This is a genomic window from Novosphingobium sp. AP12, from assembly GCF_000281975.1.
GTDB lineage: Bacteria > Pseudomonadota > Alphaproteobacteria > Sphingomonadales > Sphingomonadaceae > Novosphingobium.
The window spans coordinates 1-54713 of the sequence record NZ_AKKE01000137.1 but is presented as its reverse complement, the minus strand read 5'-3'; the positions used below and the strand labels follow the sequence as shown (position 1 = coordinate 54713).

Sequence of the window (54713 nt, the reverse complement as noted above, 5' to 3'; positions counted from 1 at the left end):
GGGTGCGCCTGCCGATATCGGCGGCCAGATCGGGCGCGAGGTCGACTCGGGCACACCACGCCTCCACCGCGTCACGATAGACAGCCAGCTTTCCGCGCGGCTCGGCGGGCACCATCGTCGGGGTTGGAATTTTGGCGAATGGCGAAGGGAATGCGAGCACGACGGAAGGCTCGCGCTGCTTCTCGGCGGGCACCTGCTCATGCGGTCGCAGCGCCAGTTCCGGCGCGCCCGCTCCGTCTCGAATGTCCGCCCGACCGTCACTGCGATCGGTGCGTTCCTGCCTTAGCGCCCTGAACAAACGCGCGGTCCTTCGTGCAACCCGGTTGATCCGCCAGAGCGGCCTTGCGTCAATTCCATGCCCTTACAAGGTTAAGACACGCCTAAGATTGTGGATTCGCGCGGGGGGTTTCGGCGGGGCCACTCTTGCGAGCGACGAGCCGCGATGCCACATTCCCGGCAATGGCCTACGACCGGAATGCCTCGGCACGAAACGACGCCCCGACCGGCGTGAAGGCCGTGCTCGGGCCGACGAACACCGGCAAGACCCACCTCGCGATCGAGCGCATGTGCGCCCATTCCAGCGGCATGATCGGCTTCCCGCTGCGCCTGCTGGCTCGCGAGGTCTACGACCGCGTGGTTAAGATCAAGGGCGAGAAGAGCGTCGCGCTCATCACCGGCGAGGAGCGGATCGAGCCGCCGAACGCGCGCTACCTGCTCTGCACGGCCGAGGCGATGCCGGTGACCGAGCGCTCGATGGCCTTCGTCGCCATCGACGAGGCGCAGCTCGCTGCCGACCGCGAGCGCGGCCACGTCTTCACCGACCGTCTGCTCCATGCACGCGGCCGCGAGGAGACGATGATCCTCGGCTCCTCGATCGCCGAGCCGCTGGTCCGCGCGCTCGTCCCCGGGGTCGAGATCGTCACCCGCCCGCGCTTTTCCACGCTGACCCACTCGGGCGCCAAGAAGCTGAGCCGCGTGCCGCCGCGCAGCGCCATCGTCGCCTTCTCATCCGAGCAGGTCTACGCCATCGCCGAGATGCTGCGCCGTTTCCGGGGCGGCGCGGCGGTGGTGATGGGCGCGCTCTCCCCGCAGACCCGCAACGCCCAGGTCGCGCTCTACCAGTCGGGCGAGGTGGACTATCTCGTCGCCACCGACGCGATCGGCATGGGGCTCAACCTCGATGTCGAGCATGTCGCCTTCGCGGGCCTCTCCAAGTACGACGGGCGCCGCCATCGCCGCCTCACCCCGCCCGAGATGGCGCAGATCGCCGGCCGCGCCGGGCGACACCAGAAGGACGGCACTTTCGGCACGCTCACCGGTTCTGGCGGGCACGATTCGGAGTTCGATCCGGAAGAGATCTACGCGATCGAGGAGCACCGTTTCGCCCCGCTGACCAAGCTGTTCTGGCGCGAGCCCGAACCGCGCTTCGACAGCCTCGCGACGCTCATCGCCGACCTCGAGACCCCGCCGATGCGCCCCGAACTCGCCCCCGCGCCCGAGGCGATCGACCTCGCCGTGCTCAAGCGCCTCGCGGACGAGGGCCCAGTGGCGGACACCGTGCGCGGGCTGGGCCAGGTCCGCCGCTTCTGGGACGTCTGCCGCCTGCCGGATTTCCGCCATCAGGGCGTGGAGACCCACTCGCGCTTCGTCGCTCGGCTGTGGCAGGACCTGCGTCAGGGCGAACTCGGCGCCGATTACGTGGCCGCGCAGATCGCCCAGCTCGACCGCACCGGCGGCGACATCGACACCCTGCAGGGCCGCATCGCCGCGATCCGCTCGTGGGCCTACATCTGCCAGCGGCCCGACTGGGTCCTCGCCCGCGACGAGATGGCGGCGCGCGCCCGCGCGGTCGAGGCCCGGCTGTCCGACGCGCTCCACAGCAAGCTAACGGAACGCTTCATCAACCGCCGCACCGCTGTACTGATGCGCAAGCTCGGCACCGATGCCGGCCTGCTTTCGGTCCGGCTCGAGGACGAGGAAGTGCTGGTCGAAGGCGAACACATCGGCGCGCTGCGCGGCTTTGCCTTCCAGGTCGATCCAGGCGCGCGCCTGTCCGATCGCAAGCTGCTGCTGGCGGCGGCGGAAAAGCACCTGTCGTCGCTCCTGCAGAAGCGTGCGGATACGCTGGTCGAAGCCCTCCACGAGGGATCTGCCGCCATCACACTGCAGGGCGGCGCGCTCGTCTGGGACGGCCAGAAGCTGGCGAGCCTTGCACCCGGGAAGTCGCTGCTCACCCCGGTCCTGGTGCCCGACCGCACGCTCGACGCCGTGCCCGCTCCTTCGCGCAAGGCGCTTGTCGCGGCGCTGGAAGCCTGGCTCGACACCGCGATCGCTCCCCTCGCCCCCTTGCGCAAGCTCGACGAGGCGAGCCGTGCACCCGATACCGGCCCGGACCTGCGCGCCTTGCTCATCACGCTGGTAGAGCGCGGCGGCATGGCCCCGCGCGAGGAGACCGGCGTCGACCGGCTCGACAAGGGACGCCGCACGATGCTGACGCGGCTTGGCGTACGCGTCGGCACGCTCGACCTGTTCGTGCCGGCGATGCTGCGTGCACAGGTGATCGAGCTGTGGCGCCAGCTCGCGCGGATTGCCGGCAAGCCCGATGCCGAAGCGCCCGCGCCGCAGATGGCGCCTGCCTTGGCCGCCTCGAACCGCCGCCCGCCGCTTGGCTACCGCAACCTCGGCAAGCAACTGCTGCGGCTCGACATGGCCGAGAAACTGCTGCGCGAGGCTCACGATGCCCGCGCCGGAGCCGAGCGCAGCCGCGCCGGCTTCGCGCTTGACCCGGCCCGCGCCGTCTCGATGGGGCTGACCACCGGAAGTTACGCCCGGCTGCTGCGCCTTGCCGGATTCCAGCCGCTGATGCCGCGCGCCCTCGCCGAGGCCGCCCATGGCCCGCCCGCCCCGGTCCGCTGGCGTTGGCGCCCGCCACGCCGCCAGGTCGAAGCCGAAACATCCGCCCCGATGCGGCGCGACGGCGCGTTCGCCGCACTGGCGGACATGGTGCGGTAATGCCCGCGGTTGGCGCGCCATGAGAGTCGACAAGCTCCTGTGGTTCCTGCGGCTCGCCAAGACCCGCCCGCTCGCACAGGCGCTGGCGGAGGAGGGGCACATTCGCCTCAACGGTCGCCGGATCGACCGCGCCCACGCGAAGATCGTTCCCGGCGATGTGCTTACGGTGCCGATAGCTGCCGGAGTCCGGGTGATAGAAGTCCTTTCCCTCCCCGCCCGCCGGGGACCTTCCTGCGAAGCGCAAGCCTGCTACAGAGTGCTTGACGGCGGGGCTCCTATTCCCATAGCAGCGCGCCAATCGAATGACGCCTGAAGGAAGGAAGCCGCACTCATGACGTACGTCGTCACCGACGCCTGCATCAGGTGCAAGTACATGGACTGCGTGGAAGTCTGCCCCGTGGACTGCTTCTACGAGGGCGAGAACATGCTCGTCATCAACCCGAGCGAGTGCATCGACTGCGGCGTCTGCGAGCCCGAGTGCCCGGCCGAGGCGATCCTTCCCGACACCGACAGCGGCCTCGAGCAGTGGATGGAGCTGAACGCCAAGTATTCGGCGGAATGGCCCAACATCACCTCGAAGGGCGAAGCGCCCGAGGACGCCGACGAGATGAAGGGCGTCGAGGACAAGTTCGAAAAGTTCTTCTCGCCGGAACCGGGCGAAGGCGACTAATTTCCGGATAGGTCGGCCGGACCCGGATTCGCCGGGTTCCGGTCTGCCGGACTGCGCGCGCTTTCGCTCGAAAACGCGCCATTTCAGGCCCCTAGGGGCCAATCCGGATGCGCAAAACGAAAACGTTTTCGCGGCTCTGGCAATTTTCCCATATCGGTGCTATATAATCGTCCAACTGCCCGAGCCCTCCGCTCGTTCGGCAGGCATCTTCATTTGTGAGGCAGGGTTCGAAAGCAGACGGTTGGGAGAGTGATCTGACCGGGCGGGAGGGCGTTATGCGCCCTCGGAGTCGCACCCCCGGTTCTCTTCCGATGCGCTACAACGGGAACCCTGCAGGTGAAAGGACGATACATGGCAACCAGGGCCGATGCCTTCGATGTTGGAGATTACGTCGTTTACCCCAAGCACGGCGTAGGTCGTGTCATCGAGTTGCAGAAGCAGGAAATTGCCGGGATGCAGCTCGAGCTTTACGTACTGAGGTTCGAAAAAGAGCGCATGACGTTGCGCGTTCCCGTCAACAAGGTCGAATCGATCGGCATGCGCAAGCTGTCGTCGGACAAGACCCTGCGCGAAGCACTACAGACCCTTACCGGCAAGCCCAAGGTAAAGCGCACCATGTGGTCGCGCCGCGCCCAGGAATACGAAGCCAAGATCAACTCCGGCGACCTCGTGTCGATCGCCGAAGTGACCCGCGACCTGTTCCGTGCCGACGACCAGCCCGAGCAGAGCTATTCGGAGCGCCAGATCTTCGAGGCTGCCTCGTCGCGCCTGGCCCGCGAGCTCGCGGCCATGGAAAAGACGGACGAGCCTGCAGCGCTCAAGAAGATCCTCGCGATCCTCAACGAGCATGCACCCAAGTACTACGACGCTCCTGAAACCGCCGCCTGATCCGGCGTTTCACGTGAAACACTGCAAGGGCCGTCTCCGCAAGGAGGCGGCCTTTCGCGTTTATACACATCCATTTAGCCGGCATTTCCGCCGAAGCGGCGCGGTCGTTCATTGCGTCGTCATCCGCGCCGTGTGAAGGTCGGGCATGATTCAAAAGCCTGCCCTCCTCGCTGCGCTTGTCGCCCTGCCGCTGCTGTCTGGCTGCGTCAGCACCGTCGCCAGCGTGGTCACCGCTCCCGTGCGCGTTGCCGGCAAGGCAGTCGACTGGACCACCACCAGCCAGTCCGAAGCCGACGAAAAGCGCGGCCGGCAGGTGCGCAAGCAGGAGGAAGAGCTCGGCAAGCTGGATCGCCGCTACCAAAAGCACCTCAAGGAATGCCGCGGCGGGGATGAAAAGTCCTGCGACATGGCGCGAGACGATTACGACGATATCCAGGCTGCGCGCCGGTACTAGCGCCAAACCCCATCGCTCCCGCCTAAGCCGCCGCGCGCCTTAGCCTGTCGTTGATGGCCGTGCCGATATCGCCCTCCGGGATCGGCGCCACCGCGATGCGCGGCTGCGCTGCCGCCGCCGCTTGGTGCAGCACCGCATAGAGCCGCGCCGCCGCCTCGGCGAGATCGCCGGACGCTGAAAGCGTGGCGTCGCCCGCTAGCGCGCCGAAGCCGATATGGAATTCGTCCGCTTCCGCCGCAGTCGCTCCCAGCCGCACCGGCTTGCCCGGCGCGTAGTGGCTGGCCAGTTGCCCCGGCGCCTCGATTGCCTGGGAAGTCACTGGCTCGCTCGCCGTGCCGAGCACCGCCGTGATCCGCGCCTCGGTGATGGGGCCGGGGCGCAGCACCTGCCAGCGCCCATCGCCCCGCAGTGCGACGATCGTCGATTCCAGTCCCGCCTCGCACGGCCCGCCGTCGATCACCGCGTCGACGTTAGCGCCGAGCGAGGCGACGACATGCGCCGCATCCGTGGGGCTCACCCCGCCGCTACGATTGGCCGAGGGCGCAGCGAGCGGCAGGCCGGTCTCGGCGATCACCGCGCGCATCACGGAATGCGCGGGACAGCGCAGCGCCAATGTCGGCAGCCCCGCCGTCACCGCAGCCGCGATCGGCGCGCCATCGCGCAGCGGCAGCACCATGGTCAGCGCGCCGGGCCAGAACGCTTCGGCCAGCTTCAGCGCCTCCGCATCGAAATGAGCCAGCACCTGCGCCGAGGCGAGGTCGGCGACATGCACGATCAGCGGATTGAAGCTCGGCCGCCCCTTCGCGCGGTAGATCGCTGCGACGGACTCGTCCCGATCTGCGCGCGCCGCGAGCCCGTAAACGGTCTCTGTCGGCACCGCGACAAGCCCGCCGCCGCGCAGCAGCGCTGCGGCAGCGGAAATGCCGTCCGGGCCGTCGTCGAGCATCACGGGTTTGCTGGCGTGGTCCATGCCCCGCCGCTATAGCCGCGCGCGACGAAAGCCAAGGAAAAGCGCGCGATGACCGGCCCCGAAGACCAAGCTCAGCTCCTCGCCCGCATTGCCGACGCGCTGGAGCGCCTTGCTCCGCCCGCCGTGCCGCAGACGGACTGGCTCGCGCATCCGGCCTACGTCTGGACCGGCAGCGCCGCGCGCGGCGTGGACCGCCTCGATGCCCCCGCGCTCGATCTGCTACGCGGGATCGACAACCAGAAGGAGCGCGTGGTCACCAACGTCGAGCGCCTCGCCGCCGGCCACGCCGCGCACGACATGCTGCTCTGGGGCTCGCGCGGGATGGGCAAGTCTGCCGTCCTGCGCGCCGCCATCCGCGCCGCCGACGCCGCCCATCCCGGCCGCATCGCCCTCGTCCAGGTCGCGCAGGAAGCCCTCGCGGGCGTATCCGCGCTGTTCGCCGCGCTGGGCAGAATCGACCGCGCCTTCCTCGTCTTCATCGACGACCTCGGCTTCGAGGACGGCGACGGCGCCGGCCCGCGCATCCTGCGATCCTGGCTCGAAGGCGGCGTCGAGGCCCGCCCCGCCAACGTCCGCCTCGCCGTCACTTCCAACCGCCGCGCCATCGTCGGCCGCTCAATGGCCGAGCAGGACGACCCCATCAATCCGCGCGACCTCGTCGACGAAAAACTCGCCCTCGCCGACCGCTTCGGACTCTCGGTGGGCTTCCACAACTGCGACCAGGACGCCTACCTCGCGATCATCGGCGGCTATGCAGGCGAGTTCGGGCTGGAGTGGGAACCGAGCGATGCTCTGGAATGGTCGCGCCGGCGCGGGGCTCGGTCGGGGCGTGTTGCGTGGCAGTATGTGAATGAACTGGCGGGCCGGGCCGGAAAAGCGATTTGAGGGAAGAGGCAGGGGAGCAAAGCCCCCCTGCACCCCCATTAATATCGACATTGCGCGCGCAGGGTCGTCGCTCACCCATCTGAAACTAGGTAGGATATAGCCTCCGGCGGTCATCGGAAAAAGACCGCCGGAAGCTATGAATCCCTATCGCTGGAAATGCGCACGCAGCGCATCTGCATGCGCGCGGCGACAAGACTAAAGGGGTCTGGGGCAACGGCCCCAGTCTTCCCCCTCTGCCCTTCAACCCATCAGGGCAGCAGCTTGTCGGCCTCCTTCCGGAAGCCCCCCATCAGCTCGCTCGGCGCGGTCGGGTCCTTGATTTCCTCGAGCGGCTTCATGTGCTCCGTCACGACCGGCTTGATCGCCGCCGAGGGCTGCGCGCCCGGCGAAATCACGCGCCAGACGATGCCCGCGGTGTCGTCGCTGACGAGGAGCCCGCCGGTCTTGTCCCAGGTGACCCAGGTCGGGCGGCCGTGGGTGTCGCCATTGTCCTTGAGGAAGCCCGTGAGCACCGGCTGCGGCTTCACGTCCTTCGGGTTGCCGTTGGCGTCGAAGGGCACGAACACGACGTCGTAGCCCGCCGCCGGGCGGCGGTTCCACGAGCCATGGCGAGCGATGAAGACGCCGTTCTCATAGCCCTTGCCCATGCGGTTGCCGCCGTTCGCGAAGGTCAGGCCCAGCACCGAGACGTGGGCGCCCATCGCGTATTCGGGCTTGCGGGTATATTCGATCATGTAGGTCTGCATCGGCCATTGGACGCGGTCGTCGAAGGTGGTCTTCCAGTAGACCCAGGGCCAGCCGTACTGTGCGCCCACCGGGACGTTGGTGAGGTAGTCGGGCACGAGGTCAGGGCCGAGCATGTCGCGCTCCTGCACGGTCGCCCACATCTCTCCGGTGGAGGGATTCCAGCCGAGGCCGTTGGGGTTGCGCATGCCCGCGGCGAACTGGCGGCGGCGGGCGGTGTCGACGTCGATCTCCCAGATCATCGCACGGCCCGCTTCAGCCTCCATGCCGCCATCGGCGATGTTGCTGGCCGATCCGACCGCGACGTAGAGGTGCTTGCCGTCCTCGCTCAGGAGGAGATTGCGCATCCAGTGGTTACCGGCGGGCGGCAGGTCCATCATCGTGCGCAGCGGCTTGCCTTCCAGCTTGGTCTGGCCGGGCGTGAAGGCGAATTCGAGCACCTTGTCGTGGTTGGCGACATAGAGCTTGCCGTCGCGGTAGGCGAGGCCCGAGGGGGAGTGCAGGTCGGCGGTGCGCAGCGTGGTCTTGAGCTCCGCCTTGCCGTCGCCGTCGGCGTCGCGCAGCAGGACGATGCGGTCGGGCGATGGATCGCCGGCGCCGACGCGGCTCATCATCAGGCCCATGACCGTGCCGACGAAGCCGCTCGGCTTGTTCCCCGCAGGCGCATTGGTTTCGGAGACGAGCACGTCGCCGTTGGGCAGCGTCAGCATCGTGCGGGGATGGTCGAGACCCTCGGCGAAGCGGGCGACGGCCAGTCCCTTGGCGGCCTTGGGCGCCTCTCCCGCCGCCCAGCCCACCGGCTTGGCAAGCGCGATGCTGGGCAGCCACTGCGGGTCGGGGTCGACCAGCTGCGGATCGCGGCCTGCCGTGGCGTCGCTCGGCAGGTCGGAGCTGTTGGCGTGCAGTCCCCAGTAGACCAGCCCGGCGGCAGCCAGGACAATCACGGTGGAGGCGATGGCGGTCTTCTTGACGATCGGGTGCATGGACAACGAGATAGGCGGACGCCGCCTAGCCGACAACAGAGAGTTGCGCTAACGGGTCGTTTGTAGTGCGGCACCGGCCCACGCCGCGAAATCCGCCCTCGGCGGGTTTTCAGATGGATCCATCATGTACGACTTTGCCGCTTACGCAGACCTTCCCAAGCCCGAACTCTACAGCGCCCTCGCCCGCGCGGCCGATGCGCTGGTGCAGGGCGAGCCCGACCCTGTCGCCAACATGGCGAACATCTCGGCGGTCATCTGGCAACTGGTGCCGGACCTCAACTGGGCCGGATTCTACCGCGCGATCGGCGACGAGCTGGTGCTGGGTCCCTTCATGGGCAAGCCCGCGTGCATCCGCATCCCCTTCGGCGTCGGCGTCTGCGGCACTGCCGCCGCGCTGGGATCGACTCAGGTGGTGCCGGACGTCCACGCCTTCCCCGGCCACATCGCCTGCGACGCGGACAGCCGCTCGGAGCTGGTCGTCCCAGTGCTGCGCGATGGCCGCGTGATCGCCGTGATCGACCTCGACAGCCCCACCGCGGGCCGCTTCGACGACGAGGATGCGGCGGGCATGCAGCTGATCGCGCAGGTCGCTTCGCTGGCGATCTGAGGCCCTGCCGGGACTCATTGCACCAGATCGGGACACCCCATAGCTAACTCCGCAAGAAGCTTGGTTTTCCGCGCAACAGGATGCTAAATCTCGCGTTAACTGATGGGACTAACCTCCCGGTCGCGAAAAGGTCTTCCCATGCGCCTCCATCTCCGTGCCGCCGGCTTTGCGGTACTCTCACTCGTCGCCAGCCCGGTACTCGCCCAGGCAGACTATGCCGGAGCGGACTACGCCAGCGACGACTATGCCGATGGCGGCTATCCGACCCGCGAATACACCCCGCCCCACAGCAGTAATGGATATGGCGGCGATGCGCGCGATGCCTGGCTGGCCGATTGCCGCCAGCGCCTGTCCTCGCGCGATTCGGGCGTCGGCGGCGCGGTGATCGGCGGACTCGTCGGCGGCGTCGCGGGCAATCGCATCGCCGGGCACGGCAACCGCACGGTCGGCACGCTCGCCGGAGCCGCCGTCGGTGCAGCGGCCGGCGCGGTGATCGACAAGACCGAGGACAACGGCCGCAACCGCGACGAATGCGAGGCCTACCTCGACGACTACTATGCGGGCTACAGCCAGCAGCCGGCCTATCCGGGCGGCCCTGTCTACGGCGGCTATCCGCAGCAGCAGCAGCAGCAGGCCTACTACCCCGCGCCGGGCTATGGCTACCAGGGGCAGCCTATGATGATGGTCCCGGTCCAACAGGCCCAGCCGAACTGCGTCGAGACGGTCGAATACGTCTACGAGGACGTGCCCGTCCGCCCTGCCCGCCGCGTCATTCCTCGCCGCAGCAAGGTCGTGCCGGACAAGCGCGTCAAGCTGATGCCGACGAAGTAAGGCGACCAGCCAGGCCAAGTCATCAATACACCCTTCGCTCGGCACGAACGGACGGGGTGATCTGCCGCTTTAGATCGCCCCGCCGGTGAGCCGCTGGCAGATCAGATCGAGTTGGTCGAGCGTCGAGTAGCGGATCGTCACCGTGCCCGAGGCCAGGTCGGCGTTGGAATCGATCTTGACCGGCAGCCCGAGGAATTCCTCGAGATGGTTCTGCACGGCGGCGATGTCGGCATTCGGCGTGCTGCCCTCGCGCGCGGTGCGAGGACGACGCGGGGCGGTGTCGCCGCGCTGCTTCTTGCGTACGAGCTTCTCGATCTCGCGTACCGACATCTGCTTGGAAACGGCCGCCTCGGCAATGTCCTCCGCCCCGTCGCAGCCGATCAGCGCGCGGGCGTGGCCCATCGACAATTCGCCCTTCTCGACGAGCGTGATGACACCGTCGGGCAGCGCGAGCAGGCGCTGGAAATTGGCGACATGGCTGCGGCTCTTGTCGACCATGCGGGCGATCTCGGCCTGGGTCATGCCTTCCAGTTCGGACAGGCGATTGTAGGCGCGCGCCTCCTCGATCGGGTTGAGGTCCTCGCGCTGGAGGTTCTCGATCAGCGCCAGCGCCATGACCTCGCGGTCGGTCAGCTCGCGCACCAGCGCCGGAATCTCGTGAAGCTGCGCCTTCTGCGCGGCGCGCCAGCGGCGCTCACCGGCGACGAGCTGGAAACGCCCGTTGTCGAGCGGGCGCACGATGATTGGCTGTATAACACCGCGCTGGGCGATCGACGCGGCCAGCTCCTCGAGCGCGGCTTCCTCGAACACGCGGCGCGGCTGCTGCGGGTCGGGCTGGATGTCGGCGATCGCAAGCACGGCGAGCCCGCCCCGCGAAGCCCAGCCGGTGCTGCCACCACCCTCGCCCGGCTGCGCCACCGGCTCCTCGCGCCGGGTCTCGCCCAGCAGCGCGCCGAGGCCGCGGCCGAGGCCCTTGGGCTTCTGGCGGGCCGGCGCCGGGTTCACGCTCAGGCGGACAATGGAGTCGTCGTTCATGCCGCTTTCCTCTTTTCGGGCAGCCTGGTGATCAGCTCGCGGGCGAGCGCCATGTAGGCGCGGCTGCCGGCGCAGGCATGATCGTAGATGAGCGCCGGAACACCGTGGCTCGGCGCTTCCGACAGGCGCACGTTGCGCGGAATGGTGGTCTCGAAGATCAGCTGGCCGAGGCAGGAGCGCACGTCCTCGGACACCTGCTCGGTAAGGCGATTGCGCCGATCGAACATGGTCAGCGCGATGCCGATGATGCCGAGGTCCGGGTTGAAGCGCTGCTGCACCCGCTCCACCGTGGTAAGCAACTGACTCAGACCTTCCAGCGCGAAGAACTCGCACTGCAGCGGCACCAGCAGGGTATCGGCGGCGGTGAGCGCATTCAGCGTCAGCAGGCCCAGCGAAGGCGGGCAGTCGATCAGGCAGACGTCATAGGGCAGGTCCGGAGCACGCAGTGCGCGCTGCAGCCGGTGCGCGCGGTCCTCACCGTTCACCAGCTCCACCTCGGCGCCGGACAGGTCCACCGTAGCGGCCAACAGGTCGAGGCCGGGAATCTTGGTCGGCATCACGCACTGCGAAACCGGCACGCCATCAACCAGCACGTCGTAGGACGAGGCATTGCGCGCGGACGCCGAAACGCCGATCCCCGTCGAGGCATTGCCCTGCGGATCGATGTCGATCAGCAGCGTCCGCCAACCGGTGGCGGCGAGCGCGGTGGCGACATTGATGGCGGTGGTCGTCTTGCCGACCCCGCCTTTCTGGTTGGCAATGGCGATGCGGATCATCTGCTCTTACCCTTCCCGCCGGCAAGCGTGCCGACAATGACGCCTGCCTGCGGGTCCGTGAGAGACTGTTCCACGTGGAACACATGCCGCCAGTTGCGAAGGTCCTGCAATTCTTGGCTGGCCGACTGCCCTTTCGGCAACAGCCAGATCGTGTCACTTGTGGAAAATCGCGAAGATAATGCCAGCAGCTTCTCCAAAGGAGCGAAAGCACGCGCGGAGATGACACCGCACGGCTGCGATTCGACGAGCTCGAGTCGCTGGCCGATCACACGCGCCTTTTCCAGGCCCATCGCGATTCGCGCCCGCTCGAGCCACTCGATACGCCGCGCGCGCGACTCGACCATGAGAACTTCATGGTCTGGTCGCAGCGCCGCGACGACAAGGCCGGGGAAGCCCGCCCCGGTGCCGAGGTCGAGCCATGGCAAAGTTGTTTCACGTGGAACATGCGGCAGCAGCTGTGCGCTGTCGACGATGTGGCGCAGCCAGACCTGATCGAGGCTCCGCGCGGAAACGAGATTCTGCCTCTGGTTCTCCTCGCGCAGCATGTCCACCAGCACCGCCAGCCGGTCCATTGCCGCGTCGTCGCATCCGGGCAGCGCGCGCAGCCAGTCGCGGGCCCACTCTTCCGTCGGCACATCCTGGCCGGGAACTTCCGAAATAGGCACTTCTGGGGTCGTGATCACGCGGCCTCCCTGCGGGCATGGACGAGGAGCGCGGCAAGAGCCGCCGGAGTGATGCCGGGGAGCCGCCCTGCCGCAGCGAGAGTCGCAGGCTGCGCGCGGCTCAGCCGCTCGACCATCTCTCGCGAGAGGCCGGCGATCCGGTCATAGGGGAACCCGTCGCCCAGCGGCAGCGCCTCGCTGGCGCGAAGGTCGCGCAGTTCGCGCTCCTGCCGTTCGAGGTAAGGCGCATAGGCGGCGTCTTCGGCCATCTCGTCGACGAGCGCCGCGTCTTCGCGCAGGCCCGGGTCGATCCAGGGCGAGAGGCCGGAAATGCCCACCCCGCCGAAGCGCAGCCATTCGCGCAGCGGCAGGCGGCCCGCGTCGGAGCGGACGGGGAGACCGGCGGCGGCCAGTTCGGTCGCCGGGATGGTCCGGTCCATCGCTTCCGACAAGGCGGCCTTCGCCTGCTCGCGCCGGGCGAACCACTCGCGCCGTTCAGCCCCGACAGTGCCCGCCTCGATCGCCAACGGGGTCAACCGGGTCGACGCGTTGTTCGCCCGTAGCCGCAGCCGGTATTCGGCGCGGGCGGTGAGCATGCGGTAAGGCTCGCTGACGCCGTGCAAGGTCAGGTCGTCGATCATCACCGCCATGTAGCTGTTGGCACGGTCTAGCGGCGGCGCTTCGCGGCCGAGAACAGCGGCGGCGGCGTTCATGCCCGCGCCCAGCCCCTGCGCGGCGGCTTCCTCATATCCGGTGGTGCCGTTGATCTGGCCGGCGCAGTAGAGGCCGGGGATCGCGCGCAGTTCCAGGCTGGTCCGCAGCGCGCGCGGGTCGATGTGATCGTACTCGACAGCGTAGCCCGGCACGACCATCTCGACCTGCTCCAACCCTTCCATGGTGCGCAGCATTTCGAGCTGCACGTCGGCGGGGAGCGAGGTGCTTATGCCGTTCGGATAGACCAGCGGCGTATCGAGCCCTTCGGGTTCGAGGAATATCTGGTGGCCGTCGCGGTCGGCGAAGCGGTGGATCTTGTCCTCGATCGAGGGGCAGTAGCGCGGCCCCTGTGCGCCGATCGCGCCCGAGAACAGCGGCGAGCGATGGAGGTTCGCACGGATGATGTCGTGGCTGCGCGGGTTGCTGCGGGTGATCGCGCAGAACACCTGCGGGACCTTGCGGCCCTGCCCCATCGCGGACATCGTCCACTCCTCGCCATCGGAGGGCTGCTCGTCGAGCCTGGCCCAGTCGATGGTCCGGCCGTCGAGGCGGGGCGGGGTGCCGGTCTTGAGGCGCGCCATCGGCAGGCTGGCCTCACGCATTTGCGCCGCGAGGCGCTGGGCCGAAGCCTCGCCGATACGGCCGCCCGTCAGGCGCTCTTCGCCCCGGAACAGCGTGCCGCCGAGGAAGGTGCCGGTGCACAGGACCACCGCACGCGCATCGAGGCGTGTACCATCGGCAAGGTCTACGCCGATCGCGCGGCCACCTTCGAGCACCAGCGCGGCGGCCTCTCCGGCGACGAGCGTCAGGTCGCTCTGCTCCGCCAGCAGCCGGTGGATCGCCGCCTTGAACAGCTTGCGGTCGGCCTGGACGCGCGGACCCTGTACGGCGCTGCCCTTCGAGCGGTTGAGCATGCGGTAGTGAATCGCAGAGGCATCGGCGGCTCGCGCGATGAGCCCGTCGAAGGCATCGACCTCGCGAACAAGGTGGCCCTTGCCCAATCCGCCGATCGCCGGATTGCAGCTCATCGCGCCGACCGCGTCGAGATCGAAGCTGACCAAAGCGACGCGCGCGCCCATGCGCGCGGCGACGGCTGCCGCCTCGCAGCCGGCGTGTCCGCCGCCGATCACGATCATGTCGAAGGAGTGCATGGCCGCGCCTTTACCGCAGTGCGGGATTCGCGTCAAAGCACCATGCGTCGAACCGGACGATGTTTCACGTGAAACATCGAGTTTCACTTTCCGATGCAGAAGCGTCCGAACAGCGCGTCGAGCATATCTTCGGTGGTGGCCCGGCCGACGAGGGCGTCGAACGCGACGCGAACCCGGCGCAGGCACTCGGCGACCAGCAGTGGATCGCGCTCTGCCAGCGCGGACAAGAGCGCACGTTCCGCCTCTGCCAGCAGCGCATGCTGGCGGGCATTCAGAGCGGCATCTCCCGGTCGTGGCATCGCCTGCCGCGCCGTCTCGACGAGATCGCGGCGCAGTGCGTCGAGCCCCTCGCCGGTGATGGCCGAGACGCGGTGCCGCGCCTCGCCCTTCACCGAGGCATCAGCGCGGTCTACCTGCGCGGAGATTTCCCACGCGCTTCCTGGCCCTTGCCCTTCGTCGCCCAGCCACAGGACGAGGTCGGCCCGCTCCAGCGCGGCTAGGGCGCGGTCGATGCCGATGGCCTCGATAGCGTCGGTGGTCTCATCGCGTAGCCCGGCGGTATCGGCGAATACGAAGGGCACGCCCTCGATCGCGACTGCGCGGGTCAGCACATCGCGCGTTGTGCCGGCGAGCGGTGCGGTGATCGCCGCCTCGTCCTCGACCAGCGCGTTGAACAAAGTGCTTTTGCCCGCATTGGGCGGCCCGGCGAGCACGACCCGGTACCCCTCGCGCAGGGTCTCGGCGCGGGGACGGGACAGCCAGTCCGAAAGCTCGGCGCCAAGCACACGAAGCCGCTCGGCGAAGTCGGGAGGAAGATCGGAAACGTCGTCCTCGTCGCTGAAGTCCAGCACGGCCTCGACCGCCGCCGAAGCGACCAGCGCCCGCTCGCGCCAGTCCTCGACCTGGGCGGAGAACACTCCGCCGGCCATGGCGATGGCACTGCGGCGCTGCAGTTCGGTTTCGGCGGAAAGCAGGTCGGCCAGCCCTTCGGCTTCGGCAAGGTCGATCCGGCCATTCGCGAAGGCACGGCGGGTGAATTCGCCCGGCGTAGCGCGGCGCAGGCCGGGCAGGTCACCGAGGGCACGTTCGGTGGCGGCTACGACTGCTCTACCGCCGTGTAGGTGCAGTTCGACGAGGTCCTCGCCGGTCGCGGTCCGGGGGCCCGGAAACCACAGGACGAGCGCGCGGTCGAGCACTGTTTCACGTGAAACACGCAAGGTCCGATAGCTGGCGCGGCGCGGTTCGGGGAGCCCGCAGAGGGCCTCCAGCGCGGCCCCGGCCTGCGGCCCGCTCAGGCGCACGACGGCGATGGCGGCAGGCGGCGAGCCGCTGGAAAGTGCGAAGATCGTGTCGTTCATGGCAATGGAGGCTAGCCTATCCGGAAAGCCGCTGGATCGGCTACTCGCCGTCTTTCTTGGGCTTGCCCGAGCCGCCCATGCCCATGGCCACCCCGTTGTCGATGAACTGCTGGAACAGCTTGAGGCCGAACTGGCCCATCGGCGCGATCTGCTTGGTCAGCTCGTTGAGCTGGTCGAAATTGCCCGTGCCCTTCATCGCGTTGGTCAGCGCATCGACGTAGACGTCGTTGGCGCGCGTAACGTCCGGCAGGCCGAGAAAACGGCGGGCTTCCTCCGGGGAGCATTCGACCTCGACATTGACCTTCATCAGCGGTCCTCCCGTTGGATTTTCGCCACCTAGCTGACACATGCGCTTGGCAAAGTCCATTGCAAGTGCCTAACTCGCGGCAACCGATCCGGCCTGCAACAGGAGTCCCTGATGTCCACCAACACCGAAATCCCGACGCTCGACAACGACGGCATGATCCCCGCTTACGTGGCCCGTCCCGAGGGTACACCGCGCGGCGCGATCATCGTCCAGCAGGAGATCTTCGGCGTGGACGCGGGCATTCGCAAGAAGGCCGACGACTGGGCGAGCAAGGGCTACCTCGCCGTTGCGCCTGACACCTTCTGGCGCCAGAAGCCCGGCATCGAACTCAGCCCCTATGACGAGGGAGAGTTCAAGCAGGCGATTGATGCCATGATGGCGCACGACTTCGACCTCGGCATCCGCGACCTCGAGGCCGTGATCCACTGGATCCGCCGCGAGGCGGGCGTCGCCAAGGTCGGCCTGGTCGGCTTCTGCATGGGCGGACGCATCGCCTACATGGTCGCCGCGCGCACCGACATCGATGCCTCGGTCGGCTACTACGGCGTGATGATCGACCAGATGCTGAACGAGAAGCACGCGATCGCGCGCCCCCTCATGCTGCACATTCCCACCGCCGATCACTTCGTGGATGAAGCCGCGCGCAATGCCATGCACGAAGGTCTCGACGACCACCCGCGCGTCACCCTCTACGATTACGAGGGTCTTGACCACGGCTTCGCCGCCGAGATTGGCGCACGGCGCGACGAGGCGGGCGCAGAGCTGGCGGATGGCCGCACCGAAGCGTTCTTCGCCGAGCACATCGGCTGAGCGCCATGACCACCGCATACCGCATGATCGTCCGCGCCCACGGCGGACCCGAAGTAATCGAGCGCGAGGACTTCGCCGTGCCCTCCCCCAGGGCCGGCGAGGTGGTGATCGAGACCGAGGCCGTCGGTCTCAACTTCATCGACACCTACTACCGCAAGGGCCTCTACCCCGACGCGCTGCCGATCAGCCTCGGCTCGGAAAGCGTCGGCCGGATCGTAGCAGTCGGTGAGGGTGTGACCGGGCTAACCGTGGGGACCCGCGTCGGCACCACGCAGAACGGCGGCGCCTATGCCACCCACCGCGTGATTCCCGCCGCCAAGGCCATGCGCATCCCCGAAGCCATCGCATCCGAGATCGCCGCTGCCGTCATGCTGAAGGGCCTGACGGCCTGCTACTTGGCCGAGGACACCTTCCCCGCCAAGGCCGGCCAGATCGCGCTCGTCCATTCGGCGGCGGGCGGGGTCGGCTCGCTGCTGGTTCCCTGGCTGCTCGACAAGGGCGTGACGGTGATCGCCCACTCGGGATCGCCGGAAAAGGCGGCGCAGGTTCCGGGCGAACATTCGCTCTCGTGCTCGTTCGAGGACCTCCCCGCCGCCGTGCGCGAAATCACCGGCGGGGCCATGTGCCATGTCGTCTACGACGGCGTGGGCGCGGCGACCTGGGACGCCTCCCTCGCCTGCCTCGCCAGGCGCGGCATGATGGTAAGCTATGGCAATGCCTCGGGCGCGGTGCCACCGATCGCGGTTCTGGACCTGATGCGCGCGGGCTCGATCTACCTCACGCGGCCTACCCTGGCCGATTACATCGCCACGCCTGAAATGCTGGCAAGCAGTGCGTCGAAGCTGTTCGACCGGATCGCATCGGGTGTCCTGCAGCCGAAGATCGGGCAGACCTTTCCGCTGGCAGATGCGGCTGAGGCGCACCGGGCGCTGGAGAGCCGGGCGACGACCGGGTCTACGGTACTGCTGCCCTGACATCCGATGACATTCAAGAAAAAGGGCCCGGAACATGTCGTTCCGGACCCCTTTGCTCATTCAGAACAGCGAGATGATCCCCAGGTTGGGATCGACCCAGCCTTCGTAGATCATCTTCGCCGCGACGTAGAGGATGACCACGAGCCCGACCCATCCGATCCAGCGATAGCGCTCGATGTACCGTGCGATGAAGTTCGCCGCGAGGCCCATCATCGCGACGGCCACGATCAGGCCGACGATGAGGATGCCGGGATGGTCGCGCGCCGCGCCGGCGACGCCCAGCACGTTGTCGATCGACATCGACACGTCCGCCACCGCCACCGAGATGGCCGCCGAGGCGAAGCTCTTGGGCGACTTGAGGCCAGAGCTTTCGTCGCCCTCGATCTCGGGCGAACCGGGTGAATGCCCGGCCGGGCTGTGATGCAGTTCGCGGTACATCTTCCACGCGACCCACAGCAGCAGCAGGCCGCCCGCGAAGATGAGGCCGACGATGCCGAGCAGCCAGGTCACGACAAGCGCGAAGCCGATCCGCAGAACCAGGGCCGCGATCACGCCGATGGCGATGACCTTCTTGCGCTGATCCGCGGGCAGACCCGCCGCGAGCGCGCCGACGACGATCGCGTTGTCACCGGCCAGCACCACGTCGATCATCAGCACCTGCAGGAACGCCGACAGCGCCGCGGGCGTGCCGATGTTCGAGAAGTCCTCAACGATGTGGTGCCAGATCTGGCCGGGCCCCTGGATCGCAGGGGCCGCGGCAGCGAGAATCGATAGGATGTCCAAGGTAGGTTGCCCCCTGCCCTAGCTTTACTGGTTCATCGTCGCGAAGAAGTCCTCGTTGGTCTTCGAGTCCTTCATCTTGTCGAGCAGGAACTCCATCGCGTCGACGGTGCCCATCTGCATGAGGATGCGGCGCAGCACCCACATCTTCGACAGCTGGTCGCGCGGCACGAGGAGTTCTTCCTTGCGGGTGCCGGACTTGCCGACGTCGAGCGCCGGGAAGATGCGCTTGTCGGCCACCTTTCGGTCGAGGACGATTTCCGAGTTACCGGTACCCTTGAACTCTTCGAAGATGACTTCGTCCATGCGGCTGCCGGTGTCGATCAGGGCCGTGGCGATGATCGAGAGCGAACCGCCCTCCTCGATGTTGCGCGCGGCGCCGAAGAAGCGCTTGGGGCGCTGCAGGGCATTGGCGTCGACACCGCCGGTCAGCACCTTGCCGGAGCTGGGCACCACGGTGTTGTAGGCGCGGCCAAGGCGGGTGATCGAGTCGAGCAGGATGACGACGTCGCGCTTGTGCTCGACGAGGCGCTTGGCCTTCTCGATGACCATTTCGGCGACCTGGACGTGGCGCTGGGCGGGTTCGTCGAAGGTGGAGGAGATGACCTCACCCTTCACCGAGCGCTGCATGTCGGTGACTTCTTCGGGACGCTCGTCGACGAGCAGCACGAGGAGGAAGACTTCCGGATGGTTGTCGGTGATGGCCTTGGCCATGTTCTGCAGGAGCACGGTCTTACCGGTGCGCGGCGGAGCGACGATAAGCGCGCGCTGGCCCTTGCCCTGCGGCGAGATGAGGTCGATCACGCGGGCTGACTTGTCCTTGACCGTCGGGTCGAGGCTGTCAAGCTTGAGGCGCTGGTCGGGATAGAGCGGCGTCAGGTTGTCGAAGTTGACGCGGTGACGGACCGCATCGGGATCGTCGAAGTTGACGGTGACGAGCTTGGTGATCGCGAAGTAGCGCTCGCCATCGCGCGGGGCGCGGATTTCGCCTTCGACGGTGTCGCCCGTGCGCAGGCCCCATTTGCGGACCTGGTTCGGCGAGACGTAGATGTCGTCCGGGCCGGCAAGGTAGTTCGCCTCGGGGCTGCGCAGGAAGCCGAAGCCGTCCGTCAGCACTTCGATGGTGCCCTGTCCGACGATTTCCTCGCCGTCCTCGGACACTTCCTTGAGGATCGCGAAGATCAGGTCCTGGCGGCGCAGGGTGGACGCGCCTTCGACGCCCAGTTCCTCGGCCATTTCGACCAGGTCGGCCGATGTCTTCTTCTTCAGTTCTTTGAGATGCATTTCTTGGGATTCCGGATGGAAATGAGAGTGTCGGCCGGCGGATCGATGGGCTTGGGGAAAGCTAATCCGGGCACGCGAACGGGTGTCGCGTCCCTGTGCCGGAACATCGCCGAGATAATCGCTGCCGTGGGCTTGGTCAACGAGTCAATCTGCAGGGCGGCATGTGGGCGGGCCGGGTGGAAATTCCGGCCGCCGGACCGGCTGGCTACTTGCCGCCTTCGTAGCGGCCGCGCCATTGCTCGAAACGTGCGGCGAGCGGGTCCATCTGGATGTGGCAGCGGGCCTTGTCTTCCTGATAGGTCTCGGGGCCATAGCCGGGCGCGTGGAGGATAGCCTCGAGCTGGGCGCCGATATCGAGCTGCGGCGAGCGCGATTCAATCCGGCCCAAATAGTAGAGCGCCCCGGCTTCCGCCTTGCGCCGCTGGTCACCCTGGACCTTGCCAGTGGCGACCGACAGGTAGGCGAGGCACCGCAGGTCGTCCTCATCTGCCTTAGGGAGCCCCGTGAGGGCCAGTGCGGCGGCAAGGACGGGGACGATCATGGGAAGGCTCCTAGAACGGCTTCACGACCACCAGGACGACGATCACCGCGATCGCAAGGCCGGGCACTTCATTCAGCAGGCGCAGCTTCTTGCCCGTTAGCGGACGTTCGCCCCTCGCCAGTTTCTTCGAATAGCCGACGAGCCAGCCGTGGTAGCCCGACAGCCCAAGCACGAAAAGCAGCTTGGCGTGCAGCCAGCCATCGCCCCAGGCGCCGATCGCGGTGGCGGTGAGGATGCCCAGCACCCAGGTCAGGATCATCGCCGGGGTCAGGATGATCTTGCGCAGCTTCGCCTCGCGGTCGATCCAGCGCAGTTCCTCCGCCGAGCCCGCTTCGGACTCCTGATGGTAGACGAAATAGCGCGGCAACATGAACAGGCCCGCCATCCAGAAGATCACGAAGATGACGTGACCGGCTTTGAGCCAAAGGTACGTGCTCGACAAAATCTGCTCCATGAAACCTCTTGTAGCGCGCAGGCGACCTGCCGGTCAGCCCCTTTTCCATCCCCTGACGGTCGCCAGCAGCCGCTCGACATTCGCGATCGGCGTGTGCTGGCCGATGCCGTGGCCGAGGTTGAAGACGTGGGGACGGTCCGCGAAGGCATCAAGCACCGCGAGCGCCCCGTGTTCCAGGTCTTCGCCCCCTGCGAGCAGCAGCAGCGGATCGAGATTGCCCTGCACCGGCATCCCGGCGGGAAGTTCGCGTGCCGCCCAGAGCGGATCGATGGTCTCGTCGATGCCCACCGCGTCCACGCCGGTTTCCCGCGCATAGGCGGGCAGCTTCTCGCCCGCGCCTTTGGGGAAGCCGATGATCGGAGTCTCGGGATGGCGCGCCTTCACGGCGGCAACGATGGCGGCATTGGGCGCGATGACCCAGCGAGTGAACTGTGCGGGGCTGAGCGTGCCCGCCCACGAGTCGAACAGCTGCACTGCCTCTGCGCCTGCTTTGATCTGCCCGCAGAGGTATTCCACAGTCACCTGAGTCACCGCATCGATGATGGCCTGGAACGCCGCCGGATCGCGGTAGGCCATGGCGCGCGTGTCGTGCTGATCGCGGCTGCCCTCGCCCGCGACCATGTACGTGGCGACCGTCCAGGGCGATCCGGCGAAACCGAGCATCGTCTTGTCCACAGCCAGCTGGCCGCGCACTTTCCGGACGGTTTCGTAGATCGGCGACAGTCGCTCGGGCACCGCGTCGAGGCTCTCGAGCGCGTGATCGACGAGCCGGGGAGAGAGTCTCGGCCCTTCGCCCACTAGGAACTGCAGGTCCTGACCCATCGCGTAAGGCACGATCAGGATGTCGGAAAACAGGATGGCGCCGTCGAAACCGAAGCGATCGATCGGCTGCAACGTAATCTCTGCCGCGGCGTCGGTATCGTAGACCAGCGCAAGAAAACCGCCCTTTTCGGCCCGGAGCGCGCGGTACTCGGGCAGGTAGCGTCCAGCCTGGCGCATCAGCCAGATCGGGCGGCCCGATTCAGAGTCCGTTTGAGCCCCGCGCAGGGTGTCGAGAAGCAGTCCGGGCATCGCGTTTTCGTCCACTCAAAAAAATATAGAGATTTTCTATAAGGTTGATGGAGGTAGTTGGTCCTGTGGATATCGGGGACGGCTGGGCATTGCCCGATTTGTACCCGGTTGAACAGGCCCAAGCCGCCGATGCGACTCTCCGGCCGTCATGAGTCAACGAAAGGTTGTTCGCCTTGTCCACAGGCTGTGGATCGAACTGTCCGGGCTGCGCAGAAACTGACTCGGTGAATCCCGGCAGTGGGCAGGAATCGCCGCTCACGAGTTGTCACCGGTTTGCTCCCGTGGTTTATGCCGGGACATATCCACAAGCGGTCCCGCCGGTTCCCGGCCCGCCGCCAAGAGGCCTCGCGAAGCCGACCATGGCACGACTTCACCTTCACCTGCTCTCTGACTCCACCGGCGAGACGCTGGAGATGATCGCCAAGGCCGCGCTCGCGCAGTTCGACGATTCCGACGTCCTGAGACACTTCTGGCCGATGGTGCGCTCGCAGCAGCACCTCGATCGCATCATGGCCGAGATCGCCGCTAACCCCGGCCTCGTTTTCTTCACGCTGGTCAACGAGGAAACGCGCGGCCGCTTGGAGGAACGCTGCCAGTCCCTCGGGCTCCCCGCGATCGCGGTGCTCGACGGAGTTACCGACGCGCTCGAAGCTCTGCTGGGCCAGGAGGCCAAGGGGCGGCCCGGCCGGCAACACCGGCTCGACGACGCCTATTTCGCCCGCGTCGATGCGATCCAGTTCACCATCGCCCACGACGACGGCATCGCCTGGGAGGAATGGGAGGAAGCTGACATCGTGCTCGCGGGAGTCTCACGCACCAGCAAGACGCCGACCTCCATCTACCTCGCCAACCGTGGCTACAAATGCGCCAACATCCCGATCGTGGTGGAGAGCCCGCCCCCGCCTTCGCTGTTCGGTCTGAGGCGTCCGCTGGTGGTTGGCCTCACCACCGCGCCCGACCGGCTGATCCAGATCCGGCGCAACCGCCTGCTCTCGCTCAGCCAGTCGCCCGATACCGATTATGTGGACAACGACGCGGTGGACAGCGAACTCAAATACGCCCGGCGCATGTTCGCCGACAATTCCTGGCCGGTGATCGACGTCACCCGCCGCTCGATCGAGGAGACCGCCGCCGCGGTCATCAACCTCTACAACGAGCGCAAGGCCGCCGGTGAAACCGGCCAGGTCGGCCCCAAGCCGATCTGATCTCGACTGACGGAAGCATCCATGATCGTCCTTGCATCCCAGAGCGCGTCCCGGCGCGCCATGCTCGAAGCCGCCGGAGTACCCTTCCGCGCGCAGCCCGCCCACGTGGACGAGCGGGCCGTCGAAGCGGCGCTGGGCGATGCGCCTGCGCCGCAGGTGGCGCTCGCCCTTGCGCGCGCAAAGGCTGAGGCTGTTTCACGTGAAACACCGGGCGAACTGGTGCTCGGCAGCGATTCGCTCGTTTCCTGCGGTGGCCGCCGGTTCGACAAGCCCGCGAGCCGCGACGATGCTGCCGCGCATCTGCGCTTCTTCTCGGGCAAGGTGTTGGAACTGCACAGCGCCGCAGCGCTGGTGCGCGATGGCGAGGTGCTGTGGGCCGAGGCTGCGCGGGCGGACCTTCATGTCGCCGAGCTGTCCGATGCCTTCATCGAATCTTATCTCGATGCCGAGTGGCCGGAAGTTGCCGCCTGCGTCGGCGTGTTCCGGATCGAGGCGCGGGGCGTACAGCTTTTCGAACGCATCGAGGGGGACTATTTCACGATCCTGGGCATGCCGCTGCTTCTGGTGCAGGCGGCGCTCCGCAACCTGGGAGTGATGGGCCAGTGACGGTGCCTTATGCAGAAGTGATCGGCGATCCGATCGCGCAGTCCAAGTCGCCCGCGATCCACAATTTCTGGCTCGGCGAGCTGGGGATCGAGGGACGCTACGCCCATTGCCTCGTCAAGCTTGAGGAACTCGCCGACTATCTCGACCGCCGCCGCGCCGATGTTCACTGGCGCGGCTGCAACGTGACGATGCCGCACAAGCTGGCGATCGTGTCCCTGCTCGACCGGCTCGATCCGCTGGCCGCCCGCATCGGCGCGGTGAACACCGTGGTGCGCGAGACCGACGGCACCCTCACCGGCTACAACACCGACGCACCCGGTTTCCTCGAGCCCGTTCGCGAGGAAGTGGACAAGATCCACCTGTTCCGCATGGCGCGCGTGCTCGGCACCGGCGGAGCGGCGCGGGCGATCGTGGCGGCACTGGCGGACGCGAAGTTCGTCATCGTCCTCGCCGGGCGCGACCCTGCCAAGGCGCAGGCCATGCTCGACGAACTCGCTCCGAACGGCGAACACCACGCCATAGCGTTCGACCATTTCGCCGACCCCACCGACTTCCCCTTCGACGACCGCGAGCGCTGTTTGGACCTCATCGTCAACGCCAGCCCGCTCGGCATGACCGGCCAGCCCCCCCTGCCCTTCGACTTCAGCCACGCGCCGCCGCGCAGCGTCGTCTACGACATCGTCACCAGCCCGCTCGACACCGATTTCCTGCAGCGCGCCCGCGCCGCCGGGTTCGAGACGGTCGACGGGCTGTCGATGCTCATCGGCCAGGCCGCCATCGCGTTCACTCACTTCTTCGGCGCCGAGGCTCCGCGCGAGCATGACGACGCCCTGCGAGCGCTGATCCAGTCGTGAGAATCCTGGGCCTCACCGGCTCGATCGGCATGGGCAAGTCGACCGTCGCGGCGATGCTGCGTGATCTCGACGTGCCGGTGTTCGACGCCGATGCCGCCGTCCACGAACTCCAGGGGCCGCGCGGCGCCCTGCTCCCGCTGATCGAGGATGCCTTTCCCGGAACCACCGGGCCGGACGGCGTCGATCGCCCCAAACTGGGGGCCGCCGTTTTCGGCGACAAGGAGGCGCTTTTGCGGCTCGAACGAATCGTCCACCCGGCCGTCGCGGCCATGCGCGGGGACTTTCTACGGGAAAATGCTGAGGCTCCGCTCGTGGTCTTCGACATACCCCTGCTCTACGAAAAAGGCGGTCATGAGGGCCTCGACGCCGTCGCCGTGGTCTCCGCCCCGGCCACCGATCAGCGCGCCCGTGTGCTCGCCCGGCCGGGCATGACACTCGAGAAATTCGAACAGATTCTGGCACTTCAGGTCCCCGATGCCGACAAGCGAGCCCGTGCCGATCACGTGATCGATACCGGCACGTCGCTCGCTGCGACCCGCGAACAGGTAGCCGGTATCGTGCGGACGTTGACCCGAGCCGATTAATCCCCTGCAAGGCCTTGCGCTCCGATGCGTCGAAGCAGATATGGAGAGGGATGAGAGAGATCATCTTCGACACCGAAACGACCGGATTTGACCCCAAAAACGGGGACCGAATGGTCGAGATCGGGTGCATAGAGATGATCAACCGGGTGGCGACGGGCCGCACCTTCCACGCCTATTTCAACCCCGAGCGCACGATGCCGGCCGAAGCCGAGGCGGTGCATGGATTGTCCGACGCATTCCTCGCCGACAAGCCGCTGTTCGGCGCGCTCGCACAGGACTTCCTCGACTTCATCGAGGACAGCCCGATGATCGCGCACAACGCCGGGTTCGACTTCAATTTCATCAACTTCGAACTGAACGTCTGCGGTCATCCGATCGTCGGACTGGACCGGATGGTGGATACCGTGGCGCTCGCCAAGGTGCGCCACCCGGGCGCCAAGCTGTCGCTCGACGCGCTCTGTTCGCGCTATGGGATCGACCGTAGCCACCGCACCAAGCACGGCGCCCTGCTCGACGCCGAACTGCTTGCCCAAGTTTACGTGGAACTGCGCGGAGGCCGCCAGATCGGCCTCGAACTCGTCGCGGAAACCACCGAAATCGTGACGGAAATCAAGGTTCTCACCACGAAGAACCGTATTTTCCGTCAGCCGCGCCCCCACGCGGCCACCGAGGAGGAACTCCTTGCTCACGCAGCGTTTCTCAAGTCGGTCGATACCCCGCTCTGGGGTGCCTGAACTCTAAAACAAGGAGAATACGCCCATGGATATTCGCGTCTCCGGTCACCAGGTCGATACCGGCGAGGCCTTGCAGGCCCACGCCAACGAACGGCTCACGGCGATCATCGAGAAGTATTTCAACCGGGCGCTGTCCTCGCACGTCACTTTCAGCAAGGCCCCCGCGGGCGCCTTCCGATGTGACATCATCATGCACGTGATGCAGAATCTCGTGCTCAAGGGCACTGGCAGTGCGCAGGACGCGCACATCTCGTTCGACCAGTCGGCCGAGAAGATCGACAAGCAGCTGCGACGCTACAAGCGCCGCCTCAAGGATCGTCACGAGCAGGCCGCCCATACGGCTTCCGTCGAAGAGGCGGCCTACATCATCTTCGAGGAATCGCAGGTCAGTGAAGACGAGGAGCATGAACCCGACGCTCCCGTCGTGATCGCCGAGACGCGAGTCGATGTTCCCGAGGCGACCGTTTCCGATGCGGTCATGATGCTCGACTTGCGCAATACTACGGCGTTGCTTTTCAAAAACGCTGGCACGGGACGCCATAATATGGTCTACCGCCGAGGCGACGGCTCGATCGGCTGGGTCGAGCCTCACTGACGCCCAAGGTTTGCGCCTGTTGGGCGTCACCACTTCTGATCTTCGACGAGAGGAAGATGAAACCCCCGGTACGCCGGGGGTTTTTTGGGGAATTTGCAGCACTTGGAAACCAGTCAAACTCTAGTATCAGAAGCGAAATGAGCGGGCTTTTTGCACTGCTGCCCGAAGCCGTCACCACGGTGACCGCGGACAGCAAGGACATCATTCTGGACAGGCTGGCGGGCCAGTTCGCGCAGGTTTATGGTCTCGACCATCAGGCCGTGCTGGCGCGTGTCACCGAGCGGGAACGGCTGGGAAGCACCGGCTTCGGCCGCCGCATCGCCATTCCCCACGCCCGCATGGCCGGCCTGACGCGGCCGGTGGCGGCGTTCATGCGTCTCGAGTCTCCCGTGGAGTTCGATTCTGCCGACGGCATGCCGGTCGATCTCGTGTTCGGCCTTCTCTCCCCCGAGGGTGCGGGTGCGACGCACCTGCACGCCCTCGCCGCGATCTCGCGCATGATGCGCGACGAGCGCATGCGCGAGGCACTGCTGACCGCGCCGGGTCCCGAGGCGGTCTACGGACTACTGAGCAACGTCATCGACCGTGATGCCGCATGACCTGACGGGGGCTCCCGGCGGCGTCCAGGGCGCTCCCGGGACCGAAGGAGCCGCCCTGCACTGGCGTGCGCTGGAGGGGCTCTATGCCTCGGCTCCGATCAATCACATGTTCCGTTCCTCGCTGGAGATCACCGGCGAGGGATTGTCGCGCATCACGTTCCTGGTCGAGCCGGACTGCTTCCACGCGGCCGGCGCGGCGCACGGGACGATCTATTTCAAGATGCTCGACGACGCGGCGTTCTATGCCGCCAACACGCATGTGACCGACCGTTTCCTGCTGACCACCTCGTTCAACATGCACCTCAGCAAGCCGATCAAGGGCGGCCGCATCGTCGCCGAGGGGCGCTGGGTCAGCGGACGCCGCCGTGTGCTGGTGGCCGAATCCTGGCTGCTCGACGAGGACGGCGACGAGTGCGGACGCGGAACCGGCACGTTCATGCGCTCGCGCATCGCCCTCTCCAGCTTGCCCGGCTATTCCGTTCCCAGAGGCCCCGCCTGATGGATGCCAGACTGCCGGCACATCTCGAGGTTTCCGGCCTGATTCGCAGCGTCGGCGCCGATGGCGGCTTCGGAATGGTGCTGTCCAAGGGCGAGCGTGACGCCGGGACGATCCTTCTCGTGCTCGTGCACAACGGCGTTGGCGCCCGGGTCTACGAGCGGATGCCGGAACTAGACGGAACCCGGCAATGGCGCTGCACACGGCGGCAGGATTCCGCGCACCCTGCGGATTTCCAGGCCTACCTCGACCGCCGCAAGGCGCAGGACCGTGATGTGTGGATCGTGGAACTCGACGTCGCGCAGGCCGAACGCTTCATCGGGCTGGAACCTGACAAAGGTTGACTTGCAGGGCGCGCAAGGTAAGTGCGCCCTCACAAGTGCGAAAGCGGCATGGGTGGCACTACGGTTGCCCGGCTAGCACGCAGACGGGGAATCGTCGGCAGGCTCGACGGAAACAGAACGCCGTAACTCGGCATTCCGTTCCAGCCTGTGTCGGACCGGTTCACCGCCCTTGATATGAATAAATGCGAAGCAAGGTTGAGTGGGCGAGCGCAATGGCGCTGGCCGCAACGGTATTGACCGCACTGTTGAGCGCCCAGGGTTCGGGCGCGGCCGCATCGGATCTGATTCCGATCCTGAGCGATCAGGTGGCCGAACAGAAGCCCATCATCGAATTCGAATCCCGGCCCATGGTCCAGGCTCTTCCGGCGGAGGACGCCGAGGCGACCGACGACGCGGATACCGATGCAGACTCCCTCCAGGAACTAGTGTCGCAGCAGTCGATGCCCGACGACCTGTCGAGCGAAATGCGCTGCCTGGCGGGGGCCATCTATTTCGAGGCACGCGGCGAAACGCTGGAAGGTCAGCTTGCCGTTGGCCGTGTGATCGTCAACCGCACCACGTCCGGGCGTTTTCCCAAGAGCTACTGCGGTGTGGTCTACCAGCCTTCGCAGTTCTCGTTCATTCGCGGCCGCTCGATGCCGTCGGTGCGCGAAAGCTCGGCCGACTGGCGCGAAGCCGTCGCCATCGCCCAGATCGCCAGTGAAGGCGAATGGAAGAGCCCGGTGCGCGGCGCCCTATTCTTCCACGCCGCGCGTGTCTCGCCCAAGTGGCGCCTGACGCGCCTGGCACGCGTCGACAACCACGTCTTCTACCGCTGATAGTAATGCCGGCGCTACGGCGCCGGCACTGCGGTTAGCCGAGGCGTCCCGTCACGATACCAACGCGCCCAGCAGCCCTTCCCCACGCCCTCGTGCCGGCACCAGCGCGTCGGGCGCGGGGCGGGCCGATGCGAGCACCTGCCGCAGGTACGCCGCGTAGTCCGATTTCCCCAGCCTGCCGATCGTGCGCTCCAGTTGAGCGGTGTCGATGAAGCCGCGGCGGAACGCCACTTCCTCGGGGCTGGCAATCTTCACGCTTTGCCGCTTTTCAAGGATGCGCACGAATTCGGCGGCGTCCATCAGGCTGTCCGGCGTACCCGTGTCCAGCCATGCATAGCCCCGGCCCATCATCTCGACCGATAGCAGACCGCGCTCGAGGTAGGCCCGGTTGACGTCGGTGATCTCGAGTTCGCCGCGCGGCGAGGGGGCGAGATCGGCGGCGATGTCCGCCACCTGTCCGTCATAGAAATACAGTCCGGTGACGGCCCAGTTCGATCGCGGCCCGGCCGGCTTCTCTTCGATCGACAGGGCCCGCATGCGCTGGTCGAATTCGACCACCCCGTAGCGTTCCGGGTCCTGGACGTGATAGGCGAAGACGGTCGCCCCGGCCCTCCTGTCGCTCGCTTGTGCCAGCAGTTCGGGCAGTCCATGGCCGTGGAAGATGTTGTCGCCCAGGATCAGCGCAGACGGCTCGCGTCCCACGAAGTCAGCACCGATGATATAGGCCTGCGCCAGGCCCTCGGGCCGGGGCTGCACGGCGTATTGCAGTTCGATGCCCCACTGCGAGCCGTCGCCGAGCAGTTCGCGGAATGCCGGCAGGTCGCGCGGCGTGGAGATGATGAGGATTTCCCGGATACCCGCCAGCATCAGCGTGCTCAGCGGATAGTAGATCATCGGCTTGTCGTAGACCGGCATGAGCTGTTTCGAGGTCGCCAGCGTCATTGGGTAGAGCCGCGTGCCACTGCCCCCCGCCAGAATTATGCCCTTCATGACGGCGCTCCTACGAGGTCCGGGACGGACTGGGGTTCAAGGACGAGGCGTTCGACGACTTCGAGCAGCGCGGCGCGCCACGGGGGCAAAGCCACGCCGTGCACGGAGGCGAGCAAAGAGCAGTCGAGTCGCGAGTCCTGCGGGCGCCGCGCGGGCGTGGGGTAATCTCTGGTAGGGATGGCCCGCACGTGGGCGCCGGGTCCGCCGAGATCGCGCGAGGCGTCGAATAGGGCGCGCGCGAACTCGGCCCAGCTGCAGTCGCCCGCTGCCGTCATGTGGAAAGTGCCGCGCAGCGCCGGGTCGGGGCTCGCCACGAGGTTGCACGCGACCTCGACGATGCCTCTCGCCAGATCGAGAGCGCTGGTCGGGCTGCCGAACTGGTCATCGACGACGCCCACTTCGGCCCGCTCGCCGGCAAGGCGCAGCATGGTCTTGGCGAAGTTGGTGCCGAAGGGACTGTAGACCCACCCGGTGCGCAGGATGGCGGTGTTGTCCCCATGGACGGCCGCCACGGCGCGTTCGCCCGCGAGCTTGGTGATGGCGTAGAGCCCTATGGGCAGTGCAGCGTCGCTCTCGACATAGGGCCTCCGCGCGGCCCCGGAGAAAACGTAATCGGTCGACAGGTGGATCAGCGGCACACCGAGTTCGCTCGCTGCCTGTGCCACGGCCCGGGCGCCGTTGACGTTGACGGCATGGGCGGTCTCGGCGTCGGTCTCCGCCCGGTCGACGGCCGTGTAGGCGGCGGCGGAAACGATCACGTCCGGCTTGGCCTCCGCCAGCGCGTCCCGCACCGTTTCCAAGGCCATGAGGTTTAACCGGGGCCTGCCCACGGCAACAACCTCGACCCCGCTGAGCGCGCCGACTTCGAGCAGGCTGACGGCCACCTGCCCCCTGGTCCCGGTGACGGCAATCCTCACGCCGCGACGTCCTGCAGGACCAGGCCGAGCCGCTGGCCTTCATAGCGAGTTCGCAGCGGGCGCCACCACCACTCGTTGTCGAGATACCAGCGGATCGTGCGATAGATGCCTGTCTCGAAAGTCTCCTGCGCCTGCCAGCCGAGTTCGGTTTCCAGCTTGCTAGCATCGATCGCGTAGCGCGCATCGTGGCCGGGGCGGTCGGTGACGTACTCGATCAGCCGTTCGCGTGGTTCCTTCGCCGGGACGAGCTCGTCGAGGAAGCCGCAGATACGGCGCACGACGTCGATGTTGCGCCTCTCGTTGCGTCCACCGACGTTATAGGTTTCCCCCGGCCTTCCTCGCGCGGCGATCCGTTCCAGCGCCCGGGCGTGGTCATCGACGTAGAGCCAGTCGCGCACGTTCTCGCCGCGGCCGTAGACCGGCAGGCTGCGGCCCTCCAGCGCATTGATGATGGTGAGCGGGATGAGCTTTTCTGGGAAGTGGTAGGGCCCGTAATTGTTTGAGCAGTTCGATACGACGACGGGCAATCCGTATGTCCGGTGCCAGGCCTTGGCGAGATGGTCGGACGCGGCCTTGGATGCGGAGTAGGGCGAGCTGGGATCGTAGGGCGTGGTCTCCTGGAACAGGCCCTTGTCGCCCAGCGAGCCGTAGACCTCGTCGGTCGAGACGTGGAGGAAGCGGAACCGGTCGCGGGCGGCCGAAGGCAGGCGCTGCCAGTAGTCGCGCACCGCCTCGAGCAGCGTGAAGGTGCCGATGACGTTGGTGGCCATGAAGTCGCCCGCCGCCGTGATCGATCGATCGACGTGGCTTTCGGCGGCGAGGTGCATGACCCGGTCGGGGCGGAACTGCGCGAAGGCTTCGTCCAGCGCCGCCCGGTCGCAGATGTCGGCACGCAGGAAGCGGTAGTTATCGTGCCCGGCCACCGAGTGCAGCGATGCCTGGTTGCCTGCGTATGTAAGCTTGTCGATGTTGAGGACCTGGTCTCCCTTGGTCAGCACCAGATGGCGCACCAGGGCAGAGCCGATGAAGCCGGCCCCGCCGGTCACGATCACACGCACAGGGGCGCCTCGCATAATTGCAGGTCCTCGTAAGAGAAAAAGGCGGGGAGGCTGGAAAATGCCGGCTGGGTCCGGTCTTTCGCCGAGAGGCTGGCCGGATTGGCGACCTCCGGCCACTCGATGGCGAGGTCGGGATCGTCCCAGTGCAATCCCATGTCGCACTCGGCACTGTAGAAGTCGGTGACCTTGTAGGCGATCACGGTACTGGGCTCGAGCGTGCAGAAACCGTGGGCGAAGCCGGGCGGAAGCCAGAGCTGGTAGCCGTTGCCGGCCGTCAGGATCTCGGCGACCCAGTGCCCGTAAGTTGGTGAGCCGACCCGGATATCCACCGCGACGTCGAACAGGGCGCCTGCCGTACACCGCACCAGCTTGCCCTGGACGGCGGGACCGCGCTGGAAGTGGAGGCCACGGATCGTGCCCGGCTCCAGGCTGCAGGACTCGTTGTCCTGGACGAAATCCGACGCCCCGCAATGCTCGGCGAACCGGTCGGCGCGGAAGGTTTCGGCGAAGTAACCGCGGCTGTCGGTGATCCGGGTCGGCACGAACAGCCTGGGCCCGGCAATTTCGTACGATCTGACGTCCATGGTCGGGATCACCTCTGGCCGGGCCGTTGCGGGCGGGGCGTAGAACAACTGCGCGCGCAAACGTCTTCGCAATTCGAATAACTTTGAAGACTACACTCCGAACAAAGAGCCAGATTTAAGTTTTTCGGCCAATTCCCCGGAGTCCGCCCTGTTATCCAATTCCTGTTTCGGGGTTAGGAGTTTTAAGCAGTGGCGGGCGGGGGCGCGAGCGACTGGCACGCCGCGATCTGGGGGCGGCTCTCAGAGTCATGGTCCGGCCGCATCTGCAATACCGCGAGACGCTGTGGGTGATGCCGTAGTGTAACTTGAGAACCGCCAATGCGCCGTGTTCGCCTGCAGAGTCAGGCGGTGACAAGGGGTTGTCCAACGCCTGGGACATGACATCAACTTTTGTATGAACTGCACGAGGCGTGGCTTCCAACGGTGGGAAATTCGATAAAATACCAATGGGTTTTACGGCATTGTCAAAATTTTAATCATGCCACATGGTAACGCTCCGCATGGGGTGGGAACCGAGAGAGGGCCAAATAATCGACATGCCGGCATCAATCTCAGTCGCGATCAAGAATTCGATCAATCGGGAAGGTCTGCGTAGAATCCTCACCGATGCCTGCTTCGACGTTTCGGAATCGGTGTCCAGCCTCGAAGATCTCCAACTGGTTTTTCATTCCGATCCCGAACAGCATCTGCTCGTGGTGGAGCGGGACCTGCTGCATGCCCAGTTCGAAGAGAATCTCGAAATCATCCAGCGCGACCACGAGAACCTGCGGATCGTCGTGCTGACGAGCGCATTTGATTTCGACGAGATGATCGCGGTCTATGCCGCTGGCGCTTATGCTTATTTTCCGGATGACGTGCCTTACTTGTCGCTCGTCGCGGTGTTGCAGATGGTGTCCAACGGGCAGAAGGTCGCGTCGCACGAAGCAGTCGACTTCTTGGTCAACATGCCGATGACCTCCCTTCGATCCGTCGATTCCTCGGTTGTCGGAACATTCAATTTCCGCGAGCGGGAACTGCGCGTGCTCGAGTTCCTGGCGCTCGGCCAGCCCAACAAGGCCATCTCACGCGAGCTCGGCATCAACGAATCCGCAGTAAAGGCGGCAGTAAAGGCTATTCTGCGCAAACTTGGTGTAGAAAACCGGACCCAGGCTGCAGTCATGGCGCGCGAGCTAGTTAGCAGCACTGCTGCCTGAGAACTGCCTAAATACCCAAAAGATGCGCTTCTCCGGCACAATCGCCGCCGTGTGTCGGCGGACGGGCCGAGAGTCCCTTATCGCGATGGAAATAGCATAAGACGCCGTGAGTGCGGCGAAATGAGCTTGCGCAAAGACGACTTGAAGATTCCGACATAGTTTGACACGGAAACATTATTAACGTCGGTGAATATTTGGCGGATGTACAGGATCACATCCGGGGTCCCCTACTGCATTTTCGGAATCCCATTTTAGTGCATAAGCTTACCCACATAGATAAACTTATACGTAGAATCCCCAAAATATCTCGTGACTCTCGCATGGGGCAATGCGACAGTCCGTATATGGGGTTAACTTACTCCATATTGGTAAAGGGGGATTTCGATGTATCGCGTAGGGGTAAACGAAAACGTGCAACTGACGTCGCGAGAGCTGGATGTGCTTCAATACGTAGCAATGGGCCGCTCGGCCAAGGAAACTGCGATCGAGTTGAACATCGCACCTTGCACGGTCGAACGCCACGTCGAGAACGTGCGGCTCAAGACCAGGACACGCAATCGCGCGCACATGATCGCTTATGTGATTCGCGAAGGACTTCTTCAGCCTGTTATCTGACGAAGTCAAAAATGCAGCAGGGGTAGACGACTTTACTTTTCCAACCGGCCTTTCCAGGCCCAAGACGCCAGCAAACCGCCCTTCGGGTCTAGCACATTACTCTCGACGATCTGGTTCTCTATAAGGACGTCGCGCGCACCACAGCCCACGCCGCATTCGAACGAAGCGGGGGGAATGGACAATCCCTTACCAAGCGCCTTCGAGCAGGCTTCCTTCCTGACCCAGACGGTCAGGAACGCATGGTCGGTTACTTCCGCCGACTGCCCGGCCAACTGCGCCATTTCTTCATCCGTATAATACATCGATGCGAGCTGTACCGAGCCGTCGATAGGTCGCACGCGTTCGAGATCGACTCCGATCTCCACGCCGATCGCCAGCGCCACGAGCGCAAACTCCCCGCTATAGCTGATGCTGCAATGCACATCGGGCGCTTCCTGCAGGATGGGCTTGCCGAAGATACCCGGCAGGTAGGTCTGTCGCCGGGCACCCACGCCGGAGACGGCTTCCACCACGGTACGAAGCGCGCCGTGCGCCGTCTGGTAGCGGCGCCTCAGTGGGTCATGCACGAACCGGGCGGCACGCTCGTGCTCGGCCACGCTCAGGGTGTCCAGGATGGCGGTGCAGGGCGGCCTGCCAGTCGCGACAAGCCAGATCGGGAAGGGCGCCTCGATGCGTTCTGCGCAAAAGCCTTGGGCCAGCAGGGCGGCGTCGGCGCTCGGGCCCATGGCCGGCGGGCTTCAGTGCCGGCCGCCGGCGAAGAAGCCGTGACGGACGAAATCGCCAAGCAGTCGTGGCGGATCCTGGCGCGGCGCGCGCCGTAAAGCCTGCTTGAACAGATGCACCAGATGTCCCGACACCCAGGCCACATCGGCGGCGAGGGCGTAGGTAGGGCCGTGGTTCTTGCGGAAGTAGCGCCGGCGCGAATCGAACCAGTAGCCTGGCACGCGCCGGCTGTTCGCGTCGGCGCTCGTCACGCCCGTGCTCTGCCCCGCGATGTGAAGGATGACCGACTGGGGCACATACCAGCTCTCCCATCCCATCTGCCGCGCTGCCCGGCAGAAATCGGTTTCCTCGTAGTAGAGGAAATATCCCTCGTCGAAGCGCAGTCCCTGTTCGAGCAGTTCGCGGCGGATCGCCATGCTCGCGCCGGACACCCAGTCGGCGGGTGCACAGTCGGCGTCCATCGCGCGCAGGGTGGCGTGCCGTGCGAGCAGGCGCGAAGCCAGGCCCCAGCGCAGCGCACGCTCGAATTCTCCCAGTACGGTCGGAAAACGGAAGGCGTATGGCCAGGGCGACCCGTCTGCCAGCAGCAGGGCCGTGCCGGCGATGCCCGCGGCCGGGGTTGCTTCCATGAACGACGCCAGGGCGCTGACGGCGCCCGGCATGGCGCGCGTGTCAGGATTGAGCAGCCAGATTGCCCGGGCCTCCCCGTCCTGCCGAAGCGCGTGCGCGATGCCCAGGTTGCAGCCGGTGCCGAACCCGCCGTTGGTCGGCGCGCGTAGCAGCGTGGCCCAGTCCCACCCGTTGCGGTCGATCGCGGACTGGACAAGGTCGGCCGAGCCGTCGAGCGAATCGTTGTCTACCACGATCGCCCTGAGCTTCGCGCCGCCGTCGCGCTCGGCGGCCAGGCTTTCGAGACATTCGACGACCAGCGGACCGGTGCGGTAATTGACGATGACCGCGTCGATCGGGAAGCCGGGCAGGGGGCCGGGACCTGTCATTCCGCGGCCTCGACAAGCATTTCGTAGCGATCGTCCTGGGACGATGCGCCGCGCCATGCACCGTGCTCCGCCAGAGCTTCGTCCAGTGCCGCCTGGAACAGGGGCGCAAGCGTCTCGACGTGGGGTTCCTGGAGGCTGCTGCTGTGGCCGCCGGGCACGTCGAGGATGACGATGTCTTCGCGCACCCGCTTGCCCCAGCCCAGCGCATAGTCCCGGTAGACCATGCGGTAGGGCATGTCGTCGGGAATGCCGGTGTCGTCGGCTGCCTTGAACAGCGCGACGCTGGTGGATTGCAGGATGCCGATGGGGCGATGTTCCTTGTGCGCGACTTCGTAGAGCTTGAGGAACGGGATGGCGACGGGTCCTTCGATCCGCTCGGCCGCTTCGGCGGGTGCGCTGCCGCCATCCGCGCGCAAGGCGCGGACGGTGCGCCGGTCCTGCGCTTCCCTCAGGCGCGATTCGACTTCCCAGCGCGCGAGGTTCCAAGTCTTGCGGGCCAGGTCGGGCAGGATGCGGGCGGGATTGCCCGACCTGAGCATTCCCGCGACACGGCCGAGGCGGACCCGCGATTCGCCGAAGCGATGCTTGCGCGCCTCGACGTCCGCCGCGTCGATGATGCCGACGAAGGCCACCTGTTGCCCCATCGCCTGAAGTTGCTGCGCCATCTCGAAGGCGATGACGCCCCCCGCGCAGAGGCCGGCGAGCAGGTAGGGCCCTTCGCCCTGCACGGTGCGCATCTGTTGCACGTAGTAGGCCGCCATCTCGTCGATGCGGGTATGGGCATAGTTGCCGTCCGCCTTGCGCAGCGGCTCCAGCCCCAGGATCGGGCGCGCGGGATCGAGCCGCAGCGCCAGCCCGCGATAGAGCAGCGTTTCGCCGAGACCGTCGTGGACGAAGAACACCGGGGTGATCTGCGCGCCCTTGCGGATGGTGACGACGCCGGCGGGGTGCTGCTCGCCGATTGTCGCGGTCTCCCCGGGCGCGCGGCCGTCGGGGTCGATCACCGCCGCGAGGTTGGCGACGGTGGGCTGCCCCAGCATGGTCGCCAGGGGAAGGGTCTTGCCCGTCTTGCGACGCAGGCGATTGGTGAACTGCACCGCGAGCAGCGAATGGCCGCCGAGGTCGAAGAAGTTGTCGTGCCTGCCGACCGCCTCCATGCCCAGCAGGTCGCACCACAGATCGGCGATGATCTGCTCGGTGGGGGTTGCCGGAAGGTCGGCCGGGTCGCCGTTGGCGGCCTCGCGGCGCGCAGCCCGCGGCGGGGTGCGCAGTCGGGTGAGAACGGCGTCCAGTTCGTAAGGCGAGATCACCGTGTGCGCGCTGCAGTTGCCGGACAGCAGCCGCGCGACGATCTCGACGCCTTCTTCGGGCAGGATGCCGGAGGGCTGCGGCAGGGCCACCCCCTGTGTAGGCGTCGCCGCCGGCGCTTCGGCCGAGGGTACGGCGATCCGCGATAGCAGGCTGGCATCGGCCATGCGCATCATCGTGAACTCGCGCACTTCGGCGAGGATCAGGCCGTCGGCGTCCGTGATGGTGACGTTGAAGACGGCAGTGTGCCCGCTCTCGTCGCCCGAGACGTAGCGGATATGGCTCCAGATGCGTGCGGGAAGAGGCGCATAGGCGAGAAAGCGGCGGTAGGTGAACGGAGCATAGAAATCACGCGACGGGTCGCGGCCAGGGATCAGCATCTGGGCCCCGGCGGTGGCGAAGTCGAGGAGAGCGGGGTGGAGGCCGAACTGGCCTGCCTCCCCCTGGAACGCGCCGGGGAGGTCGAGCCGCAGCAGCGCTTCCCCGTGCGGGTTGGCCAGCGCCTGTGTGACGTTTTGCCAGCGCGGCCCGAAATCCATCATCGGCTGGTCCGCCGCGCCGCAGCGGGCAGGGGTGCAGCGCTCCGCAATGGCGCCGAGGTCGAGCGAGGCCCGCAGCGGGGCGAGTGCATGGCCCCGGACGAGGCCGTGCGCATGTTCGGTCCATGCCGCAGGAGGAGACTGCACGGGGCGCCCGAGCAGCGTGACGCGCCACCCGGCCCCGCCGCGCCGACGGACATGAATGCGCAGTTCTCGCTCGGCGCCGTCGGGCACCGCGAACGGCTTGAGGAAGGTGAAGTCGGATAGCTCCAAAGGTCCTTGGCAAACCAGTGCAACCGCTGCCCGGGACATTTCCAGAAGGGATGTCCCGGGCAGCAGCGCACCGGCATCTACGACGCGGTGCTCATTGAGCACCCAGTGCCGCTCGGGGGTTAGGATGCCGGTGACCACAAATTCATCTTCGGAGATGGTGCAGAGCCGTTCGAGGAACGGATGCGCTACCGGCTTGCCGGTCCCGAGGTCTTCGGGAAGCACGGCGCTTGAACCCTCACGGGTACCCAGGGAAGCGGCCATGCCGACTTCGGCCCATTGGCTCCAGCCGACGGACTGGACGCGCGTGCGGGCGTCCATCCGCCGCGACTGGGCGTAGGCGTCGAGGAAGGCATTGGCGGCTGCATAATCCACCTGGCCGGGGATACCGGCGAAGGCGCTGATGGAGGAGAACAGGAGCACGAAGTCGGGTGCATGCCCCTCCAGCGCCTTTTCGAGCGCCAGCGTTCCCGCGATCTTGGGGCGGAGGACGGCTTCCACGGCGGAGCGCGTGCGCGTCTCGATCAGGCCGTCGTCGACTGCGCCGGCGGCATGAAAGACGCCGGAAATCGGACCGAAACGGGCGACGGCCTTGCGCATGCCGCGCGTCAGGGCGCGGGCATCGGCGACGTCGGCCTCAATGACCTCGACATCCGCGCCTGCCGCTTCAAGGGCGAGAAGCCTGCGCACCTTGTCTTCGAGGCCGAGCGCAAGGTCGCCCCGGGCGAGCATGTCCACCCATTGCGCGCGTGGGGGCAGGGGGCTGCGGCCGACCAGCACGAGGCGGGCCTTGTATCCACGCGCGAGATGATCGGCGATGGTGAGGCCGAGGCCGCCGAGGCCGCCGGTGATGAGATAGGTGCCGCGCTCCTTCAGCCATGTGTCGTCCGCATCGGCCAGAGGGCCGCGTGCGCCGCGATAGGCAAGGCACCAGCGCTCGCCGGCGCGCAGGGCGACATCGCCGCCAGCGACGCTGCGCAGGTCGCGCTCGGCCGAGACCTCGTCGATTACCGCGTCGACGAGGGTGCCCGCATCGATGTCGATGTTGCGCATCTCGATGGCGGGATACTCCGCCGCCACGGTGCGCGCCGCGCCCAGGGCGGTGGCCTTGAGCGGCGTCAGCCCGGTTTCACCGGCGACGCGCTGGGCATGGTCGGTGACGAGCCCCACGACGATTGGTCCGTCCTCGCCATGCGCGGCGAGTTCGGGCGCCATGGCGATGAGCGTGTGGAGCCCCATGTCGAGCACGGCTTGGTCGGATAGCGCCGGACTGCGCCGCTTGCCCGCGGGCTGCCCGGCGGCCAGCCAGCAGTGATAGACCTGACCGGGCATGCGCGATGCACCGGCCAGGCGGGCGAACAGGCGCGACCAGTCCTCGCGCATACCGGGCCGCACACCGAAATGGTCGTGGCTTTCCGAATAGCGCGCGGCGGCGCTGACGGTCACCGTCTCGACCCCGCGTTCGCGCAGGCGGCGGGCAAGGCCGTCGCCGAAGCCGTCGCCGCCGCACAGGACGAGTGCGGGGCCGGTGGGAGCAGTGTCCTGCGGCAGGTTCTCGCGGCTCCAGACCGGCTCGTAGCTCCAGTCGCCGAGGGCGAGGCGCGCATCGGGGTCGGCCTCCGGCTTGGCGTGGTGCAGCGTGGCGCCGGGTTCGACCCAGTGGCGCTGGCGGTCGAACCGGTAGGTCGGAAGCGGAATGCGCTGACGGTGTTCGCCGGCCCGGAAGGCGGTCCAGTCGATCTCGACGCCGAGCGCCCAGAGTTCTCCCAGCGTCTCCAGCAGGCGCTGATCGTCGGCGACGTCCTCGCCCGGATGGCGCATCGAGGCGACGAGCGGCTGCGTGGTGCGGCGGGCCGGGTGCTGGCGCGCGAGGCTGGTCATGCTGCGGCCTGGCCCGACTTCGAGCAGGACCTGCTCCGGCTCGCCGAGCAGGCATTGAAGGCCGTCGGTGTAACGCACCGGCTCGCGCAGATGGCGCACCCAGTACTCGGGATCGGTCGCCTGCGCCGCGCTCACCCAGTTGCCGGTGAGGTTCGAGGCGAAGGGAATCTGCGGCGCGTGCAGGGTCATGGTCTGCAGCAGGGCGCGGAATTCGGGCAGGATCGGATCGAGCATCGACGAGTGCGCAGCGACCTCGATGGGGATCGCCTGCGCCTCGATCTCACGCTCGTGCAGTTCGGCCAGGAAGCGGGCCACCGCCTCTGCCGCGCCCGAGACGACGCACAGATTTGGCGCGTTGATCGTCGCGATCGAGAGGTCGGCGGGCAGCAGCTGGGCGAGTTCGGCCTCGGACAGGGGCACGCTGATCATGCCGCCTTTGGCGGTGGTCTCGAACAGGCGGCCGCGTGCGTGGACGATGCGCAAGGCCCCTTCGAGGTCGACCACGCCGGCGATGTGCGCGGCGGCATATTCGCCGCAGCTGTGGCCGATCATGGCGGCGGGAGTGATCCCCAGCCCCATCCAGAAGCGGGCCAGAGCGGTCTGGACGATGAACAGCGCCGGGAGGGCGTTCGAAGGCCGCTCCAGTTCGGCGGCGGCCTGTGCGCGGTCGGTCTCCTCAGGGAACAGCCAGCGCTTCAGGCCGGGCACGCCGATGCGGGACAATGCGGCGAGACCGCGGTCGATCTCGGCGCGGAAGGCGGGCTCGGTCTCATACAGGCCGCGCGCCATGTCGACGTGCTGGAGCCCGCCGCCGCAGAACTGGAACGCCACCGGGCGGCCGGGAATGCAGGGCTGGCGCGACGAGGCGTGGCGGCTGGCGGCAGCGAGGGTGGTCGCGGCCTCGTCCGCGCTTCCGGCCACGGCGAAGCGGCGCCAGGCAAGGTGGCGGCGGCCTTCGGTGAGCGTGAAGGCGGCGTCGGCCAGCGGCGTTTCGGGACGCTCGCCCAAGTATGCCGCAAGGGCGAGGGCATTGGCGTCGGCTGCGGTCTCGCTTGCGCCCGAGGTCAGCAGCAGCAGCTGGCGGCGGCGGCTGGGTCCGCTGGCGGCGCGGCGGGGGGCTTCCTCCATGACGACGTGGGCGTTGGTGCCGCCCACGCCCAGGGAGCTGACCCCGGCGCGACGGGGGCGATCGTCGCGACGGGGCCAGCACGCACTGGCGGCCTGCACCCGGAAGGGGCCGGCATCCAGTGCGCATTCCGGATTCGGGGATTCGAAGTGGGGGACCGGCGGCAGTTCCTGGTGGCGCATCGCCAGCGCGACCTTGATGACGCCCGCCGCGCCGGCAGCCGTATCGGTGTGACCGATGTTCGCCTTGACCGAACCCAGACTGCACGGAGCGCTGCGCGGGGCCGACTTGGCGAACACCTGCTTGAGCGCGGCGACCTCGATCGGATCGCCGATCGGCGTGCCGGTGCCGTGCGCCTCGACATAGTCGATGCCGGAGGGATCGATGCCCGATACCGCGAGCGCCTCGGCGATCACCGCCGCCTGCCCGTCGACGCTGGGAGCAAGGTAGCCGACCTTGCCGCTGCCGTCGTTGTTGATGGCCGAGCCGCGGATCACGGCATGAATGTGGTCTCCCGCCGCGACGGCATCTTCCAGGCGCCGCAGCGCCAGCACGGCGACGCCGCTGCCGAAGACGGTGCCCTTGGACTGCGCGTCGAAGGGGCGGCAGCGGCCGTCGGGCGACAGGATCTCGCCTTCCTCGTAGAGGTAGCCCTGGCGGTGCGGCAGTTCGATCGAGGCGCCGCCCGCCAGCGCCATGTCGCACTCGCCCGAAAGCAGGCTCTGCGCCGCCATGTGGATCGACACCAGCGAGGTGGAGCACGCGGTCTGGACGTTGATGCTCGGGCCCTTGAGGTCGAGCAGGTACGAGACGCGGGTGGTCAGGAAGTCCTTGTCGTTGCTGGTGTGGCGCAGCAGGAACAGCCCGACCTCGTTCACCAGCTTGCCGTTGGTGAGCAGGTTGTAGGGCATGTAGGCGTTGTGGCCGGAGCCTCCGAACACGCCGATGACGCCTTCGAAGCCCTGCGGCGTGTGGCCGGCATCCTCCAGAGCTTCCCACGAGCATTCCAGGAAGTGGCGGTGCTGCGGATCCATGATCGCGGCATCGCGCTTCGACAGGCCGAACAGCGCGGGATCGAAGCACTCCATGTCCTGCAGCGGAGCGCCGCGCCGCACGTAGTCCGGATTGCGCAGCAGCGACGGGGCGACCCCTGCGGCGAGCAGTTCCTCCTCGGAGAAGGTCTCGACCGCGTCGCGGCCTTCGCTCAGAAGCTTCCAGAACTCGTCGGGGCTGCGTGCGCCGGCGAAGCGGCACGACATGCCGACAATGGCGATGGCGCTCTCGTCGCCGGGGGAGGCGGCATCGTCGAAGGAACCGATGGGTTCATGCATGGCTCAACCCCTCATTCCGGCGCGCGCCGCGAGGCGGCGCTGGTTATGGACACGGCGCGCCTGGCCGCGGTTCTGTCCGTCCAGTGCCGCGACATCCTCGTTCCCGCCCGACAGGTGCGCGCCGAGCGACGCGATGGTCGGGAAGCGGAAGATGTCGGTCAGCGCGACCGGCTGCGGCAGTTCGGCGGCAAGGCGGCGGTGGACCTGGATGGCGAGCAGCGAGTGCCCGCCGATGTCGAAGAAGTTCTCGGTGAGGCGCACCTGCGGCAGCTTGAGCAGGTCGCACCAGATGGCCTGGATCTGCGCCTCGATGCCGCTGGCGGGGGCTCCGCCGTCCGCTTCGTCATTGCTGACCACGACGCTGACCGGTTCGGGCAGGGCATTGCGGTCGATCTTGCCGTTGGGGGTGCGCGGCAGGGCTTCGAGCAGGACGAAGTTGCCAGGCACCATGAAGTCGGGCAGCCGTTCGCGAAGGTACGCGCGCAGGTCCTCGACGGCGGGTGCTCCGGTGCGCGGCGCGAGGTAGGCGACGAGGCGGGTGGCCGCGCCTTCCTTGCGGGCGACGACGACGGCTTCGGTCACGTCGGCGTGCGCCGTCAGCGCGGATTCGATCTCGCCCAGCTCGATGCGGTAGCCGCGGATCTTCACCTGATGGTCGAGGCGACCGAGGAATTCGAGCGTGCCGTCAGCGCGCTGACGTGCAAGGTCGCCGGTGCGGTAGGCCCGCTCGCCGGGGTTGAAGGGGTGCGCCGTGAAGCGCTCCGCGGTCAGTTCGGGACGGGCGTGATAGCCGCGCACGACACCGGCGCCGCCGATGACGAGTTCGCCCGGGGTGCCCTGCCGCACCGGCTGGGCGCGGCGGTCGAGGATGTAGATCTGCTGGTTGAGCAGCGGGCGACCCAGCGGCGGCGCGGCGTCTCCGCTTTCGAGGGTGTGGACGGCGGACCAGACGGTGGTCTCGGTCGGGCCGTACATGTTCATGACGCTGCCCGAGACGAGCCCGGTCATGTCGCGCGCCAGCTGCGGGGGGAATGCCTCGCCGCCGACCATGAGGCGCTGCAGCGCGGCGAGACGCGGGCGCGAGGCTTCGTCTCCGGCGAGCATCTGCAGCAGCGAGGGCGTGCATTGCAGGTGGGTGACGCCGTGGCGGGCCATGAGGTCGTGCAGCGGGCGTTCGCGGGTGGCGGGGGTGCCTTGCGTGATCTCGCGTAGCCGCGCGATCGCGGGGAAATGGTCGATCACTGTGCGCGCATTCACGCCAAAGTCGACGAGGCAGCCGATTTCGTCGACGCCCAGCGCGGCAAGGCGCGCCACGAGGGCGACGTTGTCGTCGGGTGTGCCGAACAGACCGCTGGTCTCGAAATAGCGTTCGAACGCGTGCTCGAGCAGCGCGTCGGTTTCCTCGCCGCTGAGGTCCGACAGTTCCAGCTTTTCCCCGCCCGCAGGCTTCTTGAAGGCCGGGAACGACCAGGCGTATTGCTTGAGCAGGTTGGTGGACGTGCGCAGGTATTCGATCAGCGGACCGCGGACGGCCTCGCGCACGGCCTCCTCGCTTTCGCCGAGGAAGGTGTGCAGCATGAGCGTGGCGCGGCCTTCGCCGGGATGGCCGGCGGCGCGCCAGGCCTCGCGGTAGGCGGCGATCTTGGAGGCGACTTCCTCGATCGACTGGCCGAGGAGGTGGGTGAGCACGTTGGCGCCGACGCGTCCGGCCTCGCGGAAGGTGTCGGCATTGCCTGCGGATGTGATCCACACCGGCAGTTCCGGCTGGACCGGGCGAGGATAGGTCAGCACCGAGACATCGTGGCCGAGCGGCCCGGGATAGCTGCGCTTCTGGCCGCGCCACAGTGCCCGCACGTCGTCCATGCAGCGCGCCAGCGTGCCCGCGCGGTCGGCATAGGCACCGGGGTTGAGCACGAAGTCATCCGGCTGCCAGCCCGAGGCGAAGGCGATGCCGACGCGACCGTTCGAGATGTTGTCGACCAGCGCCCACTCCTCGGCGATGCGCAGGGGGTGGTGCAAGGTGCCCACCACGCTGCCCGCGCGGATCTGCACGCGCGAGGTCACGGCGGCGATCGCGGCGGCGGCGACGGCGGGGTTGGGATAGGGGCCGCCGAAGTCGTGGAAGTGGCGCTCGGGCGTCCAGATCGCCTCGAAGCCGTTGCGGTCGGCGAAGCGGGCACCTTCCAGCAGCAGGTTGTACTGCTCGGCGGCGCTGCCCGCGCTGGAACTGGCGAAGTAGAACAGGCTGAAGCCGACCGGGCGCACTTCGTCCGCCGCGATCACGTCGCCGCGCACTTCGCGCTCGCTGGCGATGACGACGTGGTAGCCGTGCATCAGCGGCCACATCAGCTCCAGCGTCGAGATGTCGAAGCTGAGGCTGGTGACGGCGAGCCAGGTGCCGTCAGGCTCGATATGGCGGTCCATTCCGGCGTAGAAGTTGAGCAGGGTGCGGTGCTCGACCATGACGCCCTTGGGCAGTCCGGTGGAGCCCGAGGTGTAGATCATGTAGGCGAGGTTCCCGCCCTCGATGCCGTCCTCGATGGGGGTCGATGGCTGCGCGGCGAAAGCCTCGGCCATGGTGTCGACATGCAGCACCGGGGCAGGGGTTTCGGGCAGCTCGGCGGCGAGCGCCGTCTCACTGAGGATCAGGCCGAGGCCCGAATCCGCGATCATGTGGGCGATGCGGTCCTTCGGGTAGCTCGGATCGAGCGGCACGTAGGCACCGCCCGCCTTGTGCACGCCGATGAGGCAGGCGAGCATCTCCACCGAACGCGACAGGTGGAGGCCGACCAGCACTTCCGGCCCGACGCCTCGCCCTGCAAGGTCGCGTGCGATGCGGTTCGAAAGCGCGTCCAGCTCGGCATAGGTGAGCGAGGTGCCGAGCGCGGTCACGGCGATGCTGTGGGGCGTACGCTGCGCCTGGGCGACAAAGTGGCGGTGCCAGGCCGGGCCTTGCGGCACCGGGCCCTCGGTCGCGTTCCACGCGCCAAGGATGCGCTGGCGCTCCTCGGGCTCGAGAACCGAGAGGGTGCCGGCGGGCGCATCCGGGGTGGCGACGAAGGAGAGGCACATCGCTTCGAACCCGCGCGCGAGGTCCTTGGCGTCGGCGCGGTCGAGCCGGGTCGCGTTGCAGGTCCAGCGCAGCGTACCCTCGGCGGGGCAGAGCGTGAGGTCGAGCACCGCTTCGGTCGAGGCACGCGCGTCGGCGAGACGGTCGACGACCTGCACGGTCACCGGATGGCCGAAGGCGGCGCGGCCGCGCAGTTCGGGGCTGCGGGCGATGAGGTCGGCGGAAATGGCGACGCGGCGGCGCAGGCCCGCGATCTCGACCTGCAGCGCGTCGGCGACGGCACTGAGCGGCGCGGCGAAGTCGATGGCGAGGCGCAGCGGAATCTCGGGCGCGAACCAGCCCGCGACGTCACCCAGCAGCGCGTGGTTCACGCTGTCGGAGTAGCCGATGTCCACGGTGTCGCGGTCGGCGGCGCGGGCGAGCCAGAGGACCAGCGCGGCGAGCGCTTCACTGCGCGCGATGCCTTGGGGGAGGGCACGGTCGATGACGAAGGGCTGGGCGCCTGCCGTCCCGACGCGGGGGCGGAACTGCGGCAGTTGCAGGCTCTCGCGCATCTGCAAGCGGCGGCGCCACCAGGCTTCGTAGCGACCGGCGGCGGCGTCGAGGCCGTTCAGCTGCTCCTTGCGCGCCGTGCCGAGCGAGGCGAAGCCCTGCGCCTGGATGAGAAGGTCGCCGATCGCGGAGCCGCTCAGGACCTCGCCGTCCAGCGCGGCAAGGCGGTCGATGCGCAGGTCCTCGGTACCCGTCGCCACTACCGGGGTGGGGCCGGAGAGGATGATCGTGCCCGGCTCTCGTCCGGAAACGGTGGCCAGCGGCGTGACCTGCTGGACGAGCAGCAGGCGCTCGCCGAGCAGGGCCTTGGGTGCGCCCACCGGGTTGGCGTAGAGGCCGAAGTCGAGCGCGCGCACGAGCCGGGCGATATCCTCGGCGGACTGGTGCCAGTCGATCGTCGCGGCGCCATCGGGGCGGGTCGCGCGGCCGTACATGCGGTCGGGTGCGCGGTTCTGCGGGACGGCGGCGGCGACCGCGCCATCGAGATCGGCGACTAGGCCGGTGAAGCAGCGCAGTCCGGCCTCGAAGCAACGGGTGTTGATCGAGAGCGCGGTCTCCTCCTCGGCGATTTCGAACGCTTCGGCGGCGAGTACGGCGCCTTCGTCGACGGCGTGGTTCATGAGGTGCCAGGTCACGCCGTGGCGCGCCGCGCCTTCCAGCAGCGCCCAGACCGGCGTGTTGAGGCCGGCGCGCTCGGGCAGAGGGCCGTCGTGGAAGTTGATCGCCGCGCGCGCGGCGAGCGCCAGCACTTCGGCCGGGAGCACCGCCAAGTTGGAGATGCTGAAGAGATAGTCGATACGTCCCAGTCCGGCTTTCAGCAGATCTCGCGGGCGGGCATGGACGGCGATCCCGGCCTGCTTCGCCCACTGCGCGGCCGGGGACATCGGGGCGGCGACTACGGCAACGATCTCATGATCGCGTTCCAGCAGAAGCTTGCTACATTCGGACAGCAGAGTTTCATTACCAATTACGATGGTACGAAATAGTCCGTGCTTGGCATCGTTGGAATTATCAAATGTTGCGGTATAATTGCTGATCGACGTCATGCCGTGCCCCAAGATCGTCGGACTTGTTCAGTCCATGGGCGACGTTATTCGAGCACGTAGCGGATATCCATCTTTCGAACTCAGTGCCTATTTTTAGGACGGTGCGTTCTTACGGACATTTTACGGCGGTCATTTGTACTCGATCAGCCGCGTCTTTCCGGGATTGCCGCCCTTCGCCCCGCATCGCGTGCGGCGCCAGTAGTCGATCTGGCCCTGCAGATGCGGGACCTTGCCGATGGTCATGTAACTGGCCTGGAGCGCATCCTTGCGCATCCAGATGCGCAGCCAGAGGAGCGGCCACAGGAGCCACATCGGCGGCAGTCCCCAGACCACGTTGCTCACGACCTCGCGCTTCACCGCGGCGTTGTCGGTCCCGCGCATCTCCAGCGCCTCGGCGGTCGCGTAGCCGTTGCGGCGGTTGCGCTGCCACCATTGACCGAACCGGGTCATGGCCGCGTCGTGGATGGTCATGTCCGCGCCGATCCGGCGGATCAGCCACCCGCGTCGCCGGATGCGATAGCACAGTTCCGGTTCCTCGCCCGCGATCAGGCTCTCGTCGAAGCCCTTCACCGCCTTGAGCGCGGCGACACGGAACAGCGCGTCGCCGCCGACGGTGTCGGCTAGCCCCACAGGTGTGTCCCATTCGTAGTCGCACAACTGGTTGTAGGGGCTGGCGTCGGGATCGCGCTCGCGCCTGCGGCCACATACGGCACCGAGGCGATGGTCGGTTCCCATGGTCTCGAGGGCCTTTTCCACCCAGCCCGGCCACAGTTCGCAGTCGCCGTCGACGAAGTGGACGTAGGCCAGCTGCACGTTGTCGCGCAGGTGCCAGTGGAAACCGGCATTGCGGGCGCGGGCCGCAGTGAAGGGGAGCGCCGGGTCGAGTTCGACAACGGGCAGCCCGCGTGCCCTGGCAAGCGCCACGCTGTCGTCGCTCGAACCGGAGTCCACGTAGACCGTGCTGTGGCCGGTACGCAGCACGCTGTCGATCGAGAGGGCGAGGCGCTCGCCCTCGTTGCGGCCGATGATGACGAAGCCCAGGTTCTTCATGGCAGGCGCTCCGTTCGGGTCCACTCGCGCTCGCGCCGCGTCACGAACTGCAGGATCAGCGGCAGCTTCCACAGGAAGTAGCCGGGCAGGTCGAGGAGATGGCGCAGCGGCAGCACGGCCCGCCCATGGACCCACCACGCACGACCGACGCCGAGCACCGCCGCGGCCTGCGCCGCCAGCAGCGTGAGGAACGGCCCGGTCGCACCTGCGAGCAGCAGCACGACCGCCGACGCGACGAGAGACGTCAGCGCCAGGAGCACGGTCGGCGGAACGATGAGGTCAAGCGCCACCACGGCGAGCCGCCAGCCGCCGCGCGCCGGGCGGGTAAGCGCCCTGAGCAGCAGGCGCGGCACGTAGCGGCAGGCGGTCTGCATCATGCCGTGTTCCCACCGCCTGCGCTGGCTTCCGGTACCCTCCACCGAGCTGGCCGCGCTGATGACGCGCGCGGCGGGCTCCACCACCACGGGTTGCCCCGCGAGCAGCAGGTCGAGCCCCATCTCGAGGTCCTCGACCAGCGAGCTGTGCGACCAGTGCATCTTCAGGAATAGCGCGCGCGGGAAGGCCATGCCCGATCCGTGCAGCAGCGCCGCGCCGGCCAGCCGGTCGAGCGCCTGCTGCCGCACGAGGTTCTTCACGAGGAACGCGAAGCTGGAGATGCGCACGATGGGGCTGGTCCGCTCCCACGGCCTGGCCGGCGTGTCGAACAGGAACACGGCCTGGACCGCCGCCTGCCGCCGGGTCGCGGTGGCCGCAAGGGCCTGCAGCGAGCCGGTGTCGGGAAGGCAGTCCGCGTCGATGATCAGCACTGCCTGCGGGCTTGCGGGACTCTCGGCCGGGCGGTTGGCGGCGATGAACAGCCGGCCGAATTCGAGCGCGTAGCCCTTGCCGCGCAGCGCCGGCTCGTGCCGCTCGATCACCGTGGCGCCCAGTGTGCGGGCGCGCGCGCCGGTGTCGTCCGTGCAGTTGTCGGCGACGACGACGAGTTCGTCGCCGGGGCGCAGCTGCGCCAGCACGGACCGGACGCAGGCTTCGATCCCCGCGGCCTCGTCGTGCGCGGGCATCAGCACCAGGAACGGCGGGGCGCTCCCCTCGGGCGGGGGGGCGGGGCGGCGGCTGCCGGCGAGGCACTCCGCCGCCAGCGTCAGCACCGGGACGGCCGTCACCAGGGAAGTGGTCCAGGCGAGGAAGGTGGGTATCGTGCCGGGTGCCGTCACGATGAGCTGGCGCCCTGCCCGGAACCTGCCGAGACGAGCGGCCCGGTTACCACGGGCGCAAGCGGTTCGGGGGCCAACGGGGCGAGCGGTTCGCGGCCGCGCCGCTGCAGGATCGGCGGCATCCAGTCGGACTTGAGGTTGTGCAGGCGGATGCGCCAGTCGGCCTTGTCGGTGGTTCCCGGCCGCACCCGGAAGTCGGTAGTGCGCTCGAGATCGGGCAGCGGCGCGGCGACGGCGGTGTAGTAATAGGTCGCGATCGACCGGCGTGACTTGCCGGGCGGGCAGGCGAGGGGGTCGGGATGGCCGTGGAAGGTGTCGCGGTCGGTGCTGAACACTACCGCGCGCCCCAGTTCGGGCAGGACCGAGCGGCGCGCTTCCTTCATGTCCTGGTCCCACAGTTCGAGCGCGCCGCCGTAGCCGGGGTCCCAGTCCTCGTTGAGGTAGATGAGCAGGTTGAGCCGGCGCTCCACCTTCATGCGGCCATGGTGCGGGAAGTCGGCGTGGATGCCGAGGTGTCCGCCCCGGCGCGTCTCGTGCAGTCCGGCGCCCGAATGGTAGGGATCGGCGATCAGGCCGCGGATGCCCGTCAGAGCGGTCAGGAACGCCAGGAAGGCGCGTGAATTGAGTTCGGCGAACAGCATGCGGGTGTGTGCGCCCGCGCACTGGTCGGGGCGGAACTGGAACTTGAGCCGTTCCTGGTCACGGTCGAAGTAGTCGCGGCCCGAGCTGTCGGGGAACTCGGCGAGGACTCCGCGCAGGAAATCGCTGTCGAGGAAATCGTCGATGACGACGTGCGGGAACGGGTCGGCCTCGCGGTAGCGCGCGGCCTGCGCGGCTCCTGCCTCGCGGCATGCGTCGTAGTCGAAACAATGGTAGCCGCCCAGATCGGTCAGGCCCAGAAATGCCATCAAATCCTCCTGTCTCGCGCCACCGGCGCAAGGCCCGACCGCATCGACCGGTCGGGGACAGGATAGGGGCCATGACCCCCGCTGGGGCAGACCTGAAAACCCCTAGTACGTTCTCATGATCGACACCCACCATGGGCGGCCAATAGACTGCGCGGCGAACGTGCCCTTCCGGCATGCAAGGAGAGTTGCCGCGTGCACATCGGGCTTTGCTCACCCCATTGGCCGCCTTCCAGGGGCGCCAACGGCATCGTCAGCTACGTCGCGGAAGTGCGGCGGCACTTCCTTGCGCGCGGACACGACGTCTCGGTCCTGTCGCAGGGGGAGCTGATCTTCGCCGACGGGACGGCCATGCCGCTTGCGCCTCGCAGCGGTGCGGCGCGCGCGCTGGCGCGCGCCGGTAGCCGCATCGCCTGGCGGCTCGACCGCTCCTCCGGCGCTCTGGCCCCGGTCGGACGGGCGCTGGCGCGCGAGGTGGCGGCGGCGCACCGGATCAAGCGGTTCGACGTGCTGGAGATGGAGGAGAGCTTCGGCTGGTCGGAAATGGTCGCGCGCGCCATCGATGCGCCGGTCATTACGAGGCTCCACGGCCCGCATGTCGTCAAGCCCGTGCGCAATCTGACCGAAGCGGAACTGCTGTCCGACGAGGCGCGGTGCCGGGCCGAAGCGAGCGCGGTGCGGTCCGCCGCGATCGTCACCTCGCCGACCCAGGCGATCCTCGAGGAAACCTGCGCGAAGTACGGGCGCGAGGCGGGCAGGGTTTCGCTCGTCATCGCCAATCCGATTGGCCTGAACGACGCATCGCCCCGCTGGAGCCTCGCCGGGTGCGAGCGCGATCATGTGCTGGTGATCGGCCGCTTCGACTTCTGGAAGGGCGCGGACACCATGCTGCTGGCCTTCGACCGCCTGCTCCGGCTCCGGCCGACCGCTCGCCTGACGATGGTCGGCCCGGACGAGGGGCTGGAGACCACGCCGGGCCGGCGAATCGGCTTCGAGGACTTCGTGCACGCCAACCTCTCGCCCGCCGCGCGCGAGCGGATCACCTTCACCGGCAAGCTTACCGCGGCCGAGATCGCGCCGCTGCGCCTCAGGGCCAACGTCACTGTCTGCGCGTCGCGCTGGGAGAGCTTCCCCTACGTCCTGCTCGAAGCGATGGCGGCGGGCTCCCCGGTCATCTGCACCGCATGGCCGGCCAGCGGCGAGGTGATCCTCGACGGCGAGACCGGCATGCTCACCCCGGTCGCCGATCCCGATGCACTGGCCGCGACGCTGGAGCGCATGCTCGCCAATCCCCCGCTGGCGGCAGCCATGGGCGCAGCCGCCCGGCGGCGCTGCGAGGAAGTCTTCGCGACCGAAGTGGTCGGCGACCGCCTGCTCGAATGCTACGCGGACGCCATCGGTGCCGGCTCCATCCCGCGCGCGCGCGAACTCGAACTGCAATGACGGTGGAGATCGCAGGCGCCCCCTGGTCGCCGGTCGCCCCCCGTCCCGGCCTCGTCGCGCGCATCCGCGGCGCGGCGCTGCGCGACACCAACGTCGTCGTCGCCTCGGTCGTCGCCAACAACCTGCTGCGCGCGGTGAGCAGCATGATCCTGACACGCCTGCTGGTGCCCGAGGTGTTCGGCATCTCCGGCGTCATCGCCTCGCTACAGTTCACCGTCGCGCTGGCTAGCGATTTGGGCTTCCAGGCCTTCGTCGTGCGGCAGAAGGACGGTGACCAGACGGCCTTCCTCGACACCGTCTGGACCGTCGCGTTCCTGCGCTCGCTGCTGCTGGCGGCGACTCTGGCGATCCTGGCGCTGCCGGTGTCGCACGCGCTCGGCCGGCCCGACCTGGCTCCGCTCATCGCCGTGTCGGGGCTGGTGTTCGTGGTGGAGGGCGTGGGTTCGATCAGCCTGCTCTCCGCCCTGCGGCGAGGCCAGATCCTGCGCCTCTCGACGCTGGAGATCGCCGCGCTGGTGGTCCAGATCGCCGCGAGCGCGTTGCTGGCCTGGGCCTGGGGCAACTACTGGGCGATCCTGGGCGGCATGCTGGTGGGCGGCGGGCTGAAATCGCTGCTCAGCTACACGATGTTCGGGCAGGGCCTGCACCGGCTGACCTTCGAACGCTCGACCCTGCGCGAGCTTTGGTCCTTCGCCCGCTACGTCACGGGTTCCAGCCTGATCTACCTGTTGGTGGCCCAGTGCGACAAGCTGGTGCTGGCCAAGGTGCTGCCTCTCGACCACTTCGGCTTCTACGTGCTCGCGGGCAATCTTGCTTCGGCGCCGCTGGGTTTCGCGGCGAACTATGCCAGCCGCGTGCTGTACCCCGCCTATGCGCGGATCTGGCACGAAGGCGCACCCGACATGCGCGCGCAGTTCTATGCGCGGCGGCGTGTGCCCTCGCTGCTCTATGCGGTGGCGACCGGAGGCATCATCGGCAGCGCGCCGCTGATCATCGGCGTGCTCTACGACCCGCGCTATGCGGACGCGGCGCTCTACCTGCAGATCCTGTGCATCTCCTCGCTGCTGGCGCTGCCGTCCAACGCCGCGAACGAGAGCCTCACCGCCACCGGGCGCGTCCGCGCCACGCTGGAGGCGAGCATCGCCAAGCTGGCCTGGCTGGCGAGCGCGGGACTGGCGGGCTACCTCGCCTGGGGCCAGCTCGGACTGGTCTGCGCCGTGGGCCTGATGGAAGGCTCGGCGCTGGCGATCAAGTGGGTGCGCATGCGTCAGGCGGGGCTGCTCGACCTAGGCCAGGAAGGCCTGTTCATGGCGGTGGGAGCAGGCGGCATCGCCCTCGGCTTCGCGGCCGACGCGCTGCTCTCACCTTACCTGGTGCACTAGGCCCTTCAGCGTTGCAGCGCGACGATCGGGGGACGCCACGCGATGGCGTCCCCCGAAGTGTCTTCGGCCCATGCGCCCCGGCAGGCGGTGCGGATGGCGGCGGCGATGCCGATGTATCCGAAGGTCAGGAAGGCGATGCGGCCGCCGAACGAGGTGAAGAACAGCGTCGTGGCCAGCATGGCCATGCAACCGAACACGAAGGCGGCCGGCGCGGTGGCGCCTATCTCCGCCAGCATCGAGCGCCGCCGCCAGAGCTGCGCCAGCGGTGCGAACATGTTCGCGACGAAGATCGCTGCTCCCCCCGCTCCGGCGAAGAGGCCGAACCAGAGATAGGTGTTTACGTAGTCGATGATGCCCTCGCCCTGGCGCATGTCGTCGAGACGCAGCTCCAGTTCGCGGGCGGCATAGCCGGTGATCGGCCGTTTCCAGAACTCCTCGCTGCCGCGTTCGAGCAGCGCGCGGCGGTAGTCGGCGGTGTCGCTGCCCTGCCCGGACATGCCGAGGGATTCCGACCAGTCCGGCGACAGGCTGGCGATGGCCATGATCAGGCCGATCGCCGCCGCCGCCGGCACGACCTTGCGAACCAGCGCGGTCCAGCGGCCGGTGAAGATGTCGGCCAGCAGGATGGCGAGGCCGAGCCCGATCCAGGCATTGCGCGACTGCGGGGCCGAAAGGCCGATGAACGTCACCACGCAGAGCAGCGTATGGAGCGCCTTGGTCCGGAAGTCTGAGCGCAGCAGCCACAGCGCGAAGAGGCACATGGCCATGACGAGCGCGATCGAGGTCGGCTCGTTGAACGGCCCGCCGGCGCGCAGCATCGCCCCGCGCGTCTTGACGACGAGCAGCATGGGGACGTTCTGGCGCCAGTACAGCTCGTTGTACATCGGCCACCAGTTCCAGACCTCGAAGGTCAGCACGCCCGCGAGCCCCGCGCCCGAGGCCGCCAGCCACCGCATCGCCGAGCGCATCGCATCGACCCCCGCCAGTCCGCGGCTGAGGATGTAGTAGGGCAGGCCGAAGTCGAGGACGACGTTGGTGATCATGCGCATGAAGTGGGTGAGAGTGGAATTGCGCGCCATCGCGAAGACCAGCACCATCAGCAGCAGCCCCACCCGGATGTCGTCTCCGGCGGCGACCCGGCACTTGCGCGAGTCCTTGAAGATGGCGAACGCGGCGCCGAGCGCGAGCGCGTCGTGGATGCCGAAATCGAACAGCTTGAGCCCGCCCAGTTCGATCGGCTGGTCCAGTCCCGGCAGCAGCAGCAGGCTGAACAGGTAGATCCCCGCCACCCGCTCGATGCGGCCGGCGAACAGCGGCACCCACACCAGCATGACGAGGTAGACCAGCCAGACGTTGGGCAGCATCCAGGCCAGGGACGGCATCAGGAACGACATCAGGATCGCGGGGCGGGCCATGTCGCGCCGCAGCGGCGCGCGGAGCGCGTAGACGAACAGCCCCACGCCGATCGTGGACACGCAGGCGGCGTAGAAGGCCGGCTTGAACAGGACGAAAGTGACGGCGGCGGCGGCAAGGATGACGACGGCGCTCAGCGTCACGGCGCCCGAACTGGCGGGAGGAGCGTATTCACCTCCTTCCGCATGCTCCTCTGCGAAGGCGTCCGGGTATTCGTCTATCTGGCCATTGTCGTTCACGGATGCGCCTCCAGGAAGCTGCGCACGACCCGGTACTTGGGCGCCTCCGCGATCGGCTGGGCGCCGCCTT

General features: G+C 67.5%; 50 protein-coding genes. 25 read left to right on the top strand and 25 right to left on the bottom strand.

The genetic code is table 11. The features are described 5' to 3' along the window. The 6 genes from PMI02_RS19885 to PMI02_RS19860 form a co-directional block, all read left to right on the top strand. Nucleotides 1-286, top strand: a 286-nt coding sequence (locus tag PMI02_RS19885; RefSeq protein WP_036504671.1) for a hypothetical protein, incomplete at its 5' end; no start/stop codon positions are given. Between the two features lie 173 nt (nucleotides 287-459). Next, nucleotides 460-3012, top strand: a complete 2553-nt coding sequence (locus PMI02_RS19880; protein ID WP_007686232.1) for a helicase-related protein — start codon at nucleotides 460-462, stop codon at nucleotides 3010-3012. 19 nt (nucleotides 3013-3031) lie between these two features. After that, nucleotides 3032-3325 carry an RNA-binding S4 domain-containing protein gene (locus PMI02_RS19875; protein WP_007686231.1) on the top strand — a complete coding sequence of 98 codons (294 nt, stop codon included), beginning with the start codon at nucleotides 3032-3034 and terminating at the stop codon, nucleotides 3323-3325. Between the two features lie 18 nt (nucleotides 3326-3343). After that, complete coding sequence (gene fdxA, locus PMI02_RS19870; RefSeq protein WP_007686230.1) at nucleotides 3344-3682, top strand: ferredoxin FdxA; 339 nt, start codon at nucleotides 3344-3346, stop codon at nucleotides 3680-3682. 351 nt (nucleotides 3683-4033) lie between these two features. Continuing rightward, nucleotides 4034-4570 (top strand): CarD family transcriptional regulator, encoded by a 537-nt coding sequence (locus PMI02_RS19865; RefSeq protein WP_007686228.1) that lies wholly within the window; start codon nucleotides 4034-4036, stop codon nucleotides 4568-4570. Between the two features lie 145 nt (nucleotides 4571-4715). Continuing rightward, a complete protein-coding gene (locus tag PMI02_RS19860; RefSeq protein ID WP_007686226.1) occupies nucleotides 4716-5024 on the top strand; it encodes a hypothetical protein in 309 nt (102 codons plus the stop codon). A 22-nt stretch (nucleotides 5025-5046) separates the two neighbouring features. Here PMI02_RS19860 and PMI02_RS19855 read toward each other — a convergent pair whose 3' ends face one another. After that, nucleotides 5047-5994, bottom strand: a complete 948-nt coding sequence (locus PMI02_RS19855) for an L-threonylcarbamoyladenylate synthase (protein ID WP_007686224.1) — start codon at nucleotides 5992-5994, stop codon at nucleotides 5047-5049. A gap of 48 nt (nucleotides 5995-6042) precedes the next feature. Here PMI02_RS19855 and PMI02_RS19850 point away from each other — a divergent pair, with 48 nt between their 5' ends. Continuing rightward, nucleotides 6043-6879 carry a DUF815 domain-containing protein gene (locus tag PMI02_RS19850; RefSeq protein ID WP_007686223.1) on the top strand — a complete coding sequence of 279 codons (837 nt, stop codon included), beginning with the start codon at nucleotides 6043-6045 and terminating at the stop codon, nucleotides 6877-6879. Nucleotides 6880-7127: 248 nt separating this feature from the next. On the opposite strand, the gene PMI02_RS19845 is transcribed toward PMI02_RS19850, so the two are convergent. Beyond that, nucleotides 7128-8606, bottom strand: coding sequence for a sorbosone dehydrogenase family protein (locus PMI02_RS19845; RefSeq protein WP_007686221.1), 1479 nt, complete (start codon nucleotides 8604-8606; stop codon nucleotides 7128-7130). Nucleotides 8607-8730: 124 nt separating this feature from the next. On the opposite strand from PMI02_RS19845, the gene PMI02_RS19840 reads away from it, so the two are divergent. Both PMI02_RS19840 and PMI02_RS19835 read left to right on the top strand, forming a co-directional pair. After that, nucleotides 8731-9213: a GAF domain-containing protein gene (locus PMI02_RS19840; RefSeq protein WP_007686219.1), complete on the top strand. Its 483-nt coding sequence runs from the start codon at nucleotides 8731-8733 to the stop codon at nucleotides 9211-9213. Nucleotides 9214-9351: 138 nt separating this feature from the next. Further along, nucleotides 9352-10044: a glycine zipper 2TM domain-containing protein gene (locus tag PMI02_RS19835; RefSeq protein ID WP_007686218.1), complete on the top strand. Its 693-nt coding sequence runs from the start codon at nucleotides 9352-9354 to the stop codon at nucleotides 10042-10044. 69 nt (nucleotides 10045-10113) lie between these two features. On the opposite strand, the gene PMI02_RS19830 is transcribed toward PMI02_RS19835, so the two are convergent. From PMI02_RS19830 to PMI02_RS19805, 6 genes are all read right to left on the bottom strand, one after another. Further along, entirely contained in the window at nucleotides 10114-11079 is a 966-nt protein-coding gene (locus PMI02_RS19830; protein WP_007686217.1) for a ParB/RepB/Spo0J family partition protein, read from the bottom strand. Beyond that, a complete protein-coding gene (locus tag PMI02_RS19825) occupies nucleotides 11076-11855 on the bottom strand; it encodes a ParA family protein (RefSeq protein ID WP_007686216.1) in 780 nt (259 codons plus the stop codon). The genes PMI02_RS19830 and PMI02_RS19825 overlap by 4 nt, the downstream gene beginning before the upstream one ends. Beyond that, a complete protein-coding gene (gene rsmG, locus PMI02_RS19820; RefSeq protein WP_007686215.1) occupies nucleotides 11852-12538 on the bottom strand; it encodes a 16S rRNA (guanine(527)-N(7))-methyltransferase RsmG in 687 nt (228 codons plus the stop codon). The genes PMI02_RS19825 and rsmG overlap by 4 nt, the downstream gene beginning before the upstream one ends. Continuing rightward, nucleotides 12535-14382 (bottom strand): tRNA uridine-5-carboxymethylaminomethyl(34) synthesis enzyme MnmG, encoded by a 1848-nt coding sequence (gene mnmG, locus PMI02_RS19815; protein ID WP_007686214.1) that lies wholly within the window; start codon nucleotides 14380-14382, stop codon nucleotides 12535-12537. Before mnmG ends, rsmG begins: the two co-directional genes overlap by 4 nt. 83 nt (nucleotides 14383-14465) lie before the next feature. Further along, nucleotides 14466-15740 carry a tRNA uridine-5-carboxymethylaminomethyl(34) synthesis GTPase MnmE gene (gene mnmE / locus PMI02_RS19810; RefSeq protein WP_007686213.1) on the bottom strand — a complete coding sequence of 425 codons (1275 nt, stop codon included), beginning with the start codon at nucleotides 15738-15740 and terminating at the stop codon, nucleotides 14466-14468. Between the two features lie 40 nt (nucleotides 15741-15780). Further along, nucleotides 15781-16047 carry a DUF6489 family protein gene (locus PMI02_RS19805; protein ID WP_007686212.1) on the bottom strand — a complete coding sequence of 89 codons (267 nt, stop codon included), beginning with the start codon at nucleotides 16045-16047 and terminating at the stop codon, nucleotides 15781-15783. Nucleotides 16048-16158: 111 nt separating this feature from the next. On the opposite strand from PMI02_RS19805, the gene PMI02_RS19800 reads away from it, so the two are divergent. Further along, nucleotides 16159-16857, top strand: coding sequence for a dienelactone hydrolase family protein (locus PMI02_RS19800; protein ID WP_007686211.1), 699 nt, complete (start codon nucleotides 16159-16161; stop codon nucleotides 16855-16857). Between the two features lie 5 nt (nucleotides 16858-16862). Then, on the top strand, nucleotides 16863-17831 hold the full coding sequence (locus tag PMI02_RS19795; RefSeq protein WP_007686209.1) for a quinone oxidoreductase: 969 nt from the start codon (nucleotides 16863-16865) through the stop codon (nucleotides 17829-17831). Nucleotides 17832-17891: 60 nt separating this feature from the next. Here the strand turns inward: PMI02_RS19795 and PMI02_RS19790 are convergent, their stop codons facing one another. From PMI02_RS19790 to hemE, 5 genes are all read right to left on the bottom strand, one after another. After that, the gene (locus PMI02_RS19790; RefSeq protein ID WP_007686208.1) at nucleotides 17892-18614 is read right to left on the bottom strand and encodes a TerC family protein; all 723 of its coding nucleotides are present in this window, start codon (nucleotides 18612-18614) and stop codon (nucleotides 17892-17894) included. Between the two features lie 24 nt (nucleotides 18615-18638). Continuing rightward, complete coding sequence (gene rho, locus PMI02_RS19785) at nucleotides 18639-19895, bottom strand: transcription termination factor Rho (RefSeq protein ID WP_007686207.1); 1257 nt, start codon at nucleotides 19893-19895, stop codon at nucleotides 18639-18641. Nucleotides 19896-20100: 205 nt separating this feature from the next. Continuing rightward, nucleotides 20101-20436: a hypothetical protein gene (locus PMI02_RS19780; RefSeq protein ID WP_007686206.1), complete on the bottom strand. Its 336-nt coding sequence runs from the start codon at nucleotides 20434-20436 to the stop codon at nucleotides 20101-20103. Nucleotides 20437-20446: 10 nt separating this feature from the next. Next, complete coding sequence (locus PMI02_RS19775; RefSeq protein ID WP_007686205.1) at nucleotides 20447-20890, bottom strand: CopD family protein; 444 nt, start codon at nucleotides 20888-20890, stop codon at nucleotides 20447-20449. A 33-nt stretch (nucleotides 20891-20923) separates the two neighbouring features. Next, a complete protein-coding gene (gene hemE / locus PMI02_RS19770) occupies nucleotides 20924-21961 on the bottom strand; it encodes a uroporphyrinogen decarboxylase (RefSeq protein WP_007686203.1) in 1038 nt (345 codons plus the stop codon). A 359-nt stretch (nucleotides 21962-22320) separates the two neighbouring features. Here hemE and PMI02_RS19765 point away from each other — a divergent pair, with 359 nt between their 5' ends. The 10 genes from PMI02_RS19765 (at nucleotide 22321) to PMI02_RS19720 (ending at nucleotide 28796) form a co-directional block, all read left to right on the top strand. Next, nucleotides 22321-23166, top strand: coding sequence for a pyruvate, water dikinase regulatory protein (locus tag PMI02_RS19765; protein WP_036504666.1), 846 nt, complete (start codon nucleotides 22321-22323; stop codon nucleotides 23164-23166). A 21-nt stretch (nucleotides 23167-23187) separates the two neighbouring features. After that, nucleotides 23188-23772, top strand: a complete 585-nt coding sequence (locus PMI02_RS19760; RefSeq protein WP_007686199.1) for a nucleoside triphosphate pyrophosphatase — start codon at nucleotides 23188-23190, stop codon at nucleotides 23770-23772. Next, entirely contained in the window at nucleotides 23769-24626 is an 858-nt protein-coding gene (gene aroE / locus PMI02_RS19755) for a shikimate dehydrogenase (RefSeq protein ID WP_007686197.1), read from the top strand. Before PMI02_RS19760 ends, aroE begins: the two co-directional genes overlap by 4 nt. Beyond that, nucleotides 24623-25210 (top strand): dephospho-CoA kinase, encoded by a 588-nt coding sequence (gene coaE, locus PMI02_RS19750; protein WP_007686195.1) that lies wholly within the window; start codon nucleotides 24623-24625, stop codon nucleotides 25208-25210. The genes aroE and coaE overlap by 4 nt, the downstream gene beginning before the upstream one ends. Before the next feature lie 50 nt (nucleotides 25211-25260). Beyond that, nucleotides 25261-25944 carry a DNA polymerase III subunit epsilon gene (gene dnaQ / locus PMI02_RS19745; protein WP_007686192.1) on the top strand — a complete coding sequence of 228 codons (684 nt, stop codon included), beginning with the start codon at nucleotides 25261-25263 and terminating at the stop codon, nucleotides 25942-25944. A 25-nt stretch (nucleotides 25945-25969) separates the two neighbouring features. Then, the gene (hpf, locus tag PMI02_RS19740) at nucleotides 25970-26539 is read left to right on the top strand and encodes a ribosome hibernation-promoting factor, HPF/YfiA family (protein ID WP_007686190.1); all 570 of its coding nucleotides are present in this window, start codon (nucleotides 25970-25972) and stop codon (nucleotides 26537-26539) included. 137 nt (nucleotides 26540-26676) lie between these two features. After that, nucleotides 26677-27138 carry a PTS sugar transporter subunit IIA gene (locus PMI02_RS19735; protein WP_007686188.1) on the top strand — a complete coding sequence of 154 codons (462 nt, stop codon included), beginning with the start codon at nucleotides 26677-26679 and terminating at the stop codon, nucleotides 27136-27138. Then, complete coding sequence (locus PMI02_RS19730) at nucleotides 27128-27637, top strand: PaaI family thioesterase (protein ID WP_007686186.1); 510 nt, start codon at nucleotides 27128-27130, stop codon at nucleotides 27635-27637. The genes PMI02_RS19735 and PMI02_RS19730 overlap by 11 nt, the downstream gene beginning before the upstream one ends. Then, entirely contained in the window at nucleotides 27637-27978 is a 342-nt protein-coding gene (locus PMI02_RS19725; protein ID WP_007686185.1) for a DUF1491 family protein, read from the top strand. The genes PMI02_RS19730 and PMI02_RS19725 overlap by 1 nt, the downstream gene beginning before the upstream one ends. Nucleotides 27979-28190: 212 nt before the next feature. Further along, the gene (locus tag PMI02_RS19720; protein ID WP_007686184.1) at nucleotides 28191-28796 is read left to right on the top strand and encodes a cell wall hydrolase; all 606 of its coding nucleotides are present in this window, start codon (nucleotides 28191-28193) and stop codon (nucleotides 28794-28796) included. 51 nt (nucleotides 28797-28847) lie between these two features. Here PMI02_RS19720 and rfbA read toward each other — a convergent pair whose 3' ends face one another. The 4 genes from rfbA to rfbC are packed head-to-tail and all read right to left on the bottom strand — an operon-like array spanning nucleotide 28848 to nucleotide 32345. Next, a complete protein-coding gene (rfbA, locus tag PMI02_RS19715; protein WP_007686183.1) occupies nucleotides 28848-29786 on the bottom strand; it encodes a glucose-1-phosphate thymidylyltransferase RfbA in 939 nt (312 codons plus the stop codon). Further along, entirely contained in the window at nucleotides 29783-30703 is a 921-nt protein-coding gene (gene rfbD / locus PMI02_RS19710; protein ID WP_007686182.1) for a dTDP-4-dehydrorhamnose reductase, read from the bottom strand. Before rfbD ends, rfbA begins: the two co-directional genes overlap by 4 nt. Further along, nucleotides 30700-31761, bottom strand: a complete 1062-nt coding sequence (rfbB, locus tag PMI02_RS19705; protein WP_193372903.1) for a dTDP-glucose 4,6-dehydratase — start codon at nucleotides 31759-31761, stop codon at nucleotides 30700-30702. Before rfbB ends, rfbD begins: the two co-directional genes overlap by 4 nt. Further along, nucleotides 31752-32345, bottom strand: coding sequence for a dTDP-4-dehydrorhamnose 3,5-epimerase (gene rfbC / locus PMI02_RS19700; protein WP_007686180.1), 594 nt, complete (start codon nucleotides 32343-32345; stop codon nucleotides 31752-31754). The genes rfbB and rfbC overlap by 10 nt, the downstream gene beginning before the upstream one ends. A 536-nt stretch (nucleotides 32346-32881) precedes the next feature. Between rfbC and PMI02_RS19695 the strand changes: the two genes are divergently transcribed. After that, the gene (locus PMI02_RS19695; RefSeq protein ID WP_157222609.1) at nucleotides 32882-33538 is read left to right on the top strand and encodes a response regulator transcription factor; all 657 of its coding nucleotides are present in this window, start codon (nucleotides 32882-32884) and stop codon (nucleotides 33536-33538) included. A gap of 384 nt (nucleotides 33539-33922) precedes the next feature. After that, nucleotides 33923-34153, top strand: coding sequence for a response regulator transcription factor (locus PMI02_RS19690; RefSeq protein ID WP_007686178.1), 231 nt, complete (start codon nucleotides 33923-33925; stop codon nucleotides 34151-34153). A gap of 32 nt (nucleotides 34154-34185) precedes the next feature. On the opposite strand, the gene PMI02_RS19685 is transcribed toward PMI02_RS19690, so the two are convergent. From PMI02_RS19685 to PMI02_RS19655, 7 genes are all read right to left on the bottom strand, one after another. Beyond that, on the bottom strand, nucleotides 34186-34878 hold the full coding sequence (locus PMI02_RS19685) for a 4'-phosphopantetheinyl transferase superfamily protein (protein WP_007686176.1): 693 nt from the start codon (nucleotides 34876-34878) through the stop codon (nucleotides 34186-34188). Nucleotides 34879-34890: 12 nt separating this feature from the next. Continuing rightward, the gene (locus PMI02_RS19680; RefSeq protein ID WP_007686173.1) at nucleotides 34891-35874 is read right to left on the bottom strand and encodes a glycosyltransferase family 2 protein; all 984 of its coding nucleotides are present in this window, start codon (nucleotides 35872-35874) and stop codon (nucleotides 34891-34893) included. Then, nucleotides 35871-42329, bottom strand: a complete 6459-nt coding sequence (locus tag PMI02_RS19675; protein WP_007686171.1) for a type I polyketide synthase — start codon at nucleotides 42327-42329, stop codon at nucleotides 35871-35873. Before PMI02_RS19675 ends, PMI02_RS19680 begins: the two co-directional genes overlap by 4 nt. Nucleotides 42330-42332: 3 nt before the next feature. Next, complete coding sequence (locus PMI02_RS19670) at nucleotides 42333-46997, bottom strand: MupA/Atu3671 family FMN-dependent luciferase-like monooxygenase (RefSeq protein WP_007686169.1); 4665 nt, start codon at nucleotides 46995-46997, stop codon at nucleotides 42333-42335. Between the two features lie 129 nt (nucleotides 46998-47126). Further along, the gene (locus tag PMI02_RS19665) at nucleotides 47127-48047 is read right to left on the bottom strand and encodes a glycosyltransferase family 2 protein (RefSeq protein WP_007686166.1); all 921 of its coding nucleotides are present in this window, start codon (nucleotides 48045-48047) and stop codon (nucleotides 47127-47129) included. Continuing rightward, nucleotides 48044-49261, bottom strand: coding sequence for a glycosyltransferase family 2 protein (locus PMI02_RS19660; RefSeq protein WP_007686164.1), 1218 nt, complete (start codon nucleotides 49259-49261; stop codon nucleotides 48044-48046). Before PMI02_RS19660 ends, PMI02_RS19665 begins: the two co-directional genes overlap by 4 nt. Next, a complete protein-coding gene (locus tag PMI02_RS19655) occupies nucleotides 49258-50169 on the bottom strand; it encodes a 2OG-Fe(II) oxygenase (RefSeq protein ID WP_007686161.1) in 912 nt (303 codons plus the stop codon). Before PMI02_RS19655 ends, PMI02_RS19660 begins: the two co-directional genes overlap by 4 nt. 192 nt (nucleotides 50170-50361) lie before the next feature. On the opposite strand from PMI02_RS19655, the gene PMI02_RS19645 reads away from it, so the two are divergent. Further along, nucleotides 50362-51609, top strand: a complete 1248-nt coding sequence (locus PMI02_RS19645) for a glycosyltransferase family 4 protein (RefSeq protein WP_007686158.1) — start codon at nucleotides 50362-50364, stop codon at nucleotides 51607-51609. After that, a complete protein-coding gene (locus PMI02_RS19640; protein WP_007686156.1) occupies nucleotides 51606-52991 on the top strand; it encodes an oligosaccharide flippase family protein in 1386 nt (461 codons plus the stop codon). The genes PMI02_RS19645 and PMI02_RS19640 overlap by 4 nt, the downstream gene beginning before the upstream one ends. Nucleotides 52992-52996: 5 nt before the next feature. Here PMI02_RS19640 and PMI02_RS19635 read toward each other — a convergent pair whose 3' ends face one another. Beyond that, nucleotides 52997-54643, bottom strand: coding sequence for an O-antigen ligase (locus PMI02_RS19635; RefSeq protein ID WP_007686154.1), 1647 nt, complete (start codon nucleotides 54641-54643; stop codon nucleotides 52997-52999). Nucleotides 54644-54713 lie beyond the last annotated feature (70 nt).

Excerpts from the sequence above, each read along its gene's own strand:
- PMI02_RS19880 (WP_007686232.1), top strand. The coding sequence starts at position 460 with ATGGCCTACGACCGGAATGCCTCGGCACGAAACGACGCCCCGACCGGC.
- PMI02_RS19875 (WP_007686231.1), top strand. The coding sequence starts at position 3,032 with ATGAGAGTCGACAAGCTCCTGTGGTTCCTGCGGCTCGCCAAGACCCGC.
- fdxA (WP_007686230.1), top strand. The coding sequence starts at position 3,344 with ATGACGTACGTCGTCACCGACGCCTGCATCAGGTGCAAGTACATGGAC.
- PMI02_RS19865 (WP_007686228.1), top strand. The coding sequence starts at position 4,034 with ATGGCAACCAGGGCCGATGCCTTCGATGTTGGAGATTACGTCGTTTAC.
- PMI02_RS19860 (WP_007686226.1), top strand. The coding sequence starts at position 4,716 with ATGATTCAAAAGCCTGCCCTCCTCGCTGCGCTTGTCGCCCTGCCGCTG.
- PMI02_RS19855 (WP_007686224.1), bottom strand. The coding sequence starts at position 5,994 with ATGGACCACGCCAGCAAACCCGTGATGCTCGACGACGGCCCGGACGGC.
- PMI02_RS19850 (WP_007686223.1), top strand. The coding sequence starts at position 6,043 with ATGACCGGCCCCGAAGACCAAGCTCAGCTCCTCGCCCGCATTGCCGAC.
- PMI02_RS19845 (WP_007686221.1), bottom strand. The coding sequence starts at position 8,606 with ATGCACCCGATCGTCAAGAAGACCGCCATCGCCTCCACCGTGATTGTC.
- PMI02_RS19840 (WP_007686219.1), top strand. The coding sequence starts at position 8,731 with ATGTACGACTTTGCCGCTTACGCAGACCTTCCCAAGCCCGAACTCTAC.
- PMI02_RS19835 (WP_007686218.1), top strand. The coding sequence starts at position 9,352 with ATGCGCCTCCATCTCCGTGCCGCCGGCTTTGCGGTACTCTCACTCGTC.
- PMI02_RS19830 (WP_007686217.1), bottom strand. The coding sequence starts at position 11,079 with ATGAACGACGACTCCATTGTCCGCCTGAGCGTGAACCCGGCGCCGGCC.
- PMI02_RS19825 (WP_007686216.1), bottom strand. The coding sequence starts at position 11,855 with ATGATCCGCATCGCCATTGCCAACCAGAAAGGCGGGGTCGGCAAGACG.
- mnmG (WP_007686214.1), bottom strand. The coding sequence starts at position 14,382 with ATGCACTCCTTCGACATGATCGTGATCGGCGGCGGACACGCCGGCTGC.
- mnmE (WP_007686213.1), bottom strand. The coding sequence starts at position 15,740 with ATGAACGACACGATCTTCGCACTTTCCAGCGGCTCGCCGCCTGCCGCC.
- PMI02_RS19805 (WP_007686212.1), bottom strand. The coding sequence starts at position 16,047 with ATGAAGGTCAATGTCGAGGTCGAATGCTCCCCGGAGGAAGCCCGCCGT.
- PMI02_RS19800 (WP_007686211.1), top strand. The coding sequence starts at position 16,159 with ATGTCCACCAACACCGAAATCCCGACGCTCGACAACGACGGCATGATC.
- PMI02_RS19795 (WP_007686209.1), top strand. The coding sequence starts at position 16,863 with ATGACCACCGCATACCGCATGATCGTCCGCGCCCACGGCGGACCCGAA.
- rho (WP_007686207.1), bottom strand. The coding sequence starts at position 19,895 with ATGCATCTCAAAGAACTGAAGAAGAAGACATCGGCCGACCTGGTCGAA.
- PMI02_RS19780 (WP_007686206.1), bottom strand. The coding sequence starts at position 20,436 with ATGATCGTCCCCGTCCTTGCCGCCGCACTGGCCCTCACGGGGCTCCCT.
- PMI02_RS19775 (WP_007686205.1), bottom strand. The coding sequence starts at position 20,890 with ATGGAGCAGATTTTGTCGAGCACGTACCTTTGGCTCAAAGCCGGTCAC.
- hemE (WP_007686203.1), bottom strand. The coding sequence starts at position 21,961 with ATGCCCGGACTGCTTCTCGACACCCTGCGCGGGGCTCAAACGGACTCT.
- PMI02_RS19765 (WP_036504666.1), top strand. The coding sequence starts at position 22,321 with ATGGCACGACTTCACCTTCACCTGCTCTCTGACTCCACCGGCGAGACG.
- PMI02_RS19760 (WP_007686199.1), top strand. The coding sequence starts at position 23,188 with ATGATCGTCCTTGCATCCCAGAGCGCGTCCCGGCGCGCCATGCTCGAA.
- dnaQ (WP_007686192.1), top strand. The coding sequence starts at position 25,261 with ATGAGAGAGATCATCTTCGACACCGAAACGACCGGATTTGACCCCAAA.
- hpf (WP_007686190.1), top strand. The coding sequence starts at position 25,970 with ATGGATATTCGCGTCTCCGGTCACCAGGTCGATACCGGCGAGGCCTTG.
- PMI02_RS19735 (WP_007686188.1), top strand. The coding sequence starts at position 26,677 with ATGAGCGGGCTTTTTGCACTGCTGCCCGAAGCCGTCACCACGGTGACC.
- PMI02_RS19730 (WP_007686186.1), top strand. The coding sequence starts at position 27,128 with ATGCCGCATGACCTGACGGGGGCTCCCGGCGGCGTCCAGGGCGCTCCC.
- PMI02_RS19725 (WP_007686185.1), top strand. The coding sequence starts at position 27,637 with ATGGATGCCAGACTGCCGGCACATCTCGAGGTTTCCGGCCTGATTCGC.
- PMI02_RS19720 (WP_007686184.1), top strand. The coding sequence starts at position 28,191 with ATGGCGCTGGCCGCAACGGTATTGACCGCACTGTTGAGCGCCCAGGGT.
- rfbA (WP_007686183.1), bottom strand. The coding sequence starts at position 29,786 with ATGAAGGGCATAATTCTGGCGGGGGGCAGTGGCACGCGGCTCTACCCA.
- rfbC (WP_007686180.1), bottom strand. The coding sequence starts at position 32,345 with ATGGACGTCAGATCGTACGAAATTGCCGGGCCCAGGCTGTTCGTGCCG.
- PMI02_RS19695 (WP_157222609.1), top strand. The coding sequence starts at position 32,882 with ATGCCGGCATCAATCTCAGTCGCGATCAAGAATTCGATCAATCGGGAA.
- PMI02_RS19690 (WP_007686178.1), top strand. The coding sequence starts at position 33,923 with ATGTATCGCGTAGGGGTAAACGAAAACGTGCAACTGACGTCGCGAGAG.
- PMI02_RS19685 (WP_007686176.1), bottom strand. The coding sequence starts at position 34,878 with ATGGGCCCGAGCGCCGACGCCGCCCTGCTGGCCCAAGGCTTTTGCGCA.
- PMI02_RS19680 (WP_007686173.1), bottom strand. The coding sequence starts at position 35,874 with ATGACAGGTCCCGGCCCCCTGCCCGGCTTCCCGATCGACGCGGTCATC.
- PMI02_RS19675 (WP_007686171.1), bottom strand. The coding sequence starts at position 42,329 with ATGCATGAACCCATCGGTTCCTTCGACGATGCCGCCTCCCCCGGCGAC.
- PMI02_RS19670 (WP_007686169.1), bottom strand. The coding sequence starts at position 46,997 with ATGACGTCGATCAGCAATTATACCGCAACATTTGATAATTCCAACGAT.
- PMI02_RS19665 (WP_007686166.1), bottom strand. The coding sequence starts at position 48,047 with ATGAAGAACCTGGGCTTCGTCATCATCGGCCGCAACGAGGGCGAGCGC.
- PMI02_RS19655 (WP_007686161.1), bottom strand. The coding sequence starts at position 50,169 with ATGGCATTTCTGGGCCTGACCGATCTGGGCGGCTACCATTGTTTCGAC.
- PMI02_RS19640 (WP_007686156.1), top strand. The coding sequence starts at position 51,606 with ATGACGGTGGAGATCGCAGGCGCCCCCTGGTCGCCGGTCGCCCCCCGT.